58 protein-coding genes (1 of these 58 running past the window's edge) are annotated in these 57,047 nt (G+C 69.5%); 12 read left to right on the forward strand and 46 right to left on the reverse strand.

Features of this window, described 5'->3' with window-relative positions; translation table 11 throughout:
- Positions 1-39: 39 nt before the first annotated feature.
- The 11 genes from G5C66_RS22980 to moeZ form a co-directional block, all read right to left on the reverse strand.
- Positions 40-3,264: an ATP-dependent DNA helicase gene (locus G5C66_RS22980; protein ID WP_165113509.1), complete on the reverse strand. Its 3,225-nt coding sequence runs from the start codon at positions 3,262-3,264 to the stop codon at positions 40-42.
- Complete coding sequence (locus tag G5C66_RS22985) at positions 3,261-6,590, reverse strand: ATP-dependent helicase (RefSeq protein ID WP_338144291.1); 3,330 nt, start codon at positions 6,588-6,590, stop codon at positions 3,261-3,263. Before G5C66_RS22985 ends, G5C66_RS22980 begins: the two co-directional genes overlap by 4 nt.
- A 29-nt stretch (positions 6,591-6,619) precedes the next feature.
- Positions 6,620-6,910 carry a DUF1905 domain-containing protein gene (locus tag G5C66_RS22990; protein ID WP_165113511.1) on the reverse strand — a complete coding sequence of 97 codons (291 nt, stop codon included), beginning with the start codon at positions 6,908-6,910 and terminating at the stop codon, positions 6,620-6,622.
- Positions 6,911-6,912: 2 nt separating this feature from the next.
- On the reverse strand, positions 6,913-7,344 hold the full coding sequence (locus tag G5C66_RS22995) for a cupin domain-containing protein (RefSeq protein ID WP_165113513.1): 432 nt from the start codon (positions 7,342-7,344) through the stop codon (positions 6,913-6,915).
- Entirely contained in the window at positions 7,325-8,023 is a 699-nt protein-coding gene (locus G5C66_RS23000; RefSeq protein WP_165113515.1) for a hypothetical protein, read from the reverse strand. Before G5C66_RS23000 ends, G5C66_RS22995 begins: the two co-directional genes overlap by 20 nt.
- Before the next feature lie 106 nt (positions 8,024-8,129).
- On the reverse strand, positions 8,130-8,795 hold the full coding sequence (locus G5C66_RS23005) for a lysophospholipid acyltransferase family protein (protein ID WP_165113610.1): 666 nt from the start codon (positions 8,793-8,795) through the stop codon (positions 8,130-8,132).
- A complete protein-coding gene (locus tag G5C66_RS23010) occupies positions 8,795-9,115 on the reverse strand; it encodes an MGMT family protein (protein ID WP_165113517.1) in 321 nt (106 codons plus the stop codon). The genes G5C66_RS23005 and G5C66_RS23010 overlap by 1 nt, the downstream gene beginning before the upstream one ends.
- Positions 9,116-9,149: 34 nt before the next feature.
- Positions 9,150-10,019 (reverse strand): trypsin-like peptidase domain-containing protein, encoded by an 870-nt coding sequence (locus G5C66_RS23015; protein WP_165113519.1) that lies wholly within the window; start codon positions 10,017-10,019, stop codon positions 9,150-9,152.
- 89 nt (positions 10,020-10,108) lie between these two features.
- A complete protein-coding gene (locus G5C66_RS26230; protein ID WP_165113521.1) occupies positions 10,109-10,753 on the reverse strand; it encodes a sortase domain-containing protein in 645 nt (214 codons plus the stop codon).
- Positions 10,750-11,040: a hypothetical protein gene (locus tag G5C66_RS23025; RefSeq protein WP_165113523.1), complete on the reverse strand. Its 291-nt coding sequence runs from the start codon at positions 11,038-11,040 to the stop codon at positions 10,750-10,752. The genes G5C66_RS26230 and G5C66_RS23025 overlap by 4 nt, the downstream gene beginning before the upstream one ends.
- Positions 11,041-11,190: 150 nt before the next feature.
- Positions 11,191-12,405: an adenylyltransferase/sulfurtransferase MoeZ gene (gene moeZ / locus G5C66_RS23030; RefSeq protein WP_165113525.1), complete on the reverse strand. Its 1,215-nt coding sequence runs from the start codon at positions 12,403-12,405 to the stop codon at positions 11,191-11,193.
- A 127-nt stretch (positions 12,406-12,532) separates the two neighbouring features.
- Between moeZ and G5C66_RS23035 the strand changes: the two genes are divergently transcribed.
- The 3 genes from G5C66_RS23035 to G5C66_RS23045 all read left to right on the forward strand — a co-directional run bounded on the left by G5C66_RS23035 (position 12,533) and on the right by G5C66_RS23045 (position 14,088).
- Entirely contained in the window at positions 12,533-13,165 is a 633-nt protein-coding gene (locus G5C66_RS23035) for a TetR family transcriptional regulator (protein ID WP_165113527.1), read from the forward strand.
- Between the two features lie 229 nt (positions 13,166-13,394).
- Positions 13,395-13,616, forward strand: a complete 222-nt coding sequence (locus tag G5C66_RS23040) for a DUF3107 domain-containing protein (RefSeq protein ID WP_008364177.1) — start codon at positions 13,395-13,397, stop codon at positions 13,614-13,616.
- Between the two features lie 154 nt (positions 13,617-13,770).
- Positions 13,771-14,088 carry a DUF1129 domain-containing protein gene (locus G5C66_RS23045; protein WP_165113529.1) on the forward strand — a complete coding sequence of 106 codons (318 nt, stop codon included), beginning with the start codon at positions 13,771-13,773 and terminating at the stop codon, positions 14,086-14,088.
- 63 nt (positions 14,089-14,151) lie between these two features.
- Here G5C66_RS23045 and G5C66_RS23050 read toward each other — a convergent pair whose 3' ends face one another.
- Together G5C66_RS23050 and G5C66_RS23055 are read right to left on the reverse strand one after the other, a co-directional pair.
- Positions 14,152-15,213: a C39 family peptidase gene (locus G5C66_RS23050; RefSeq protein ID WP_165113531.1), complete on the reverse strand. Its 1,062-nt coding sequence runs from the start codon at positions 15,211-15,213 to the stop codon at positions 14,152-14,154.
- A complete protein-coding gene (locus G5C66_RS23055) occupies positions 15,203-15,904 on the reverse strand; it encodes a ferritin-like fold-containing protein (protein WP_165113533.1) in 702 nt (233 codons plus the stop codon). The genes G5C66_RS23050 and G5C66_RS23055 overlap by 11 nt, the downstream gene beginning before the upstream one ends.
- Before the next feature lie 174 nt (positions 15,905-16,078).
- Between G5C66_RS23055 and G5C66_RS23060 the strand changes: the two genes are divergently transcribed.
- The gene (locus G5C66_RS23060) at positions 16,079-17,554 is read left to right on the forward strand and encodes a DEAD/DEAH box helicase (RefSeq protein ID WP_165113535.1); all 1,476 of its coding nucleotides are present in this window, start codon (positions 16,079-16,081) and stop codon (positions 17,552-17,554) included.
- 9 nt (positions 17,555-17,563) lie between these two features.
- Here the strand turns inward: G5C66_RS23060 and G5C66_RS23065 are convergent, their stop codons facing one another.
- Positions 17,564-18,181: a L,D-transpeptidase gene (locus G5C66_RS23065; RefSeq protein WP_165113537.1), complete on the reverse strand. Its 618-nt coding sequence runs from the start codon at positions 18,179-18,181 to the stop codon at positions 17,564-17,566.
- A 226-nt stretch (positions 18,182-18,407) separates the two neighbouring features.
- Here G5C66_RS23065 and G5C66_RS23070 point away from each other — a divergent pair, with 226 nt between their 5' ends.
- Positions 18,408-19,172 carry an SDR family NAD(P)-dependent oxidoreductase gene (locus tag G5C66_RS23070; protein WP_165113539.1) on the forward strand — a complete coding sequence of 255 codons (765 nt, stop codon included), beginning with the start codon at positions 18,408-18,410 and terminating at the stop codon, positions 19,170-19,172.
- A 67-nt stretch (positions 19,173-19,239) separates the two neighbouring features.
- On the opposite strand, the gene G5C66_RS23075 is transcribed toward G5C66_RS23070, so the two are convergent.
- The 12 genes from G5C66_RS23075 to G5C66_RS25640 all read right to left on the reverse strand — a co-directional run bounded on the left by G5C66_RS23075 (position 19,240) and on the right by G5C66_RS25640 (position 29,068).
- Positions 19,240-20,142: a hypothetical protein gene (locus G5C66_RS23075; protein ID WP_165113541.1), complete on the reverse strand. Its 903-nt coding sequence runs from the start codon at positions 20,140-20,142 to the stop codon at positions 19,240-19,242.
- 273 nt (positions 20,143-20,415) lie between these two features.
- A complete protein-coding gene (locus G5C66_RS23080; protein WP_165113543.1) occupies positions 20,416-21,015 on the reverse strand; it encodes a MarC family protein in 600 nt (199 codons plus the stop codon).
- Positions 21,012-21,887 carry a PHP domain-containing protein gene (locus G5C66_RS23085; RefSeq protein ID WP_165113545.1) on the reverse strand — a complete coding sequence of 292 codons (876 nt, stop codon included), beginning with the start codon at positions 21,885-21,887 and terminating at the stop codon, positions 21,012-21,014. Before G5C66_RS23085 ends, G5C66_RS23080 begins: the two co-directional genes overlap by 4 nt.
- A gap of 9 nt (positions 21,888-21,896) precedes the next feature.
- Entirely contained in the window at positions 21,897-22,550 is a 654-nt protein-coding gene (locus G5C66_RS23090; RefSeq protein ID WP_165113547.1) for a DUF6758 family protein, read from the reverse strand.
- A gap of 55 nt (positions 22,551-22,605) precedes the next feature.
- Positions 22,606-23,790 carry a hypothetical protein gene (locus tag G5C66_RS23095; protein ID WP_165113549.1) on the reverse strand — a complete coding sequence of 395 codons (1,185 nt, stop codon included), beginning with the start codon at positions 23,788-23,790 and terminating at the stop codon, positions 22,606-22,608.
- A gap of 95 nt (positions 23,791-23,885) precedes the next feature.
- A complete protein-coding gene (locus G5C66_RS23100) occupies positions 23,886-24,440 on the reverse strand; it encodes a histidine phosphatase family protein (protein WP_165113551.1) in 555 nt (184 codons plus the stop codon).
- A 36-nt stretch (positions 24,441-24,476) separates the two neighbouring features.
- Positions 24,477-25,271 carry an SDR family oxidoreductase gene (locus tag G5C66_RS23105; protein ID WP_165113553.1) on the reverse strand — a complete coding sequence of 265 codons (795 nt, stop codon included), beginning with the start codon at positions 25,269-25,271 and terminating at the stop codon, positions 24,477-24,479.
- A gap of 10 nt (positions 25,272-25,281) precedes the next feature.
- A complete protein-coding gene (locus tag G5C66_RS23110; RefSeq protein WP_165113555.1) occupies positions 25,282-26,316 on the reverse strand; it encodes a MaoC family dehydratase in 1,035 nt (344 codons plus the stop codon).
- Positions 26,317-26,371: 55 nt separating this feature from the next.
- Positions 26,372-27,301 (reverse strand): glycosyltransferase family 2 protein, encoded by a 930-nt coding sequence (locus G5C66_RS23115; RefSeq protein ID WP_165113557.1) that lies wholly within the window; start codon positions 27,299-27,301, stop codon positions 26,372-26,374.
- 26 nt (positions 27,302-27,327) lie between these two features.
- Positions 27,328-28,479, reverse strand: coding sequence for a hypothetical protein (locus G5C66_RS23120; protein WP_165113559.1), 1,152 nt, complete (start codon positions 28,477-28,479; stop codon positions 27,328-27,330).
- A gap of 57 nt (positions 28,480-28,536) precedes the next feature.
- Positions 28,537-28,707: a DUF5302 domain-containing protein gene (locus tag G5C66_RS23125; protein ID WP_165113561.1), complete on the reverse strand. Its 171-nt coding sequence runs from the start codon at positions 28,705-28,707 to the stop codon at positions 28,537-28,539.
- Positions 28,708-28,879: 172 nt separating this feature from the next.
- Positions 28,880-29,068, reverse strand: a complete 189-nt coding sequence (locus G5C66_RS25640) for a hypothetical protein (protein WP_206444472.1) — start codon at positions 29,066-29,068, stop codon at positions 28,880-28,882.
- Here G5C66_RS25640 and G5C66_RS26625 point away from each other — a divergent pair.
- Positions 29,034-29,162, forward strand: a complete 129-nt coding sequence (locus tag G5C66_RS26625; protein ID WP_277602228.1) for a hypothetical protein — start codon at positions 29,034-29,036, stop codon at positions 29,160-29,162. The genes G5C66_RS25640 and G5C66_RS26625 overlap by 35 nt on opposite strands.
- Positions 29,163-29,249: 87 nt before the next feature.
- Here G5C66_RS26625 and G5C66_RS23135 read toward each other — a convergent pair whose 3' ends face one another.
- Positions 29,250-30,443 (reverse strand): acyl-CoA dehydrogenase family protein, encoded by a 1,194-nt coding sequence (locus G5C66_RS23135; RefSeq protein ID WP_165113563.1) that lies wholly within the window; start codon positions 30,441-30,443, stop codon positions 29,250-29,252.
- A gap of 92 nt (positions 30,444-30,535) precedes the next feature.
- Entirely contained in the window at positions 30,536-31,894 is a 1,359-nt protein-coding gene (locus G5C66_RS23140) for an endonuclease/exonuclease/phosphatase family protein (protein WP_165113565.1), read from the reverse strand.
- A 241-nt stretch (positions 31,895-32,135) separates the two neighbouring features.
- Here G5C66_RS23140 and G5C66_RS23145 point away from each other — a divergent pair, with 241 nt between their 5' ends.
- The 5 genes from G5C66_RS23145 (at position 32,136) to G5C66_RS23165 (ending at position 36,134) form a co-directional block, all read left to right on the forward strand.
- Positions 32,136-33,464, forward strand: a complete 1,329-nt coding sequence (locus tag G5C66_RS23145) for a magnesium transporter MgtE N-terminal domain-containing protein (protein ID WP_165113567.1) — start codon at positions 32,136-32,138, stop codon at positions 33,462-33,464.
- Positions 33,457-34,005, forward strand: a complete 549-nt coding sequence (locus G5C66_RS23150; RefSeq protein WP_165113569.1) for a DUF1003 domain-containing protein — start codon at positions 33,457-33,459, stop codon at positions 34,003-34,005. Before G5C66_RS23145 ends, G5C66_RS23150 begins: the two co-directional genes overlap by 8 nt.
- Before the next feature lie 11 nt (positions 34,006-34,016).
- Positions 34,017-35,162, forward strand: a complete 1,146-nt coding sequence (locus tag G5C66_RS23155; protein ID WP_165113571.1) for a P-loop NTPase — start codon at positions 34,017-34,019, stop codon at positions 35,160-35,162.
- A gap of 17 nt (positions 35,163-35,179) precedes the next feature.
- A complete protein-coding gene (locus G5C66_RS23160; protein WP_008364136.1) occupies positions 35,180-35,509 on the forward strand; it encodes a sec-independent translocase in 330 nt (109 codons plus the stop codon).
- Positions 35,510-35,654: 145 nt separating this feature from the next.
- Positions 35,655-36,134, forward strand: coding sequence for an Rv3235 family protein (locus tag G5C66_RS23165; protein ID WP_165113573.1), 480 nt, complete (start codon positions 35,655-35,657; stop codon positions 36,132-36,134).
- A gap of 63 nt (positions 36,135-36,197) precedes the next feature.
- Here G5C66_RS23165 and secA read toward each other — a convergent pair whose 3' ends face one another.
- Entirely contained in the window at positions 36,198-39,095 is a 2,898-nt protein-coding gene (gene secA / locus G5C66_RS23170) for a preprotein translocase subunit SecA (protein WP_165113575.1), read from the reverse strand.
- A gap of 216 nt (positions 39,096-39,311) precedes the next feature.
- Here secA and G5C66_RS23175 point away from each other — a divergent pair, with 216 nt between their 5' ends.
- Positions 39,312-39,881: a dihydrofolate reductase family protein gene (locus G5C66_RS23175; RefSeq protein ID WP_165113577.1), complete on the forward strand. Its 570-nt coding sequence runs from the start codon at positions 39,312-39,314 to the stop codon at positions 39,879-39,881.
- On the opposite strand, the gene G5C66_RS23180 is transcribed toward G5C66_RS23175, so the two are convergent.
- The 17 genes from G5C66_RS23180 to G5C66_RS23260 form a co-directional block, all read right to left on the reverse strand.
- Positions 39,866-40,489 carry a helix-turn-helix domain-containing protein gene (locus G5C66_RS23180; RefSeq protein WP_165113612.1) on the reverse strand — a complete coding sequence of 208 codons (624 nt, stop codon included), beginning with the start codon at positions 40,487-40,489 and terminating at the stop codon, positions 39,866-39,868. The genes G5C66_RS23175 and G5C66_RS23180 overlap by 16 nt on opposite strands.
- An 83-nt stretch (positions 40,490-40,572) precedes the next feature.
- Positions 40,573-41,790 (reverse strand): DNA glycosylase AlkZ-like family protein, encoded by a 1,218-nt coding sequence (locus G5C66_RS23185; RefSeq protein ID WP_165113579.1) that lies wholly within the window; start codon positions 41,788-41,790, stop codon positions 40,573-40,575.
- Between the two features lie 67 nt (positions 41,791-41,857).
- Positions 41,858-42,328: a hemerythrin domain-containing protein gene (locus G5C66_RS23190; protein ID WP_165113581.1), complete on the reverse strand. Its 471-nt coding sequence runs from the start codon at positions 42,326-42,328 to the stop codon at positions 41,858-41,860.
- Positions 42,329-42,441: 113 nt separating this feature from the next.
- The gene (locus G5C66_RS23195) at positions 42,442-43,122 is read right to left on the reverse strand and encodes a response regulator (protein WP_040757484.1); all 681 of its coding nucleotides are present in this window, start codon (positions 43,120-43,122) and stop codon (positions 42,442-42,444) included.
- A 101-nt stretch (positions 43,123-43,223) separates the two neighbouring features.
- Entirely contained in the window at positions 43,224-43,865 is a 642-nt protein-coding gene (gene hpf, locus G5C66_RS23200) for a ribosome hibernation-promoting factor, HPF/YfiA family (protein WP_165113583.1), read from the reverse strand.
- Positions 43,866-44,271: 406 nt separating this feature from the next.
- A complete protein-coding gene (locus G5C66_RS23205) occupies positions 44,272-45,027 on the reverse strand; it encodes a ComF family protein (RefSeq protein ID WP_206444475.1) in 756 nt (251 codons plus the stop codon).
- A 72-nt stretch (positions 45,028-45,099) separates the two neighbouring features.
- On the reverse strand, positions 45,100-46,818 hold the full coding sequence (locus G5C66_RS23210; RefSeq protein ID WP_165113585.1) for an LpqB family beta-propeller domain-containing protein: 1,719 nt from the start codon (positions 46,816-46,818) through the stop codon (positions 45,100-45,102).
- Positions 46,815-48,428 carry an MtrAB system histidine kinase MtrB gene (gene mtrB, locus G5C66_RS23215; RefSeq protein ID WP_165113587.1) on the reverse strand — a complete coding sequence of 538 codons (1,614 nt, stop codon included), beginning with the start codon at positions 48,426-48,428 and terminating at the stop codon, positions 46,815-46,817. Before mtrB ends, G5C66_RS23210 begins: the two co-directional genes overlap by 4 nt.
- Complete coding sequence (gene mtrA / locus G5C66_RS23220; RefSeq protein ID WP_165113589.1) at positions 48,425-49,132, reverse strand: MtrAB system response regulator MtrA; 708 nt, start codon at positions 49,130-49,132, stop codon at positions 48,425-48,427. Before mtrA ends, mtrB begins: the two co-directional genes overlap by 4 nt.
- A 113-nt stretch (positions 49,133-49,245) precedes the next feature.
- A complete protein-coding gene (gene ahcY / locus G5C66_RS23225) occupies positions 49,246-50,685 on the reverse strand; it encodes an adenosylhomocysteinase (protein ID WP_165113591.1) in 1,440 nt (479 codons plus the stop codon).
- Positions 50,686-50,694: 9 nt separating this feature from the next.
- Positions 50,695-51,990 carry an MFS transporter gene (locus tag G5C66_RS23230; RefSeq protein WP_165113593.1) on the reverse strand — a complete coding sequence of 432 codons (1,296 nt, stop codon included), beginning with the start codon at positions 51,988-51,990 and terminating at the stop codon, positions 50,695-50,697.
- Between the two features lie 90 nt (positions 51,991-52,080).
- Positions 52,081-53,040 (reverse strand): DUF808 domain-containing protein, encoded by a 960-nt coding sequence (locus tag G5C66_RS23235; RefSeq protein ID WP_165113595.1) that lies wholly within the window; start codon positions 53,038-53,040, stop codon positions 52,081-52,083.
- Between the two features lie 27 nt (positions 53,041-53,067).
- Positions 53,068-53,886, reverse strand: a complete 819-nt coding sequence (locus tag G5C66_RS23240; RefSeq protein ID WP_165113597.1) for a substrate-binding periplasmic protein — start codon at positions 53,884-53,886, stop codon at positions 53,068-53,070.
- A 121-nt stretch (positions 53,887-54,007) separates the two neighbouring features.
- On the reverse strand, positions 54,008-54,820 hold the full coding sequence (locus G5C66_RS23245) for a substrate-binding periplasmic protein (protein WP_165113599.1): 813 nt from the start codon (positions 54,818-54,820) through the stop codon (positions 54,008-54,010).
- 224 nt (positions 54,821-55,044) lie between these two features.
- Entirely contained in the window at positions 55,045-56,076 is a 1,032-nt protein-coding gene (locus G5C66_RS23250; RefSeq protein WP_165113601.1) for an SIS domain-containing protein, read from the reverse strand.
- A 7-nt stretch (positions 56,077-56,083) separates the two neighbouring features.
- Positions 56,084-56,272, reverse strand: coding sequence for a Trm112 family protein (locus tag G5C66_RS23255; protein WP_141795265.1), 189 nt, complete (start codon positions 56,270-56,272; stop codon positions 56,084-56,086).
- Positions 56,269-57,047, reverse strand: the 3' portion of a protein-coding gene (locus G5C66_RS23260; protein WP_165113603.1) for a phosphomannomutase/phosphoglucomutase. 610 nt of this gene lie beyond the right edge of the window; 779 of the gene's 1,389 nt are visible here — the last part of the coding sequence; the start codon falls outside the window, past its right edge; its stop codon occupies positions 56,269-56,271. The genes G5C66_RS23255 and G5C66_RS23260 overlap by 4 nt, the downstream gene beginning before the upstream one ends.

Below are 57,047 nucleotides of genomic sequence, written 5' to 3' on the forward strand. Positions count from 1 at the left end.
CCGCCGCGCCAGACCCCTGCCGCCGACCCCAAAGATCCGTCAGCGACCCCCGCCGAGGATCCGCTCCAGCTCCTCCCGCCCAGGAAGCGACGAAGGCTCGACCATCTTCCCGGAACGTACGTAGTAGAAAGCCGCCCGAACCCGAGACAACGGCACCCCCATCAGCTCAGCCCACCCGACCCGATAGAGCGCGAGCTGCAGCGGGTCGGCGTTCTGGGCCTGGTTGGTCTTCCAGTCGACGATCAGGAAGCCGCCGTCGGGCTCCTGGTAGACGGCGTCGATGCGGCCGCGTACGACCTGACCGGCCAGGACGATGGCGAAGGCGGCCTCGACCCGGAACGGTGGGCGGTCGGCGAACGGGCCCTGCTCGAAGGCGGCGATGACCTCCTCGAGGCCGGACTCGTCCTCGATGCCGTGGTCGGCGCGACCGGGCAGGTCGTCGGGGTCGAAGAGGTCCTGCTGACCGAACCGAGCCTCCACCCAGGCGTGGAACCGGGTGCCGAAGCGGGCCTGGGAGGACGGCTTGCGGGGCATCGGGCGGACCAGGTCGGCGGCGAAGCCGAGCGGGTCGTCGCGGAGCTTCGACATCGCGGTCGCCGACAGCGACGAAGGCATCGGCACGACCACCTCGGGAGCCCGCTCACGCTCGGCCTCGGTGAGCAGCCGCTCGATCTCCTCGTCCCACTGGTTCACGGTCTCGAGCAGGGTGAGGTCGTCGAGATCGTCGGGTCCCGGACCCACCTCCCGGACCAGCCGGGCCGCCTCGAGGCGACGCTCCACCTCGGGTGTGTGGTGGTTGATCGGCCAGGGCAGGTCGACCTCCTGCGCGGCGTAGGGGCTCTCCTCCTCGCCCTTGACGACGACGTCGGCCCAGCGGTCCGGCTTGGCACCCCACCGGAGCAGCGCCTCGCGGGTCTTCTCCACGTAGGTCGATGGCCCTCGCCCCTCTTTCAGAGCGGGTGACCAGCGCCAGCACGAGACGAACTGGATGTGGCGGGCGCGGGTCCAGGCGACGTACGCCAGGCGCAGCTCCTCGATCTGCTCGTGCTCCTTGCGCTCGGCGAGGAGTGCATCGATCGCGTCGGCGTCGTGACCGTGGAGCTGCGGCAGGTCGCCGCGGTCGCCGCGGAGCGCGGCGGGCATGACCGAGGGGACAGTGAGCCACGAGGAGCGGGTCTGGCCGGTGGGGAACTTCTTGTGGGTGACCCCGACCAGGAAGACGACGTCCCACTCCAGCCCCTTGGCGCGGTGGACCGTGAGCAGCTTGACCGAGTCGGCCTCGGACGGGGTGGCGACGTCGAGACCCTGTCCGTATTCGTCCTCGGCCTCCAGGTAGGCCAGCAGCGCGGCCAGGGTGACCTGGCCGTCGAGGCCCTCGAACTCGGCGACCGCCTGGACGAAGAGGTCGAGGTTGTCGCGCCGGGCCGAGGCCGCCGGGGAGACGGACGCCGCCAGCTCGACGTCGATGCCGGTGACGTCGATGATCCGCCGCACCAGGTCGAGGAGCGGCTCGTTGACCGCCCGGCGCAGCCCACGGAGCTCGTCGGCGAGCAGCTTGAAGCGCTCCCGCGCCTGCTGCGAATAGTCGTAGTCGGCGGGATCGCCGGGATCCTCCAGCGCGTCGTTGAGCGAGGGGATCTCGGTGGGGTCGGTGCCTTCGACGGCCGCCTCCAGCTGCCGCTCGATGTCGGCGAACTCCTCCGCGCCGCCCACGACCCCCGCCAGGTCGCGCGACCGACGGCCCAGGATCGCCAGATCGCGGGGCCCGATCGCCCAGCGCGGACCGGCGAGCAGAGTGAGCAGCGCGGCGTTGGCGGTGACGTCGTGGAGCAGCTCCATGGTGGCCACGACCTCGGCCACCTCGGGCAGCCGGAGCAGCCCCTTCAGACCGACGATCTCCACCGGGATCTCGCGCGCGGTGAGCACGTCGAAGACCGCCGCGGCCTGCGAGTTGTCCCTGGTCAGGACGCCGATCTCCTTCCACTCCCCGACCGCCTCATGGGCCTCGATCACCTGGTCGGCGAGCCAGACCAGCTCGTCGTCGTACGTCTCGTGCACATGCACCCGCACCTCACCGTCACGCGCCCCGTCGGCAGCGACCAGGCGCTCCTTCTCCCGGCCCTCGTAGAGCTGGGCGGCGAGGTGGTTGGCGGTGTCGAGGATGCGCGCGTCGGAGCGGCGGTTGACGGTCAGGGAGTAGGACGGGCGACGTCCGTCCTTCGTGGGGAAGTCGCGGCCGAACTCGAGGATGTTGCTCACCGAGGCACCGCGCCAGCCGTAGATCGCCTGGTTGGGATCACCGACGGCGGTCACCGGGTGTCCGTCGCCGAAGAGGCGGGCCAGCATCTGGGCCTGGGCCACCGAGGTGTCCTGGTATTCGTCGAGCAGCACCACCTTGAACTTCCCGCGCTCGATCTCGCCGACCTCGGGGGTCTCCACGGCGAGCCGTGCGGCCAGGGCGATCTGGTCGGAGAAGTCCATCAGCCCGAGCCGGTCCTTGAGGCGCCGGTAGCCGTCGACCAGGTCGAGCAGCTCGTAGCGCTTGTCGATCGCGTCGATCGCCTTCTCGACCTTGGTCAGCTTCGTCTTGACCCGCTTGCCGTCCTCGAGCTGCGCCTTCAGGTCGGCCACCTCGAGCGCGAACAGCGACCGTTCGTTGCGGTCGTAGGCGCGCAGGGTGGCGGGGTCGACGAGGTGCTCGGAGAGCTCGGAGTCGAGCGCGAGCAGCTGCTGCACGGCCAGCTTCGGGTAGTCGGTCAGCTTCTCCACCGGGTGGGTGTGGCGGGCCACCGCGCGTGCGGCCAGCTGGTAGCGGGTCGCGTCGGCGATCAGCCGGGTGTCGGGCTCGTGCCCGATCCGCAGCCCGTGCTCGGAGAGCAGCCCGGAGGCGTAGGAGTGGTAGGTCGCGACCGTCGGCTCGGTCGGCTCCTCCTCCGCCTCCTCGCCCGGCCGCGGTGGGCCCTCGCGGCGCTCCGGCCACAGGCCGGCCTTCTGCAGCGACTCCCGGATCCGGGTGGCCAGCTCGGCGGTCGCCTTCGTGGTGAAGGTCAGCCCGAGCACCTCCCCGGGAAGCACCCGGCCGGTGGCGACCAGCCAGACCACGCGGGCGGCCATCACCGCGGTCTTGCCGGAGCCGGCGCCGGCGATCACCACAGCAGGCTCCAGCGGAGCCGTGATCGCACGGAACTGCTCCTCGCTGTAGAGCCAGTCGTGGCCCATCAGCTTGGCGAGCTCCTCCGGGGTCTCGACCTTCATCGGGCTCATGAGAGCACCGATCCCGAGGTCTGCGCCGGGCAGAGCGCGACGAACTGGCACCGGTCGCACTGCTTGCCGGGCCTGGCCACGAACTCCTCGGCGCGCACCGTCGCCACCGCCTTCTCCAGCTGGTTGATGATCTCGGGCGGCTCCGGGGCCTGCACCTGCACCTTCGGCAGCTCACTCCCCGAACCCGCGGGATGGCGCAGCTGGATCAGCTCCGCTCCCCCGGAGACCGCGCCCTGCACCAGCGACGAGGCGGCACCGTGCTCCACCGCCAGCTGGTAGAGGCCGAGCTGCCCGTGCTCCTTGACCTCCTGCGCCGTCGGCGGGTACTTCCCCGTCTTCAGGTCGACCACGACGATCCGGCCGCTCTCGTCGAGCTCCAGCCGGTCGGCATAGCCGTTCAGCCGCACCGTCTCCCCGCTGGGAAGCGCGACCTTCGCGGTCAGCTGCTGCTCGAACCCGATCACGGTCCGTGCGCCGGGGCGGCGATGCCAGGTCAGGAACCGGGCCAGCACCTCCCGGACCGCCTCGCGCTCGCGGGCGGCGGACCAGGGCGTACGGAACTCGAGGCGGCCCCACACCTCGTCGACGAACGGCATCAGGTCATCCACCGTGGCCGCGTCGAGCTCGCCACGGGCGAGCTGCTCGGCGATCGCGTGCACCACCTTGCCGAACCCCTGGCTCGAGGAGTCGGTCACCGCACCGCCCGCCTCGCGGGCCAGGAACCACTGCGCGGGGCAGGTCAGGATCGCCTCCAGCGCCGATGCGCTCAGCGTGATCGGGCGGTCCTCGGGACGGACCGGGGCCGAGGCGTACGTCGGTGCCCGCAGCCCCCACCAGGTCGACGGGTCCGCGGCGGGTGCGATCCGCTTGCCGCGCACCTCGGTGGCGGCCAGCTTCTGCAGCCTCCGCGCGGCCGCTTCGCGCAACGCGAGGGGCTGAGCCGGGTCCGCGGCGGTGCGGCGCAGCTCGGCCACGAGACCGGCCAGCGACAGCGGCCGCGAGGGCCGGCCGACCCGGTGACGGATCTGGTCCTCGCGCAGCCCGAGCTCGTTGATGAAGCGCGACGGCTGGTCGCCGTCCTCGTCGGGCGACTTCACCGCGGTCACCACCAGCCGGGACCGGGCACGGGTGGCGGCGACGTAGAAGAGCCGGCGCTCCTCGGCGAGCATCGCCGAGCGGGTCAACGGCGGCAGCAGCCCGCCGTGACGTCCGTCCGGCAGCGCCGGGGCGATCCGGTCGGGCCCCAGGAGCGAGTCACGACGACGCAGGTCGGGCCACGCCCCCTCCTGGACGTGAGCGACCACGACGAGGCGCCATTCCAGCCCCTTGGAGCGGTGGGCGGTGAGCAGCCGCACCGCGGAGCCGCGTACGCCCTTGTCGGCCAGGGTGTCGGCCGGGATCTCCTGGGCGCGCAGCGTGGCCAGGAACGTCTCCACCGAAGTGAACTCCTGGCGGCCCTCGATCTTGGCGGCGGTGTCGAAGAGCGCGACGACGGCGTCCAGGTCGCGGTGGGCCAGCCGCGCCGCGGGACCACCGGACTCGACCTGTGCCCGCAGCCGCTGTCCCCACTCGGCGCCGTCCCATAGCGTCCACAGCACCTGCTCGGCGCCGGCGCCGTCCTTCAGCGCCGCCCGGGCCTCGGCGAGAAGCGCCGCCAGCCGCCGTACGCGCCCCAGCACCCGCTCCTCACCCTCGCCGCTGGTCGAGCCGCCGGAGCCGCTAGGCGGAGGCGTGTCGAGACCAACACGGTCCGGATCGGCGCTCGAGGGGACTGTGTTGGTCTCGACACGCTCGGCCGCAGGCGGCCTCGCGGCTCGACCAGCGGCGAAACCCGGATCGAGCACGGCATTGCGTACGAGATCATGCGCGGCGACATCCGGAAACCTCGCCCGGAGGGTGCGGGTGAGCGCGCGGACGTCAGTCGCGTCGAGGCCGCCGAGCGGACCGGTGAGCAGCTCCTCGCAGCGCTCCGGGCGTACGTAGCGTTCGTCGAGCTCGGACTCGACGTCGGCATCCACGACGACGCCCAGCGCATCGAGGAGCACCGCAGCAGCCGGCTCGCGGACCAGCGGCGTCTCGTCGGAGGCGACCTCGACCGGGACGCCGGCAGCGGTCAGCGACCGGCGCAGCTGCGGGATGGAGTTGCGGCCCGAGCGCACCAGCACCGCCATGTCGGACCAGTCGATGCCGTCCTCGAGGTGCGCGCGGCGGAGCAGGTCGGCGATGTGCTCGGTCTCGGCGCGGTCGGTGTCGAAGGTGAGCACCTCAGCCCGCCCCGGATCCTGGGCCAGCGGGTGCGGGTTGCGGAAGGTGTCGTAGGCCGCTGCCGGGATCGAGCCGCGCACCGAGATCCCCGCGGCGATCGACCGCGACGCCCGCAGCAGCCGCGAACCGAAGCGCCGGGTCGTCCCCAGCGCGACCACCGGCGCATGCCGGCGCTCCCGGGTCAGGAACTGGGAGGGGAAGTCGAGGATCCCGTTGACGTCGGCGCCGCGGAACCCGTAGATCGACTGGTCGGGGTCGCCGACCACGATCAGGTCGCGCCCGTCTCCGGCGAGCGCCTGCAGCAGCGCGACCTGGCTCGGGTCGGTGTCCTGGTATTCGTCCACGAACACGCACGTGAACTCGGCCCGCAGCTCGGCCGCATGCCGCTCGGCCTCGATGACTCCGCGCATGATCAGGTCGGGATAGTCGATCGCGGACTGGGCGCCGAGCACATCGAGATACTGCTCCAGGAACCATCCGGCCGCGACGAACTCCTCGATCCCCTCATCGCGGCCGAGTGCGACCAGCTGGTCGGGGTCGAGCCCGCGCTCGCGCGCCCGCGCGGTCACGGTCTGCACCTCGCGCGCGAACCCACGGGTGCCGACCGCCATCCGGAACCGCTCCGGCCACCGCACCGACTCCGGGTGGTCGGCCAGCAGCTCCTGGAGCACCACGTCGGCCTCGGGCGCGGACAGCAGCGTGAGCGGGGCGGCGTAGAGCTCGGCCGGCGCGTAGCGCCGCACCAGCCCGTAGGCGAAGGAGTGGAACGTCGAGGAGACCGCCCCGGACAGCGTGCGCCCCAGCCGCGCCGTCACCCGGTCGCGCAGCTGCTCAGCCGCCTTGCGGGAGAAGGTCAGCGCCAGCAGCTGGTCGGGACGTACGCCTCGGTTCTCGATCCGGTCGACGACCGCCTCCACCAGCGTGGTCGTCTTGCCCGTCCCGGGCCCGGCCAGCACCAGCAGCGGCCCGCCGGGATGCTCCACGACCGACCGCTGGTGCTCGTCGAGGACCGGCACGCCGACAGCGCTCGGCGGTGGGGCAAGGCGGTACGCGACACTCACAGGACTAGCCAAGCAGAAACCACCGACACTCAGACGTCATGCCCCAGGCGCATCCGCACGGCGACGACGTCGTCGAGGTCGATCCCCTCCGCCTTCCGCACCACGACCTTCAACGGCAGCAGATAGGTGCCGTCCTTGGGGAAGAGCGCGGTGGTGAAGGTGGTCTCGCCGATGGTGGCGGTGACGGCGACCTGGCCCCAGTACTCGAGACCGCGGGCGTCCTCCTTGAGGTCCTGGGCGTCCTCGACGGGCATCGGGACGTAGTAGAACGGCGCCGGCCCGCGCCACTCGATCACGGCCCCCTCGAAGGCGTACTCCATCCCTACTCCGCGAGCTCGAAGTCGTCGAAGTCGAACCCCGGCGAGACCACGCAGGAGACGAGCGCGTCCTCGGCCGAGGGGACAGTACGCTGCCACACCCCCGCCGGGACGACGGCCTGCGGCACCTGGCCGGCGGCGACGTCCACCCCGACGAGCACGGTCGCACCCTCGACCGGCGCCGAGCCGTCGCCGCCGTACTGCAGCGACACCACACCCGTGTGCGCCAGCCAGATCTCGTCGGAGGTCACGCGGTGCCAGGCGGACGACTCCCCGGCCAGGAGCCGGAAGTAGATCAGGGTCGCCGTGGGGCGCACGCGTCCGTCGGGCAGGGTGACGGTCTCGGCAGCGGCCCAGGTCTGCCGGAACGCCCCACCCTCGGGATGGGGCGCGAGCTCGAGTCGGGAGGTGATGGAATCAGCGGTCACCCGGCTCATTGTGCCGGGTGTCGTCAGCCGGTTCCTCGGGGAAGCGCGGATCGCCGAGCAGATACTGCCCGAGCAGCCCCGGCGCCTTGTGGGGCGGCCGCGTCGGGCCACCGACCGCACGGCCCTCGACCTTGTCCCAGATGGCGTCGACGGGACGGGCCAGGCGGCGTACGACCTTGCCGGGCAGGCCGGTGTGCGGAAGGTAGGGATGCGGTCGCGAGGGCGCCTTCTGCTCGGCCGCCGTGAGCCGCTCGGCGACCAGCAGGAGCACGTCGTCGGAGGCCTCCTCGGCGAGGCGCGAGACCAGCTCTTCCTCCTTCTCCTCCTGGATGTCGAGCGCCTCCTCGACCTCGCCCCACAGCGTCGGCCACTCGTGGGTGGTCTCCCAGGTGGAGCCGTACTCGTGCGCCTTCACGTGGAAGAGCAGCACCTCCAGGCGCTTCGCCGCGGGAAGATAGTCATGGACCAGCCGTGACCCGCCCTCGCAATGGGACGAGACCGCCGGCAGCAGCGCCTCGTCCACCGCGTGCAGGTGTCGAGACGTACCGGCGTTGAACTGGTCGATCGGTGCGCAGCCCCTGCGGGTCTGCTCCGGCCTGGCGATGATGCTGCGAGCGTGGGCCAGGCGCCCAGCGAGCTCGTCGTGCTTGTGTCGCAGCTCGTCCTGCAACACGGTCGTGGTGGCCATCTGCCTCACCTCGGCTGCTAGCCCATGAATTTGCTGGTCACCTTCCAGAGTGCGCCCGTTCGCGCCGCGGCGCAACAGGCAAACAGACCGTCAGACGATCAGACGATCAGACGTCGGCGGGCCGCTCGTTGTAGACCCCGGCCACCTCTTGGCCGCTCAGCGCCGCGATCGACTCCATGACCTCGTCGGTGATGACCCGCCGGGCCTTGCCCAGAGGTACGCCGTCGAAGCGGCCGGCCACCTGGATCGGCTTCCCGAACTCGACCGAGACCTTCGCCAGCCGCGGCAGGCTCGAGCCGACCGGCTGGAGCTCCGCGGTGCCCCGCAGACCCACCGGCACCACGGGTACTCCGGCGGTCAGCGCCAGGTGAGCCACCCCCGTACGTCCGCGGTAGAGCCGCCCGTCGCGCGAGCGGGTGCCCTCCGGGTAGATCCCGAACGCCTCGCCGCGGCCGAGGACCTCCAGGGCCACCTCGAGGGAGCCGAGCGCCGCCTGCGGGTCGTCGCGGTCGACCGGCAGCATCCCCATGCCCTCGAACCAGGCGCGCTGGGCGGCCCCCTTGATCCCGGTGCCGGTGAAGTAGTCGGACTTGGCCAGGAAGTGCACCGGCCGCGGAGAGACCGAGGGGATCACGATCGAGTCGGCGAAGCTCAGGTGGTTGCTGGCCAGGATCACCCCGCCGCTGCGGGGGACGTTCTCGCCCCCGGTCACCGTCGGGCGCCAGACCGCGCGGAGGAGGGGTGGCACGACGGCGTGGAGGACGCGATACATCACGACGACATCGTAGGCGGCAACCACATCGCCTGGCGCAGGTCCACCGCCCCCGAGACACGTCGCGGCGTGCCCTCCTCGAGGTAGGCCTGACGGGCCTCCTCGCCGTGGGAGGCGGGGAGCGAGCCGTCGGCCCGCACCACCCGCCACCACGGCATGCCCGCGCCCTCGCGCGCCATCACCGAGCCGACCTGTCGCGGACCGCCCCCGAACTCGTCGAAGAGGGCGTCCGCGATCGCGCCGTACGTGGTCACCTTCCCGCGCGGGATCTGCTCGACTAGACGCAGCACGGCTTCCACGTACGCCTCCCGGTCACTCATGACCGGGAGGCTAGCGCGGTGTCACCGGCTGTGCTCAGAGGACGGGGCTGAACGGCTCGGTGCCGTTGACCAGACGCAGGCCGGAGATGCCCGACTCGGCCTGGGCGAACTCGAGCTCGAGGTCCATGTCGCCGATGTTGTTGGACCCCGCGAGCGGGAGCAGGCCCAGGGTGGACAGCGTCCCGACCGCCTGGCCGTCGGCGTTCAGGAAGCCGGAGCCCGAGTCGCCGGGGATGCCCGGGGTGAGGTTGTAGAGCGGGTGCGACCAGCGGGTGCCGTTGACGTCGTCACCGAGCGAGAAGCCGACCTTCGGCGAGAGCAGGTCCACGTCGGCGCGCACCGAGGAGTTGCCGTAGGAGTAGACCTTGTCGCCGGCGGCCGTTCCGTCGGTGTCGATGCCCGTCGGGCCACCCCACAGCGGCACGCTCGGGTTGACCTTGCCGGCGTCGGCGGCGTCCACCTTGACCAGGGCGAAGTCGTTGTAGGCGCAGGCGTTCTCGTCGGTGGTGCCCAGCTTCTGCATGGTCAGCCAGGACGAGTACGCCAGCTTCCCCTTGCCCAGGACGGTGCCCTCGGACAGCAGGGAACCGCCCTCGTTGAACGTCACCTCGGTGCCCAGCGGGAGCGACTTGGCGGCGCACCCGTTGGTGTCGGTGGCCTCGCCGAGTCCGGCGCAGTGAGCCGCGTAGCCGACGTAGACGTTGGCGGCGGAGTCGGTGAAGACGAAGTTGGCGGTGCACTGGGCACCTTCGGTGTACATCATCACGCCCGGGGTGATCGTTGCCGAGTCGGCCGGCGCCCAGGCATGAGCCGGGCTCGGGATGAGGGCCGGGGCGAGCGCGGCGGTCAGAGTGCCGGCGGCGATCGCTGCGGCGCGGCGTACGGAACTACGGGTGCGGAGCATGTGGGGGCCTCTGTTCGTAGGTGATGTGACTCACAGAACAACGAGGGGTGGTGGCCTGAGGTTACGAAACGTTTACACCGTCGGGGGTTTCAGTCCTGCGGAACGGCGACGACCACGGTGTTTCCCTGGAACGAGGTGCCGTCCCAGTCGTCGCACGTCACCACGACCAGCCTCGCCTCGCCGTCGGTGTCGAAGAGCTTCGAGCTGCGCTTGGCCACCTGCTCCTTGGAGAGGTCACGCACCGACCGGACGGTGTAGCTGAACTCGTCCTTCTTGGTCCGCACGACGATCTCGTCGCCCTCGTCCACCTCGCCGAGCCGGTCGAGGATGCCGCCGCCGTTGTGCAGGGTGTGGCCGACGATCAGCACCGAGCCCTTGTCGGCCCCCGGCTTGGCGCCGCCCTTCCACCAGCCCATGAGCGCGGCGTCGGCAGGCGGCGTCAGCGTGCCGTCCTCCATCGCCAGCGGCACCACGTCGGCGTGCACGTTGAGGGTGGGGATGGAGACGCCGCGTACCTTGCCCTTCTTCTTCGGCACCGCGGCCAGCGCCTCGGCCGGGATCGAGGAGGTCGTCGCCGGCGGGGTCGCGTTGCTCTTCTTCGCCTCGTCGATCTTGGTGTAGTAGTCGTACGCGGCATAGCCGAGCACGGCCACTGCGACGACGAGGACGACGACGAAGATCTCGCCGAAGAAGGTCCTCAGGCTGGGCTGACGCCTGGGTTGACCGTTGCTCACTCGGCCGAGCGTGCCACAGCCTCAGCTCGTTTGCGACGTACGGCCATTCCGGCCCCCGCCCCCATCAGCAGCGCGCCGACCCCGGCGAAGACGTAGGAGGGCGGTACGCCACGGGTCGGGTCCGCGACGTTCGACTCCAGCCTCTCCGGGTCGATCGCTGAGCCCACCGCTGCGCCGGAGGCCGGCTCAGGGGCCTGGTCGCTCGCGTGGGCAGGGGCACCGAGAAACAGTCCGCCGGCCAGAGTGGCACCGGCGAGCGTCGCGCTGAGACGAGCGCGTGTGGACAACGTCGAATCCTCCGGGGTTCGTGCATTGGTGCAACTCCGCCCCCCGCAGCTGCGATCGCAAAACTATCGGTTTCGCGGCGTACAGATAAAGCCAGCGGCGACCCCAGAGGGGCCACCGCTGGCCAACAGTTCAGTAAGCGCCTTCGTTGATCAGTAGGAAGGCTGCGACGGGTCGATCTGGTTGACCCACGCCACCACGCCGCCACCGACGTGGACCGCGTCCGCGTAGCCGGCGCCCTTGGCGATCGCGAGCACCTCGGCACTGCGTACGCCGCTCTTGCAGTGGAACACGAGCGGCTTGGCGCCGCCGCCGGTGAGCTCGGCGACCTGCGGGATCGCGTTGCCGTTGAGGAACTCGCCCTTGGGGATCAGGACGGCACCCGGGATCTTGTTGATCTCGTACTCGTTCGGCTCGCGCACGTCGACGAGGACGAAGTCACGGCTGCCCTCCTCGCGCTCCTTGATCATCTCGGAGAGCTGGGTGACCGAGATGGTCGAGCCGGCCGCGGCGTCGGCCGCCTCGGTCGAGAGCGCGCCGCAGAAGGCGTCGTAGTCGATCAGGTCGGTGACCGTCGGGTTCTCGCCGCACAGCGCGCAGTTGGGGTCCTTGCGGACCTTCAGCTTGCGGTATTCCATCTCGAGTGCGTCGTAGATCATCAGCTTGCCGACCAGCGGCTCGCCGATGCCGGTCAGCATCTTGATGGCCTCGTTGACCTGGATGCTGCCGATGCTCGCGCACAGGACGCCGAGCACACCGCCCTCGGCACACGAGGGGACCATGCCCGGGGGCGGGGGCTCCGGGTAGAGGCAGCGGTAGCAGGGGGCGTCGTCGGTCAGGGTCGGCGCGAACACCGAGGCCTGGCCGTCGAAGCGGTAGATCGAGCCCCAGACGTACGGGATGCCCAGGAAGTAGGCCGCGTCGTTGACCATGTAGCGGGTCGCGAAGTTGTCGGTGCCGTCGACGATCAGGTCGTAGCCGGTGAAGATGTCGCGCACGTTGTCGTTGTCGAGCCGCTCGTTGTGCAGCACGATGTCGACGTACGGGTTCACCTCCTTGATCGCCGCCGCGGCCGACTCGGCCTTCGGCTGGCCCACGGTCGACTGCTTGTGGATGATCTGGCGCTGCAGGTTGGACTCGTCGACCTCGTCGAACTCGACGATGCCGAGGGTGCCGACGCCGGCCGCGGCCAGGTAGAGCAGAGCAGGCGAGCCGAGGCCGCCGGCGCCGATGACCAGCACCTTGGCGTTCTTCAGGCGCTTCTGCCCGTCCATGCCGACATCGGGGATGATGAGGTGGCGGCTGTAGCGGCGCACCTCGTCGATGGTCAGCTCGTCAGCGGGCTCCACGAGCGGGGCTAGGGACACAACGGCTCCTCAGTTCGGGCGTACGTATGCCTGCTTGAACACCGCAGGCACTTCTCCATGTTCCCTCATCCGTGGACGAGACAACGACGCGTCCCGCGATCCGAGTACCAGCGGGTAGGCTGCGGGGGTGACCACGCACCAATCCGAGCTCGACCCCACTCGACCGCGAGGGGCGCGACTGCCCCGAACGGAGCGACGAGCCCAGCTCCTCGAGTCCGCTCTCGAGGTCTTCGTCGCCTATGGCTTCCACGCTGCCGCGATGGACGACATCGCCGAGAGGGCCGGGGTCTCGAAGCCCGTTCTCTACCAGCACTTCCCCGGCAAACTCGACCTCTATCTCGCCTTGCTGGAGAAGTCGGCGAACGAGATCATCGATCGCTGCCGCGAGGCCCTCGCCTCCACGGATGAGAACAAGGAGCGCGTGGCCCGCTGCGTCGAGGTCTTCTACGACTACGTCGCCTCCGAGACCGGCGCCTTCCGGCTCGTCTTCGAGTCCGACCTGACCAACGACCCCGCCGTACGCGAGCAGGTCGACCGGGTCACCAACGAGTGCGCCGAGGCGGTCGCCGAGGTCATCGCCGAGGACACCGGGTTCGGCGCCGCGGCCTCTCACCTGCTCGCCGTCGGCCTCGTCGGCCAGGCGCAGGTCAGCGCCCGCTACTGGCTCCACAACAACGGCGACCTCTCCCAGGCCGACGCCGCCCGCCTCGTCGCCGGCCTCGCCTGGCGCGGTATCCGCGGCTACCCCAAAACCGATTAGTTGGCGATTGCTCCGCAATTCGCGGAGCGCTTTCGCTTGATCCTCGTCTTCCTCCGCTGCGCTCGTCGCTGGCGCTCCTCGCTCCGCTGCGTCCAGACGAGGAGCGCTTCAGCGCTCATCGGGTGCGAGTGGGAGATTCCTCATTCCGCTGAGAGCGCAACGACGGGGTTCCTCACCTTCCGTGTGAGAGGATTCCGGAGCATTGATCGACCCATCGCAAGGAGGACCCGTGGAGGTCAAGATCGGCGTCCAGCAGGCCGCCCGTGAGCTCGTCGTAGAGACCGAGGAGTCCAGCGAGTCGGTGGAGAAGCTCATCGCCGACGCCCTCGGTGGCGGCGCTGTGCTCGCATTGACCGACAGCAAGGGCCGCAAGGTCATCGTCCCGACCGAGAAGCTCGCCTACGTCGAGATCGGCCCGGCCAAGGTCGGCAAGGTCGGCTTCGCCGGCTGAACCGCCTCAGGCCGCCTTCATCAGGGATCGCCCTGATTCCGGCGGAGAACTTCCGGGTTTAGGCCATGTTGCCCGTGCATTGCCGTCTCAACAGGTGCAATATCGAGGAATCGGCGCTTTCCAGCGCCCTCTCACAACCTGAAAGGGACATCACATGGACGTCATCGGGTTCATCCTCGTCACCCTCATTGGTGGCGTGATCGTCGGTCTGCTCGGCAAGTGGCTCGCACCGGGAGACAAGGACAACATCCCGTTCTGGCTCACGATCGTCTGCGGCATCGGCGGCATGCTGATCGGTAGCTTCATCTACTGGTTCATCTTCGGCCAGAACAACCCGCCGTTCGACGGCCACGAGGCGACCTGGGACAACGCGACCAACGGCGTTGACTGGTGGCGTCACATCTGGCAGGTCGTGACCGCCGCCGTACTCGTGGTCATCGCCTCCGGAGTCACCGGAAGGTCCAAGGCCTGAGACTCACCCAGGTCACCTGGAAAGCGGTCCCGCCCTTCGGGGTGGGGCCGCTTCCTGCGTGTATCACCAGTTGGGCTGAGCCGGCCGTTCCGGCAGCTCGACGCCGGCCGGCCGGATGACGTAGACGGTCCGCCCGGAACAGGCCCAAGCCCGGTCGAGCTCACCGAGGTCGTACGTCGTCCGGACCTCGGCATCGCTGGCGATCCGGTGGGAGGCGGGGTCGTGGACGACCGGGGCGCCGTTCTCGTCGAAGCCGGTCAGCACGAGCAGATGGCCGTTGGTGACGTACCCGGCCCCGGTCAGCTCGCCCTCCTGGTGCGAGACGGCGAGCACCAGCGGGATCCCGGCCTCGACGAACCGGGCGGCCTCGGCGAAGGAACGCAGCCTGGTGACGTACGCGACCAGCCCGCGCGCGCCCGCGTAGGCGGTGTTGAAGGCCCAGTTGCCGGCGCCGCCGAAGGACTCGTCGTAGACCTCCCGCACCGTGAACGGCACCTGCGGGTCAGGGGTCTCGTAGCCGACCCAGGCGGTCTCGGCAGGCGTGGGACCGACGCCCCAGAAGTCGGTGATCATCGCCGTCGAGGCGGCGCTGCACCAGGACTGCCCGCCACCGTCCCACTGCGGATAGCGGTCGCGGTGGAGCTGCTGCGAATAGGCCGGTACGCCACCCACGACCGCCCCGGCCCGCACCGGTCCCGGTGCGGGCGCCGAGTTCCGGGCGCCCGCCGAGACCATCGCCCCGAGCAGGCTCACCCGTGGCAGGTCGGCGGCGGGACCGTGCAGGGTGAGCCGCAACGAGTACGTGGTGAAGCGATGCCCGTCGCGTCCCAGGATGGTGTCGTCGGCCGCGACCGCGACCGGGTCGTCCTGGCCTGCGACGGAGGTGGACATGAACGCCGGGTCCGAGGACCAGCGCGCCAGCACCAGCCAACCGCTGCGCTCCCCCGACTCGGTGGCCACCTGGGCAGCGACCTCGACCCAGGTTCCGGGCGGGGTCACGACGTTCCAGGAGGCGACCAGCTCGTCGAAGGAGAACCCGGGGCTGACCTGGGGCGACGTCCACACACCGGCGTCGGGGGTGATCTGCGTCCCCGACCAGCCGGTCCAGAGGATGTCAGTGCTCAAGCCCGAGCTTGCCCATTCGCTCGATGTGACGCTGGGTGAGGCGGGTGAGCATCTCGCCGATGGTGCCGAGGTCGAGGCCGGGAAGGTGGCCTCCGGTGATCAGCTCGCTGAGCCCCTCGCGGGTGGCCGCGACCTGCTGCGCCTGGATGATCGCCTCGCCCATCAGGCGACGGCCCCACAGGGCCAGCCGGCCGCCGATGAGGTGGTCGGCCTCGATCCCTGCCCGGACCCGGTCGACCACGAAGTCGGCCCGGCCGGCGTCCTCGAGGGTGGTGACCACGAGCTTGTGGGTCTCCTCGTCCAGGTAGCCGGCGACCTCACGGTAGAAGTCGTTCGCGAGCCCGTCTCCGACGTACGCCTTGACCAGCGACTCCCACCAGTCGGCAGGCTTCGTGTGGCGGTGGAATTCGTCGAACCCCTCGCGCAGCGGCTCCATGGCCGCGTAGGAGTCGACGCCGAGCTCCTCCAGCCGGTCGAGGACCGGCTGGATCTTGGCGTGCTGGGCGGCCGCCATCGCGAGCAGGGCGGTCTTGTCCTCCAACGAGGGCGCCATCTTGGCGTCGTCGGTCAGTCGCTCGACGGCCGAGACCTCGCCGTAGGCGACCGCACCCAACAGGTCGACGACGGCAGCCTTGTAAACAGGATCACCGAACGGATCCTGAGGACCCGTGAACTCTGACGATGCAACCACGGGAGAACCCTACCGATAGAATGCCTTTTGACCGACCCAGCACCGCTGATATCCAGCTCGATATCGCAGTGGCCTGGTTCCCGTATGTGCGCGGCGTGGCACTCGCTTGGCAAGCTCGAGACACCCGTGAGTCGCTCGCCGCATTCGATGAGACAAGCGAGTAGCGACGAAAACATGACAACGTTCAAGGACCTCGGGGTGCATCCCGAGATCTGCGCTCCGCTCGAGCGCAAAGGCATCACCACCCCGTTCGCCATCCAGGAGATGACGCTCTCGGTCGCCCTCCAGGGCACCGACCTGATCGGCCAGGCGCGCACGGGCTCCGGCAAGACGCTGGCCTTCGGCATCCCGGTCGTGCAGCGCAGCGTGTCCCCCAAGGACCGCGACTACATCGACCTTCCGCAGGGCAAGCCGCAGGCACTGATCGTGGCCCCGACCCGCGAGCTGGCCATGCAGGTCTCGGCGGAGATCTCGCTGATCTCCGAGGACCGCGGCCTCCGCGTGCTGACCGTCTACGGTGGCGCCGGCTACGAGCCCCAGATCGAGGCGCTGGAGAAGGGCGTCGACATCGTGGTCGGCACGCCCGGCCGCCTGATCGACCTGGCCAACCGGAAGGTCCTCGACCTCTCCCACGTGCACGCCCTCGTCCTCGACGAGGCCGACGAGATGCTCGACCTCGGCTTCCTCCCCGACGTGGAGAAGCTGGTCACGCTCACCCCGGAGACCCGCCAGACGCTGCTCTTCTCGGCCACCATGCCGGGTGCGATCGTGGCCCTGGCCCGCTCCTACATGCGTCACCCGATGAACATCCGCGCCGAGTCCTCGGCCGACACCCAGACGGTGCCGGCGACCGCGCAGTTCGTCTACCAGGCGCACGACCTCGACAAGCCGGAGATGATCGGCCGGCTGCTGCAGTGCGAGGACCACGACAAGGTCGTCGTCTTCGCGCGCACCAAGCGCCAGGCTCAGCGGGTCGCCGACGACCTCGCCGAGCGCGGCTTCCCGGCCTCTCCCCTGCACGGCGACATGCAGCAGGCCGCCCGTGAGCGCGTGATGCAGAAGTTCCGTGACGGCAAGGTCGAGGTCCTGGTGGCCACCGACGTCGCCGCCCGCGGCATCGACGTCACCGGCGTCTCCCACGTGGTCAACTACACGACCCCCGACGACGAGAAGACCTACGTCCACCGCATCGGCCGCACCGGTCGCGCCGGTGCCTCCGGTGTCGCGGTCACGCTGGTCGACTGGGCCGACCTCCACAAGTGGAAGATGATCAACAAGGCCCTCGACCTCCCCTTCGACGACCCCCAGGAGACCTACTCCTCCTCGGAGCACTTCCTCCACGACATGGGCATCCCGAAGGGCACCAAGGGCCGGATCAAGAAGGCTGTGTCCGACCGGCCCGAGAAGCCCAAGGACAAGGACGCCGGCGCGGACGGCGAGAAGCGCGAGCGCGCTCCCCGCAACCGCAACCGCCAGCGCACCCGTTCCCGCGGTGGCCAGGTCATCGAGAAGTCCGGCGCGCCGGAGGGTGCCGAGGCCGCCGCCAAGCCCGCCGAGGGCGAGGCCTCGTCCGAGGGCTCCGCTCCCCGTCGTCGCCGTCGTCGGCGCTCGTCGGGCGCGGGCGACTCTGCGCCGAAGGCTGACGCCTGAGCCTCTCGCCTATCGGGTCACGACCACCTTGGTGCCGAGCCGGGCGAAGCGCCACATCGCCTTCGCGTCCGGCTCGGCCTGGCGGATGCACCCGTGCGACAGGGGTGTGCCGAGCTGGGCGCGGGTCTGCACGCGCTTGCCCTTGTCGACCGGGATGTTGTGGAACCCGATCGCGGCGTTGGGGCCTTTGGTGAAGCGTACGAACCACATCATCGTGCCCGAGTCGTTGATCCCGCGAGCGTGCTTGGAGCGGGAGAAGACCTTGTAGGTCCCGGGCTGGAGGTTGTCGTAGATGCTTCCCGAGACCGGATAGGTACGCCGCGTCTCACCGGCCGCGGAGACGATCCAGACCCGCTGACGGCTGATCGAGAAGACCGCCCGGCGGCCGGTGCCGGAGTCGGCCGGGAGCGCCTTCTCCGCGGCCGCCATCCGGGCGTCGACGTGCCGGTTGATCCCCGCCTCACGCTGGGCGTCGTGCGGCCAGACCGGAGTGCGGGCCTCGTCGTCAGCGCCCTGCTTCTCCCTGCTGTCGGCAGCGCTGGGCTTCCCGTTGGCCTCGGACTCGACGACGACCTCGATCCCGCCGTACAGGCCGGCCGAGGTCAGCAGGGACGCGACGAAGAGCATCTTGATCCGCCTCAGGGGCCGGGACCTCACCGTCCGATGTCGCCCACCGCGGCTCACTGCTCCATCACGCGCCCGAGTCCGCCTGCGAAATACACGTCGAACATCATCCAAACTCGTACGACCGCAAGTCAACTGTCACACGACAGACAGAAACCGCGATTCCTCGATGGAAACGACCTGCTGCCGCCTGCCTCCCTCCCGCATGCCGTGGTGGCACGATTGCCCCATGTCGAACCCCACCGCCCTGATCACCGGCGCGACCGCCGGCATCGGACTCGCCTTCGCCCAGCAGCTCGCCGCCCGCGGCCACCACCTCGTGCTCGTCGCCCGCGACGAGGAGCGGCTCAACGGCGTCGCGAAGGACCTCTCGGACACGCACGGCGTCGGTGCCGAGGTGCTCCGCGCCGATCTGACCGACAGCGCCGACCTGGCCAAGGTCGAGGCCCGCCTGGCCGACGCCGAGCACCCGGTCGACCTGCTCGTCAACAACGCCGGTCACGGCCTCAAGCACCGATTCCTCGACAACACCGCCGACGAGGAGACCGCCATGGCGGAAGTGCTCGTCATCGCCCCGCTGCGCCTCTCCCACGCCGCGCTGGGCGCCCAGGTGGCCCGCGGCCACGGCGGCATCATCAACGTCGGCTCCGTCGCCTCCTACCTGCCCCGCGGCACCTACTCCGCCGCGAAGGCGTGGATCAACTCCTTCACCGAGTGGGCCCACAACGAGTACGCCGGCAAGGGCATCAAGGTGATGGCCCTGCTGCCGGGGTTCACCAAGACCGAGTTCCACGAGCGCCTCGGCTCCGGCTACGACTCCGCCCCCGCGTGGATGTGGCTCGACGTCGACGACCTGGTCCGCGAAGCCCTCGAGGACTACGACAACGACAAGACCTTCTCGATCCCGAGCAAGCGCTACAAGGCCCTAGCCACGGCAGCCCGGGTGGTCCCCAGCGGCGTGCTCCAGAAGTTCCAGTCGCTCGGCCGGAAGTGACCGGCTCCCGATAGTCCGAGACGTTCGGGCCCGTTACCGCCCGGTAGATGGGCCGGAACGTCTCGGACTACCCGGCGTGTGCCCTCAGGTAGCGATCACGCTGCCAGTCGGCCAGTGCCCGGCGCATCTCGACGGTGTGGGTGGGGGTCCACCAGCCCGGCGGGTCGATCGTCCAACGTCGGTCGGCGACCGCGGTCCGCGCAGCCCGCGCCCGAGCTTCACGCGCTCTCCTGACGAAGTCGGCAGGGTCGCGGCGGTCGGCGGCCACCATGGTGACGTACTCCAGGCCGACCCGCCGGAACGCGCCTTCCCGTCGCAGGTCCTTCGCCCGTTGCTCGCCCGCCAGGTGCAGGGCACCGTCGTACTCCGCAACCACGCCTCGCTCGAGGTCGAGTACATCCGGGGTGCCGACGTGACGACCGTCGAGGTCGAAGACGGGACGGTTGCAGACCACTCCGGCGATCCCCATCCGCATCGAGAGGGTGAGCCGCAGATCGGTCTCCGGCGGCGACCACACGTTCTCGTCGGCCAGCGCGATCGCACGCCGAAGGTGGTCGATGCCCGTCCATCCTCCGAGCGTCTCGGCAAACGCCGTCATCTCCGCCAGCGAGATCAGGTCGCTGGCGGCGACGAGATCGAGCCAGCGTACGGCTGCCAACGGCGTGGCTGCCCTACGGACCTCGAACGCCGTCGACCGATACGGATCGGTGATCGTCACCCCGTCCACGACCTGACGCGCTCTCGGAAGCAGCCGCTCCTTGCTCACCTCGATCCCGGCCTGCGCACGGGCCTGCGATCCCGGGGTGAGGATGGTGACCGGCAGCTCGTTCCCGTCCATGTCGCATCCGTCCACCCAAGGCACCTGCTGCCATGCCAGGGCAGCCCAGCCCGTCACCGCTCCGTCGGCAGGCACGACCGCCGATGCCTCGAGCACTCGCTGCAGCGGCGAGAGCGGGACGTGAGCAGGCACGTAGAGCCCTCGCGACGATCGCCGCCACGCGCTCCCCCTCGCTTGTTTCGGCGTCGGCCCGCGTACGCCCGAGGGATCCGTCGGCACGGGACGCACCAGCCCAGGCCGCCCAGGTAGGTCGGGCGGCCTGAAGTGAGGAGCACGAGCGGCCACGGCCTCCATCATGGCCACGACCACCGACATCGCGTCGGCCACCGGATAGTCCGAGACGTTCGGGCCCGTTACCGCCCGGTAGATGGGCCGGAACGTCTCGGACTACCCGGACCTCCGGGCTCAGGCGTTCGCGATGAACGTCATGACGGCGTCGGCGACCATCTGGACGGCGATCGCGGAGAGGAGCAGACCGGCGATCCTGGTGATGAGCAAGACGCCGGACTCCTTGAGGACCTTCAGGATCGGGATGGAGAAGATCATCGCGATCAGAAGCGCGATGTGGACGACGACGAGCCCGAGGCCGAGGCCGAAGGCGGTGCTGACGGAGTCGACCTCTTGGGTGAAGACCATGGTGGCGACGATCGCCCCGGGGCCGGCCAGGAGCGGGGTGCCGAGCGGCACCATGGCCACGTTGGCTCCGGCGGCGGCGACGGGGTCGTCGAAGTTGTCGGTGAGCAGCTCGAGGGCGACCAGCAGCAGGAGGAGGCCGCCGGCGCACTGCAGCGCCTCGAGCGAGATGTGCAGGAAGTGCAGGATCGCCTGCCCGAAGAGCGCGAAGATCGTGATCACCAGGAACGAGACCGCGACGGCGAGGAGCGCCGCGCGGCGCTGCTTGCCCGGGGACTGGCCCGCGGTCAGCGACAGGAAGATCGGGATCGTGCCGACCGGGTCCATGATCACGAAGAGCGTCACGAACGTGGAGACGAAGATCTCGGTCAACGTACGACCTCGGGGGTGGCTCGTCCGGAGGCCGCCGCGGCTGCGGCCGCTCGCTCCAGAAGCCGCTCGTACTCGGCGGGCGCAGTGGTGTTCACTCCCAGATGGTGACCCACCTTCCCGGTGCCGTGGTAATCGCTGGATCCGGTCACGACGAGGTCGAGATTGCGGGCGATGACCCGCAGCTTGTCGCGGGTCTCGGGGGTGTGGTCCTGGTGGTCGACCTCCAGCCCGGACAGGCCCGCGTCGACCAGTGCCGACAGGGCCGCCTCGTCGGGCTGCTCACGCCCGGACCGGCCCCACGGGTGGGCGATCACGGTCACTCCGCCAGCAGCGGCGACGGTGCGGATCATCGGCTCGAGCGGGGCCGCGTAGCGGTTGACGTACGCCGGTTTGCCGGCCCCGAGGTAGCGGTTGAACGCCTCGTCGCGACTGAGCACATAGCCCTTCGCGACGAGCGCGTCGGCCAGGTGGGGGCGGCCGGAGGCGGCGGCGTCACCGGAGACCGCCGCGACGTCCTCGAGGGACACCTCGATGCCGAGCCGGGCCAGCTTCTCCAGCATCAGCGGCAGTCGCCCGTCGCGCCCGGCCAGGATGCGGGCGAGCTCCTCGACCAGCGGCGGGTAGCTCCGGTCGGGCAGGTAGGCCAGCAGGTGCACGCCGTGGCCGGCGTGGCTGGTGCTGATCTCCATGCCACGCACCAGCTCGATCCCGGCCTCGGTGGCCGCAGCGGCTGCCTCGTCCCAGCTGTCGGCGGTGTCGTGGTCGGTGATCGCGACGACGTCCAGCCCTGCTGCCTTCGCCGCCTGGACCAGCTCGGTCGGCGAATCGGTCCCGTCGCTCACCCGCGAGTGAGTGTGGAGGTCGATGCGCACCCGCACATACTAGGGCGAGTTCCACCAAGATCCACTGGGCCCTCCGAAGGGCAGCTCGACCATCTGGACGCCCAGGTCGCCGACCTGGCGCAGGTGCCAGCCGTCCTGGAGCATCAGCATCGCCGTGGCCGGACGGAAGACGAGCCACAGCCAGCGGCCGGCGGCCTCGCCGACCACGACCGACCGCTCCCACTCCTCGGCGCCGTTGGTCCACTGGGTGATCGGCCACAGCGGCACCAGCTGTCCGGCGACGCGGACCCTCGTCGTGGGTGGGCCGGTGCAGGCCTCGATGCCGGGGTCCGGCCCAGCCGTACGCGCGCACCGGGCGCCCAGCCCGACACCGGCCTCCTCGGTGACCACGGTCATCTCGACCTGGCCGTCGTCGGGGGTCACGCCGGTCAGGGTGAGCAGCGTCGCCGCCCCCTTGTTGTCGTCGCCGACCACGGCGATGTCGGCGATCGACCAGCCGGACTCGACCGGCCACGGCACGTAGGTGGGTACGTCGCCGGCCAGCGCGAGCAGCTTCACCAGGTCCTCGTAGGAGGCCACGTCCGTACGCCACAGCGGCGTCACCACGCCGTGCTCGGGGCAGGCCCGGCTGCCGCCGGCGCCGATGCTCGCCACCGGCGTCGTGCAGCGTGGACAGCCAACCGCAAGTGCCACCCCACAACGGTGACCCGTGCCTTCCGTTTGGTCAAGCATCCAACCAAGCGATCGGTCAGGCCTTGGCCGTCTGTTTCGCGCGCCGTCGGGTGATCGCCCACTCGATCAGGTCGGCGAGGGCATCGACCGCGTCCTCGGCAGCACCGGGGGTGGCGGCGCCGGGCCGAGGCGCCCACTCCGGGACCGTCTCCGGGCCCCATCCCTCGCGCGGGGACTTCTTGGCCCGGCGGACCAGCCACGCCCGCAGCTCGACGTGGGTGGCGGCGGCCGCGGCCACGATCTGCTCGTCGGTGACGGCCGACGGATCTGCACCCTCGACGGCGACCGGCGTCAGGTCGTCCCAGTCGCCGTGCAGGCTCACGTCCAGCTTGCGCAACGCGGCCACCTGGTGCCGCGCGACCTTCTCGACCCACGGCTCCACCTGGAGACCGATGCGCTCGTCCTCGACCTCGAGGCGGGGCAGGATCTTCTTGGCGAGCATGTGCTTGCGCAGCCGGATCCCGGCCGGGTAGCTCAGGTCGCGGCCGTCGAGCTCCACGTTGAGGCGGCGCAGCAGGTCGGTGCGTACGACACCGAGCGAGGCGTTCCTCGACGGCGGGGTCGGGACGTCGGCGAAGGAGAACCCCATCACCTCGCCGAACCGCTCCAGCAGCGCCTCGCGGGGAGCGCCCGGACCCGGCACCGTGACCACGTGCACCGGCCCGGCAGCGCTCCACTTCTTCGCGATGGCGACGACGTCCTGCTCGCTCCAGAACCGGCTCGCGGCGGTCACCAGGTCCGGGAGGTGCCAGCGGGGGCGGCGTACACGGGCGGAGGCGAGGAAGTCGGACCAGGACCAGACCTCGCCGTTCTGGACGACCTCCTGCCACATCGCCGGGAGGTTCCGGTTGAGGTCGCGTACGGAGAGCACGATCTCGGCGGCGGTCAGGCTCTCGGCGACCGTCGCCACGACGTCGTCGTCGACCGGGGCGAGGAGCTCGGCGGAGATGATCGCCGTGTCCGGCCAGTCGTCGATCTCGTCGACGAGACGTTGCCAGGCGCCTTCGATCGAGCGGTCGCCGGCCAGCGACTTCTTCCGGCCGCGTACGTTCCAGACCGCGTCCGCCTGGTCCCGCCAGGTCTCTCCCGGGACCAGGATGCCCAGCTCGGCGAGACGCTCGCGGTGCGCGTAGAGCGCGTGCTGCAGAGACGTGGTGCCGGACTTCATCGCTCCGACATGGACGATCACACGACGTGCCACAACGGCCCTCCTCGGGTGGCCGCGGGATGGTACGGCCACCTCTTCAGGGGACCACACCAACCTGTGACTGACCACCCGGACGGGCTATGGACGGACTATGTATTCCAATGTTTAACCACGGGTTGTCCGTGGTGGGTGTCCAGCAGCGACACCGTCGCGGTGTCGAGCCGGAAGAAGCGCCCGTCGCTGACCGGAAGCCCCAGCCACACCGCCGCCAGCGCACACAGCGCGTGTCCGTGGGAGAAGACCAGGGTGTCGCCGTCGCGCTCGCGGGCGGCCGTGACGACCCGGCTCAGCCGCTCCTGGACGGACGCCGCGGCCTCTCCCCCGGGCGTCTCCGAGGTCCACAGACTCCATCCCGGATCGGTGCGGTGGATCTCGTCGGTGGTGATGCCCTCGTAGTCGCCGTAGTCCCACTCGACCAGGTCGTCGGTGACGATGGCGTCCGCGAAGCCGGCGAGCTCAGCCGTACGCAGCGCCCGCTGCCGCGGGGAGGTCAGCACCGCGGCGTACTCCCGGTCCTGCAGCCGCGAGGCGAGCAGCTTGGCGGCATCCTCCCCCTCGGGCAGGAGGGGAAGGTCGGTGCGGGAGGTGTGCCGGCCGTTGAGGGACCACTCGGTGGTGCCGTGCCTGACGAGGTAGAGGGCCATGGGCCCATCAAACCAGCCGTCGGCCCGGTCGGTGCATCACGCCCGAGTGATGAACCGGTTGACCTCACGGACGAGCACGTTGGGCGCGAGGTCGGCGGCGGTGGAGAGCGCCCTGGCCGGGAGCCCGACGGTCGTGTGCACCTTCGGCACCCGCCCGCGCAGCCCCTTGCGCGGCTGCGCCATCTCCCAGACCTGGTCGGCGACGTCCTCGACGGTGAGCCGGATGCCCAGGGTCTCGTGGGAGGAGGCCACGTTGCCGTCGAGCAGCGCGGTCTTCACCCACAGCGGCCAGACCGCCTGCACCCGGATGCCCTCCTTGCGCCACTCCAGCTCCAGGGCCTCGGTGAGCCCGCGCACGGCGTACTTGGACGCGCTGTAGGAGGCGATCTCCGGCTGGCCGTAGATCGCGCTCGCGCTGCAGACGTTGATGACACCGGAGCCGGGGGTGGCTCGGAGGTAGGGGTAGGCCATGTGGCAGCCGTTGATCACGCCGTTGACGTTGATCTCGATGGTCTGGTGGTGCTGGGCCAGGTCGACGTCGGCCAGCCGGCCGGCGCGCAGGATGCCGGCGTTGTTGACCAGCAGGTCGAGGCGACCGCCCGCAGCGGTGGCGAACTCCTCGAGCGCCGCCTTCCAGGACTCCGGGTCGGTGACGTCGAGCGTGCCGCCGATGGCGTTGTCGGAGCCGATGATCGCGGCGACGTCGCGGGCCAGGTCGGCGTCGATGTCGTAGACGCCGACGAACCAGCCCTCCGTCGCGAACTTCTCGATGATCGCCTTGCCGATCCCCTGGGCGGAGCCGGAGACGAAGAGAGCCTTCTTGGTGGGCATGAGGAGCTCCTTACGCCGGGATGAGCGCCCAGTAGTCGAGGTCGAGCAGGACCCCGGGGGCGTACTTGCCGTCCTCGCCGCGCAGGGTCATCGACTCGTCGCGGCCCTTGGTGGCGACCAGGCGCAACCGAAGGGCGCCGACGCCGGGGGCGTCGGTCTCGACCCGGTCGAGCACCTCCGACCAGGCGTAGACGGTGTCGCCCGCGAAGGCCGGCGACGTGTGCGCACCGGCGTTGATCGCGGCGATCAGCTGGGCGTTGGCGAGACCGTTGAACGACAGCGCGCGGGCCAGGGAGATGATGTGGCCGCCGTAGACGAGGTTGCGACCGTCAGGCCGCGCCTCGACGTTGAAGTGCACCTTCGCGGTGTTCTGCCACAGCCGGGTGGCCTGCTGGTGCTCGGACTCGGTCAGGGTGACGCCGTCGACGTGGTCGATCTTCTCGCCGACCTCGTAGTCGCCGAGCCGGTGCGGCTCCCCGGCGGCGGTGAAGTCGTAGGAGGAGAAGTCGAGGCCCTTCGGCACGATCAGGTTCTTCGCGTCGACCGCCTTGGCCAGCTCCGGGATCACGGTCTCGGGGGCGGCAGCCGCCTGGTCACGCTTGTGCACCATCACCCAGCGCGCCCAGTCGATCGCGACCTCGCCGCGCTGGTTGGTCGCGGTGGAGCGTACGTAGACGACCCCGGACTTGCCGTTGGAGTTCTGCTTGAGACCGATGACCTCGGACTTCGTCGAGAGCGTATCGCCCGGCACCACCGGCTGGTGGAAGCGGCACTCGGCGTAGCCGAGGTTGGCGACCGCGTTCAGCGACACGTCCGGGACGGTCTTGCCGAAGGCGATGTGGAAGCCGATCAGCTCCTCCATCGGATGCGCGTCCAGACCGACAGAGGCAGCGAAGGCTGCACTCGAGGGCACCGCGAAGCGGGTCGGGTAGAGCGAGCCGTACGCAGCCCGGTCGCCCTCGGTCACCGTCCGCGGCGTGGCGTGCTCGATGACCTGGCCGACCTGAAAGTCCTCGAAGAAGTTGCCGGGGTTGGTCTTGCTCATCTGCGGCCTCTCGTCGGTGTCTCGCGATGCGTGTATTACCGGAGGGTAACCTAGCTCAGACGATCCCGTGGAGGCGTTCCGGGATGCGTAGCAGCGGCTGGTTGCGGAGGTTGTCGATGTGGCCCGGACCGACGGCCCGATGCACCCCGTCCTCCTCGCGGACGAGCCTGGCGGGCAGCACCGAGGCCGGGTCGAACTCCTCGACGTCTCCGGTCACCGAGGCAGTCGCTGCGGTCAGCAGATCGGCGAGATCGTCACCGGAGCGCCCCCACGAGCTGCCCTTGCCACGGCCCACCGTCCTGGCGAGCTCGTTGCGCCGGTCGGCCTGGCGCCGGAGCAGGTCCACGTCGGCGAACTTCATGTGGACCATGAACAGCCCTGGGTCGGGCACGTAGGGCGCCTTGATCCCGTGGGAGGCGGACGTCCAGGCGGCCGGAACGCGCTTGACCGACGGCTTGCACATCAACGGCGCGAACTGGGCGTACGCCCGCTGGCCGAGGATCGGCTTGCCGTCGATCAGCGGTCCCTCGACCGCGGTGTGGTGAATGACGTTGAGGGCGAACGGGGCGATCACCCGTTCGGGCCGCCGGGCGAGGTAGTCCGAGAGGTCGGCGTACCTCGCCGGGTCGGGGATGAGGAACTCGTCGACGTCGGTGAAGATGACCACGTCGTAGATGCCGAGGAGGCCGTGGGCCACCCCGCTGGCCAGGCCCATCCGGCCGGCCTCGAAGTTGCCCTTCCGGAAGCCGGGCAGGTGCTGGACCGTGCACGCCAGGCCGTCGGTCGAACCGTCGGTCGACCCGTCGTCGAAGACGATCAGGTTCTCGTGACCTGCCTGTCGGCCGTAGTGGTCGACCCAGCGGGCGAGCATCTCGCCCTCGTCGCGTGCGATCGTGAGCACCGCGATCCGCGGCGTCGCGACCGTCGTGTCGCGCGCCTCGTCGGCGGGCCTGCGCCGACGGCGCAGACTCCAGCTGCTTGACAAAGAATTCCCCCGCTTGTCTTCCGGCCCTACGTACGGACCAGCTCCTCTCGCCGAACGGACCACTCGACGAGGTCGGCCAGGGCGGAGACGGCGCGCGCCGGAGCCTTGCGGCCCTCCCCCGGGTCGATGGCCTCACCAGGAATGGTCGGGTCGGCGAGCTTCTTGTCGAGATCCTTGCGCAGCGCCGCATAGGAAGCGACGGCGGCGTCTCGGACCTGCTTGTCGGTGACCTTGCGCGGGTCGATCCCGCGTACGTCCACGGGGGCCAGGTCGTCGAGATCCCCGTGGATGGTGGCGTCCAGACCGCGGAGCTCCGCGGCCTGGTCGCGTGTGAACGCCTGCGTCCAGCGTGGGGCCTGGAGCCCGATACGCGGATCGTCGGCCGTGAGCGCCGGCATCAGGCGCTTGCCGAGGGTGTGCTTGCGCAGGCCCATCGCCGCCGGGTAGGCCAGGCCGCGCCGGTCGAGCTCCGCATTGAGGCCGCGCAGCACCTCGACGGTCGCGGCGCCGAGCGAGGTGTTCTTCGGCGGCGGGCTCTGCATCCCCTCGGGGTCGAAGCCCATCGCCGCCCCGAAGCGCTCCAGCAGCAGCGTCGCCGGGCTGCCCGGGGGCGGCACGGTGACCAGGTGGAGAGGCCCGGCCTGGCCCCAGCGTCGGGCGATGCCGACCATGTCCTGCTCGGACCAGAACCGCTTGCCGGGCTTGGTGTGGCGGCGCTCGGGCGAGCCCGGGCGGCTCTTGTTGACCGCGCTGAGGAACTCCGCCCAGGTCCAGTCCATGCCGTTCTGGATGAGCTCCTGCCACATCGACGGGATCTGCCGGTTGATGTCACGCAGCGAGAGGACGATCTCGGGGGTCACGCCGGCGAAGCTCGTGGCCACCCGCTCGACAGTCTCCGGGCCGGCCGGCGCGAGCAGCTCGACGGAGATCAGCGCGGTGCCGTCCCACTCGTCGACCTCGGCGACCAGACGGTCCCAGGCGCCGGCGACCGAGTCGCCCTCGGGATGGGCACGCCGGCCCTTCACGTCGAGCACGGCCTCGATCTGGTTGCGCCAGCGCGCGCCGGGGACCAGGAACCCGCGCTCCGCAAGGAGCGCCTTGTTCTTGTACAGAGCACCCTGCAGGTACGTCGTCCCCGACTTCATCGCCCCGACATGGAGCACTACGCGGCGCGCCAACTTCTCATTGCCTCTCGACCAGACCGACCCGACACCCCCGAGAGGGGCATCGTAGCGTCAGGAGCCGCCGCCGCCCGCCTTGCGGCGATGCATCTTCGGCGCGCCACCGACGACCTCGGACCCGTGCGCCTTCTCCTTGGCCCCGGCGCTCTCGGCGTGTGCGTGCTCGTGGTTGTTCTTCTTCTCCAGCGCCTCGCGCATCTTGGCCTTGAGATCGTCGTTGGTCATCGCTCCCCCTACATCGGCATTGCTGAGTCGTTGCTCGGGTATCGACCAACCTACGACACCCACCCCGACGAATCCTCGGTTTTTCCGGACGAGACCGCAGTCGTGGGCGACGAAGGTCTACTTTCGTCGCCCACAACTGCAGATTCGGCGTCGGGGGCCGGGTCGAGGCGCGTCAGGCGACCTGGTGATGGGTGGGGAGGTCGACGAAGCCGGCATCGCCGCCGGTGTAGGTCGCCGGGTCGGCGTCGGCGAGCCGTACGATCGGCGAGGTCCTCCCTTGCGTCGACCGGCCGAGCACCGGCACCTCCGAGGCGGCCTTCGAGACGATGGTCAGCGAGCGCGACCGGCTCAGCGCCCACATCGAGGACCTGCTCCAGACCCGCGACGTGCTCGACGAGCTGATCGCCACGAACCGCCGCCACAACGCGACCCTCGACGCGGACCCCGCCCGCTGACGAACGGCCGAGACAGCAGAAGTGGGCGACGAAACCACAGTTTCGTCGCCCACTTCTACAGATTCGCCGGAAGGGTCGGCGGAAGGGTCAGGACTTGTAGTCCTTGAGGAGCGAACGGCCGATGATCATCTTCTGGATGTCGCTGGTGCCCTCGCCGATGAGCATGAACTTGACCTCGCGCATGAGCCGCTCGATCTCGTACTCCTTGGAGTAGCCGTAGCCGCCGTGGATCCGGAAGGAGTCCTCGACGACCTCGTTGGCGTACTCCGAGGCGACCATCTTGGCCATCCCGGCCTCGACGTCCATCCGCTTGCCGGTGTCCTTCAGGCGCGCGGCGCGGACCATCATGTTGTGGGAGACCTCGACCTTGGTGCCCATCTCCGCGAGACGGAACAGGATCGCCTGGTGCTCGGCGATCTTCTTGCCGAAGGTCTGGCGCTGCTGGGCGTACGCGATGCCGAGCTCGAAGCCGCGGATCGCCAGGCCGCAGGCGCGAGCGGCGACGTTGACGCGGCCGACCTCGACGCCGTCCATCATCTGGAAGAAGCCCTTGCCGGGGACACCGCCGAGGATCTGGTCGGCCGAGATCTTGTGACCCTCGAAGATCATCTCGGTCGTGTCGATGCCCTTGTAGCCCATCTTGTCGATCTTGCCGGGCACGGTCACGCCCTGGGCGGTCTCGCCGAAGCCCGGGGTCTTCTCCACCAGGAAGGTGGTCATGTTCTTGTAGACCGAGTCGGCGCCCTCGTCGGTCTTGGTCAGCACCGCGACCAGCGTCGAGGAGCCGCCGTTGGTCAGCCACATCTTCTGGCCGGTGATCTCGTAGGAACCGTCGGCCAGCTTGGTCGCCTTGGTGGACACCGCGCTCACGTCGGAGCCGAGACCCGGCTCGGACATCGAGAACGCGCCGCGTACCTCACCGGTCGCCATCTTCGGCAGGTACTTCTGCTTCTGCTCCTCGGTGCCGTGCTGCATCAGCATGTAGGCCACGATGAAGTGGGTGTTGATGACACCCGAGACCGACATCCAGCCGCGCGCGATCTCCTCGACGCACAGCGCGTACGTCAGCAGCGACTCGCCCAGGCCGCCGTACTCCTCCGGGATCATCAGGCCGAAGATGCCGAGCTCCTTGAGACCCTCCACGATCTCGGTCGGATACTCATCGGCGTGCTCCAGCTCCTGGGCCACCGGGATGACCTTCTCGTCCACGAACTGACGAACGGTCTTCAGGATCTCTTCCTGGATGTCGGTGAGACCCTCGGTCTCGGCAAGGCGACCCATGCTCTACTCCTCATATCGGCGGACGAGGGCAGGTTACCAATCAGTAACCACCAAGGACAGGTGACACCCGCCACACCGCGATCCTACGACCCTCAGACCTTCCGTCCGACAGCCGAGAAGAACGGCCTGAAGAGCTTGTCGTACGACGCCTTGGTGACGCTCACGTAGCCCGACCGCTTCCCGGTGCCGGCCAGGGCGGACATCTGGGTGCTGGAGCTGAACGCGAACGCCGGGGTGGCGCCGGTCCGGCTGACCAGCAGCACGGTCGCCCGCAGACCGGCACGGTCGTAGCCGCGCGGCCGCGCCACGGCCCAGCTGTCCTTGTTCACGTCCTTGCCGAGGACGCGCTGCAGCGAGCGCATCTGGGCGGTGGTGGTCTTCTCCGCGGTCACGACCTGGACCTTCGCTCCACGGGACTTCGCCCGCTTCAGCGCCCGCACCACCCGGTCGTTGGTCAGCGTCCGAGTGGCCAGGTGGACGACCTGACCTCGCGGGGCGCTGTTGACCGCCTTCAGCACCGTACGCAGCACGCTCTGCTCCTCGGCGGCGCTCAGTCCCGGGTCGGTGACCACGACACCAGGCCCGAACCGGACCCGGCCCGAGCCCGCCGTCGAGGTGACCGGCAGCGGCGAGAAGTCGACCCGGACCGCGTTGTGGTCCGACTCGAGGCCGAAGGCGCGCTGGTTGCCGGTGGCGAACCGCGCGATCCCGCGGGCGAGCACGTAGTCGATGGTCGAGGCCCGGCCGTGCGTGATCAGCGCCTGCTGAGTGACGTCGTAGGTCGGGATCAGGTGCTTCGCGGCGAAGATGTCGCGCGGGTAGCGCGAGCCGTCGTACTGCACGTTCAGATCGCCGCCGACCATCACCGGGCCGCGCCCGGCCAGCGCCTTGACGAGCACGTTCAGCGCACGCGCCGAGGGACGGACCAGGTCGCCGTAGTACCTGGATTTCGGCGCGAAGTGCACCGCGACCACGGAGATGTTGCGACCGGTGGCGCGGTTCTCGAGGGTGACCCAGTTGGCGTACCTGATCCCCCAGTGCAGCCGCTGGTCGGCGGGCTTGCCGAGCTTGTTGCTGATCTGGTGGATGCCCTTCGAGGTCGCAGCCCACCTGTCGTTGTCCCAGGCGACGGCGGTCGCCGACTTGTAGGGGTCGCCGCTCTTGCGCCAGACGCGGTAGCGCCCCGGCTCGAGATCCGCGGTCCGGCGGCCGTTCACCTCGTTGTAGGTGACGAAGTCGGGCGCGGTGCCGAGGATGCTGCGTACGTCCTGCTTGAACCTCGCCGTGCCCATGCCGGCCTTGATGTTCGCCTGCACCATCCGGTAGCGCGGCGGCGAGTAGGCGACGGTCTCGAGGTCCGTCGCAGGCGTCGTCGACGAGTCGTGCACGGCGACGAGCGCGCCGCCGAGAAGACCGATGGCGAGGCCCGCGGAGAGCAGGATCTTGGCCACCCGACCCCCGCGAGACGTTGCTCGAGATTGTGTACGCATCCGGCCGGGCCCCTCTCCCTGCGGCGGTGACCGATAACACTGGTCACATTGGACACTTTTGTAACACAGGCCTCAGGTCAGATCGCCGACCCCGGGCGGCGCGGTTCGGATAGGTCATCGAATTTACTGTCAGCGCTTGCCTGCCGTGCCACCGCATGAGCGTCGGAGCGACCTGCTGGGCCACATGTCATAACGTTGCGACGTGAGCACCTCGCCCAACCGCGTGTACGCGGCACGCCTGGTCGGCCTTCCGATCTTCGACCCGCTCGGTGAGCAGGTCGGCAAGGTGCGAGATCTCGTGGTCACGGTCAGATCCGACGCCCGGCAGCCGCGTGTGCTGGGCCTGGTCGTCGAGGTCTTCGGGCGCCGGCGCATCTTCGTGCCGATGACCCGGGTGACGAGCATCGACTCCGGCCAGATCTACACGACCGGCCTTCTCAACATGCGCCGCTTCCAGCAGCGCTCGACCGAGACCCTTGTCATCGGCCAGATGTTCGACCGGCAGGTCACGATCCGCTCGACCGGCGTGTCCGGGACGGTCTACGACGTCGGCATGGAGCAGGCCCGCAACCGCGACTGGCTGCTCTCCCGGGTGGCCGTGCAGGAGCCGTCCAAGGGGCTGCGTCGTCGCGGCCAGACCCACGTGATCGAGTGGGACGACGTCGAGGGCCTGGCCCGCCGCTCCCCCACCCAGGCCGCGACCCACCTGGTGCAGGCGATCCACGAGATGCGCCCGGCCGATGCCGCGACGATGATCCACGAGCTGCCGCCCGAGCGCCAGCGACAGGTCATCGCGGCTCTCGACGACGAGCGCCTCGCCGAGGTGCTCGAGGAGCTTCCCGAGGACGATCAGGTCGCCATCGTGCGGGCCCTGGACTCCGAGCGTGCCGCCGACGTGCTCGAGGAGATGTCGCCCGACGACGCCGCCGACCTCATCGCCGAGCTGCCCGAGGAGACCGCCACCCTGCTCCTCGACCTGATGCAGCCGGAGGACGCCAAGGACGTCCTCCGGCTGATGTCCTACGAGGAGGACACCGCCGGTTCGATGATGACCCCCGAGCCGGTCATCGTCGGCCCGGACGCGACGATCGCCGACGCGCTCGCGCTCGTACGCAACCCCGACCTGACCCCGGCCCAGGCCGCCCTGGTCTACGTCTGCCGTCCGCCGCTCGAGACGCCGACCGGCAAGTTCCTCGGCATCGCCCACATCCAGCGCCTGCTGCGCGAGCCACCGTCGACGCTCGTCGCGGGCGCGCTCGACGAGTCCCTCGAGCCGCTGCGTCCCGAGGACAGCACCGAGCAGGTCGCGGCCCACCTGGCGACCTACAACCTGGTGGCGGCCCCCGTCGTCGACGAGAACGGCCATCTCGCCGGCGCGGTGACCGTCGACGACCTGCTCGACCACCTGCTCCCGGAGAACTGGCGCGAGAAGCTCGCCCGCCAGGAGTCGGCCACCGAGCCGCGCCCCGACACCCGTCCCGACACCCGGCCGAACAAGGTGATCACCCCGGAGATGGTGCGTCGTGGCTGACGCACGCGCCGCTCGCGGCCGCCTCGACACCCCGCGCGAGCTGCGCCGCCCGCTGGTCCGGAGGCCCACCTTCCGCGCCGACGCCTTCGGCTCCTTCGCCGAGGCCTTCGCCCGTTACATGGGCACCGCCCGGTTCATCGCCTGGATGACGATGGTCGTGCTCATCTGGGTCGCCTGGAACACCCTCGCGCCCCAGGAGTGGCGCTTCGACCAGTTCCCGTTCATCTTCCTGACCCTCGCGCTGAGCCTGCAGGCCTCGTACGCCGCACCGCTCATCCTGCTCGCGCAGAACCGCCAGGAGGACCGTGACCGGGCGATCGCCGAGCAGGACCGCCGCATCGCCTCGCAGTCCAAGGCCGACATGGAGTTCCTCGCCCGCGAGACCGCCTCGCTGCGGATGGCCCTCGGCGAGGTCGCCACCCGCGACTACCTCCGCTCCGAGCTCCGCCTGCTCCTCGAGGAGCTCGACGAGCGCGACCGACAGCGCGATCTCACCGACCAGCACTCGGTCGATGCGGGAGAGTCCCCACGCACGACGTAGGCTTGCATACCGTGAGTAGCCCGCTTCTCGACCGTGTCAACGCAGCTCTGGCGACCGTCCAGGACCCGGAGATCAAACGTCCCATCACCGAGCTGGGGATGGTCGACTCCGTCTCGATCGACGACGCCGGCGTCGTGCACGCCAAGGTGCTGCTGACCGTCGCGGGCTGTCCGCTCAAGGACACGATCAACCGGGACACCACGGCCGCGCTGGAGAAGGTCGACGGCGTCACCGGCGTCGAGCTCGAGCTCGGCGTGATGTCCAACGAGCAGCGTACGGCGATGCGTGAGTCGCTCACCGGCGGCCAGGCGCAGCGGGAGATCCCCTTCGCCCAGCCGGGTTCGCTGACCAAGGTCTTCGCGATCGCGTCGGGCAAGGGCGGTGTCGGCAAGTCGTCGGTCACGGTCAACCTGGCCGTCGCGCTGGCCAAGCAGGGCCTCAAGGTCGGCATCGTCGACGCCGACATCTACGGCCACTCGGTCCCCGCGATGCTGGGCGTGGCCGACTCCCGGCCGACCCAGGTCGACGACCTGATCATGCCGGTGCCGACCGCCTCCGGCGTGAGCGTGATCTCGATCGGGATGCTCAAGCCCCGCCGCGACCAGGTCGTCGCCTGGCGCGGCCCGATGCTCGACCGGGCCCTGGTCCAGATGCTCTCCGACGTCTACTGGGGCGACCTCGACGCGCTGCTGCTCGACCTGCCCCCGGGCACCGGCGACGTGGCGATCTCGCTCGGCCAGCACCTGCCCAACGCCGAGATCGTCGTGGTCACCACCCCGCAGGAGGCTGCCGCCGAGGTGGCCGAGCGGGCCGGCACGATGGCCGAGATGATGCACCAGCGCGTCGTCGGCGTCGTGGAGAACATGTCCTGGCTCGTCCTGCCCGACGGCTCCAAGATGGAGGTCTTCGGCTCCGGCGGTGGCCAGCGGGTCGCCGACACCCTCTCCCAGCGCTTCGGCTCGAAGGTTCCGCTGCTCGGCCAGGTGCCGCTGGAGCAGACGCTGCGCGAGGCGGGCGACGCCGGGAAGCCGATCGTCGAGGCCGACCCGACCGCGGAGTCGGCCAAGGTCCTGGCCGAGGTGGCGCGTACGATCTCGGGTCGCGGACGCGGCCTCGCGGGCATGCAGCTGGGCCTCACTCCCACCTCCAAGCTCTGACCCTGTAGGTTCGGCGCGTGTTCGGCATCGGCTTCGCGGAGCTTGCCGTCATCGTCGTGATCGCCATCCTGGTCTTCGGGCCGGACAAGATCCCCGACATGGCACGGCAGATCGCCCGCCTCCTCCACCAGGTGCGCAACCTGGCCAACAACGCGCGCGACGACCTGCGCGGAGAGCTCGGGCCCGCCTACCAGGACCTCGAGCTACGCGATCTCGACCCCCGTCGGATCGTCAGCAGGCAGATCCAGGAGGCCCTCGCCGACATCGAGGAGGAAGAGGCGCGCGCCAAGGCACCCAAGCCTCTCCTCGCCGGCGAAAAGCCTCCCTACGACGACCAGGCGACGTAGTCGCTCCTGCTTCTTTCGTCACAGCAGCACCTCTGGTTACCCGTCGGTTTAGAACCGGAAGATTGGGGTAAGAGGAGGTTGACTGCTTCGAAAGGAGTTTGCGCCCATGAGCGCTCAACCATCTCGGGAACCCGATTCTGACAAGGTGCCCCTGGCCGAGGTCCAGGGCATGCTCGCCTTCGAGCTCCAGCCTCGGCTGGACCCACCACAGCCGGATCCACCAGAAGACGACGACGGTCTGCTGGCCGAGCCGATTCCCATCGTCCCCGCCCGCGGCCATCTCACCGGGTGGATCCCGCAGTTCGCCCAGAAGATCGCGGAGGTCGTCGGTGGGGACCGACCGGCGAGCCAGCTGGTGCGATGGACGACCAAGGAGGTCGTCGCCGACCTGCGGTACCGGGCCGCCCTGACCGCTCGGAGCGGGGCGTACGAGCCCGGCACCGGCCGCCAGCAGCCGGTCCGCCCTCGTGTCTACCGATGGCACCTCCACGTCGTCACCGACACCATCGTCGAGGCCACCGCCACGATCAAGTACGGCCACGGCTACCGCGCGATGGCCCTCCGCTTCGAGCAGAGCGGGGAGAGCTGGATCTGTACGGTCCTCAACTTCGGGCCGTACACGTGACACAGCGGAGCGCTGTACGTACCTGCTACGTACAGCGCTCCGCCAGGTGTCTGACGAGTCGCCTCAGCCGTTGACGCGGGTGGTGAGGCCGGTCGGGCCGCCGGGGCGGCCGTGGCACTGCTTGAACTTCTTGCCCGAGCCGCACGGGCACTGCTCGTTGCGGCCGACCTTGGCGTACGGGTCGTCGGCGTTGGTGACGGTGGCTCCCCGCGCCTCGGCCTGGCCCTGCTCGTCCGGGCCGGAGAAGGCCAGGTGCTTGGGCGCCGACGGCTTCTGCAGGCCCTTCGCGGTGACCTGCGGCGCGCTGGCCGAAGCCTTGGCCGCCTCGGCCTTCAGAGCGGCGGAGATGTCCTGGAGGCCACCGGCCTGGCCGACGCCGACCGGCGGCTCGGCGAGCGCGCCCTCGTGCATCGGACCGGCGTGACGGGTGCCGTCGGGGTGGTAGTGGAACTCCGGCTCTGCCTGCTCGACCTGGACCTCCAGGTTGAACAGGTAACCGACCGCAGCCTCCTTGATGCCGTCCATCATCGCGGTGAACATGTCGAAGCCCTCGCGCTGGTATTCCACCAGCGGGTCGCGCTGCGAGTAGGCCCGCAGCCCGATGCCCTCGCGCAGGTAGTCCATCTCGTAGAGGTGCTCGCGCCATTTGCGGTCCAGCACCGAGAGGACGACCTGACGCTCGACCTCACGCATGCCCTCGGAGCCGATCTCCTCCTCGCGGCGGTCGTAGGCCTCCTGGGCGTCCTTCTTGAGGATCTCGATGAGCTCCTGGCGGTCGAGGTCGTCCTTGCTGCCACCGGCGTCCGCGATCAGCTTCTTCGGGTCGACCGAGACCGGCCAGATCTGCTTGAGGTCGGTCCACAGCTGGTCGAGGTCCCACTCCTCGGCGTAGTCCTGGGTCGCTCCGGTGACGACGCCGGTGACGACGTCGTCGATGAAGCCCCGGATCTGCTCCTCGAGGTCGGCGCCCTCGAGCACCTCGCGGCGCTCGGCGTAGATCACCTTGCGCTGGCGGTCCATGACGTCGTCGTACTTGAGGACGTTCTTGCGGGACTCGAAGTTCTGGCCCTCGACCTGGGTCTGCGCGTTGGCGATCGACTTGGTCACCGACTTGGCCTCGATCGGCACGTCGTCGGGGATCTTCAGGGTGGTCAGGATGCGGTCGACCCACTCGCCCTTGAACAGGCGCATCAGGTCGTCCTCCAGCGACAGGTAGAAGCGGGACTCGCCCGGGTCACCCTGACGGCCGGAACGACCGCGCAGCTGGTTGTCGATACGCCGGGACTCGTGGCGCTCGGTGCCGAGGACGTAGAGACCACCCAGCTTGGTGACCTCCTCGTGCTCGGCCGCGACCTGCTCCTTGATCCGCTCGACGGTCGACGCCCAGGCCTGCTCGTACGCCTCGGCGGTCTCGCCCGTGGGCTCCAGGCCCTGCTTGCGGAGCTCCTGGTCGGCGAGGAAGTCGACGGATCCACCGAGCATGATGTCGGTGCCTCGACCGGCCATGTTGGTGGCGACGGTGACGGCGCCCTTGTGACCGGCCAGTGCGACGATCTTGGCCTCGTCGGCGTGGTATTTCGCGTTGAGGACGGTGTGCGGGACACCGCGCTTCTTGAGGATGTTGCCGAGGTATTCGGACTTCTCGACCGACACGGTGCCGACCAGCACCGGCTGGCCCTTCTTGTGGCGCTCGACGATGTCGTCGGCGACGGCCTCGTACTTCGCCACCTCGGTGCGGTAGACGAGGTCGGGCTGGTCCTTGCGGATCATCGGCTTGTTGGTCGGGATCGGGACCACGCCGAGCTTGTAGATCTTGTCGAACTCCGACTCCTCGGTCATGGCCGTACCGGTCATGCCGGAGAGCTTCTCGTAGAGGCGGAAGTAGTTCTGCAGGGTGATGCTCGCAAGGGTCTGGTATTCCTCGCGGACCTTCACGCCCTCCTTGGCCTCGATCGCCTGGTGCAGGCCGTCGTTGTAGCGGCGACCGGCGAGCATGCGGCCGGTGTGCTCGTCGACGATCAGGACCTCGTCGTTGGCGACGACGTACTCCTTGTCGCGGCGGAACAGCTCCTTGGCCTTGATCGAGTTGTTCATGAACGAGATCAGCGGGGTGTTGACCGCCTCGTAGAGGTTCTCGATGCCGAGGTGGTCCTCGACCTTGGTGATGCCTCGCTCGAGCACGGCGATCGTGCGCTTCTTCTCGTCGACCTCGTAGTCGACGTCCCGGACCAGGGTCTTGGCGATCGCGGCGAACTCGTCGTACCACTTCACGTCGTCCTCGGTGGGACCCGAGATGATCAGCGGCGTGCGGGCCTCGTCGATGAGGATCGAGTCGACCTCGTCGACGATCGCGAAGAAGTGGCCGCGCTGGACCAGGTCCTCCATCGAGGAGGCCATGTTGTCGCGCAGGTAGTCGAAGCCGAGCTCGTTGTTGGTGCCGTAGGTGATGTCGCAGTTGTAGGCCGCGCGGCGCTGGGCCGGGGTCATCTGCGGCAGGATCACGCCGACGGACAGGCCGAGGAAGCCGTAGATGCGGCCCATGACCTCGGACTGGTACTTGGCCAGGTAGTCGTTGACGGTGACGACGTGGACGCCCTTGCCGGCCAGCGCGTTGAGGTAGGCCGGGAGCACCGCGGTCTGGGTCTTGCCCTCACCGGTCTTCATCTCGGCAATGTTGCCGAGGTGGAGCGCGGCGCCGCCCTGGATCTGGACGTCGTAGTGGCGCTGGCCCAGGACGCGCTTGGTGACCTCACGGACGGTGGCGAACGCCTCGGCCATGATGTCGTCGAGGTCCTCGCCGTTCTCCAGGCGTTGCTTGAACTCGTCGGTCATCCCGCGCAGCTCGTCATCGCTCATCGCGACGAACTCGTCCTCGATCGCGTTGACGGCCTTCGAGATGGCCTCGAGCTCGCGAAGGATCTTGCCTTCGCCGAGGCGAAGGATCTTGTCGAGAATTGCCACGGTGGCGGGCTCCTACTAGCGGCAGACAGATAGCACGGTCACTCTACCCACCTGCCGGTCGTCACCGTACGGCGACGACCACAACGACCTGGTCTCGATCTCCGGGCCGCTCGCCCGAGCACCGGGTCGGGCCTGTCGGTTTCGTACAAGACGCCCGGTCCGTACGTCTCTAGGTTGGTGCTTGCTCAGAAGCACGGAAGACACGAGGAGAAGCACATGCGCGACATCGTCTGGACCGGGTTCGTATCGCTGGACGGCGTGGCCGACTCCCCCGGCAGCGAGGCCGAGGGACACCGCAGCGGCGGCTGGGTGATGGCCACGGAGTTCCTGCCCGAGGCGTTCGCCCTCAAGGGCGAGGAGATGGCGGACACCTCCGCCCTGCTGCTCGGACGCCACAGCTACGAGATCTTCGCGCCGGTGTGGCGCGACTCGGAGGACCACGCGGCCTACCGCGACCTGCCGAAGTACGTCGTGTCGACCACGCTCGAGGAGAAGGATCTCCTCGACGGCTGGGGGCCGACGACGATCCTGCGCTCGGACGAGGACGTCGCCGCGCTGAAGAAGGAGGAAGGCGGGTCGCTCTACGTCCACGGCAGCCTCGAGCTCGCCCGGCGGCTCGCCGACGCCGGCCTGGTCGACCGCTACCACCTGCTGATGTTCCCGGTGCTCCTCGGCGCGGGCCGGAGGCCGTTCAGCGACGCCGACCGCGACAAGCAGCAGCTGACGCTCACCGACAGCGACTCCTACGCGAACGGGGTCGTCAAGCTGGTCTACACCGTCGGCTGAGGGAGATCGAGCGCGATGGCTCCCCCGGACCCCTCGCGCAGCTGCCCGGCGGTCCGGCCGACGTAGCGCCGCAGGGCCCGGGCCAGGTGGGGCTCGTCGAAGTAGTCGAGCTTGGCGACGACGTCGGCGGTGGCCGTCCCGGTGGCGAGCAGCGTCGCCGCCTCCCGGGCGCGGTCGATCTGGTGCAGCGCCCCACGGGTCAGGCCGGTGGCCGCCCGGAACCTGCGCTCCACGGTGCGCTCGGAGACGTCGGCCCGGTCACCGCGCAGCACACCCGTGACGAGCGGGTCGCGGAGGATCACGCCGTCGCGTACGAGCCGGTCGACCAGGGCCTCGGCGTCGTCCGCGCTCGGCGTCTCGCACTGGCTGCCGTCGAGGCGGAACCCCCTGGTCGTCACGTCGGGGAGCAGGATGCCGCCGTTGACCAGCCCGCTGGTGGGCATCGCCCGCAGCGTCGTGCCGTGGGCGAACTCGATGCCGACGAACCGGGCTCCCTCGGGCACCGGGGCGTGACCGGTGGCCGTCTCGGGGCCGGTGATCGAGGCGTACGCCACCCCGTTCTGCTCCCAGAAGACCAGCCCCCAACGGCTGGCGGCCACCGAGGTCATCGTCTCGGCCCCGTCGCTGGCGCAGGTCCACACCGAGTCGACCCACGGCGACTCGGACTCCCGCGTGGTGAACCGCAGCGACTTCAGCGGACGACCTCCGTGATCAGGGCCGGCGCGAGGTCGCCCTTGGGCTCGACCTGGATCGTGTCCATGCCCAGCCAGCCGGCGAGCCGCTCGAGCTCGGCGGCCAGCTCCACGGGGGTCTCCGCCGGGGCGTGGGGCTCCGCGAAGGCGCCCTTGACCTGGAGCGTCCGGTTCTTGCGGTCGGCCTTGAGGTCGACCCGGCCGACGATGTGCTCACCGAGCAGGAACGGGAGCACGTAGTAGCCGTGGATCCGCTTGGGGGCCGGGGTGTAGATCTCGATCCGGTAGAAGAAGTCGAAGAGCGCCTCGGTGCGCTCCCGCTCCCAGACCAGCGGGTCGAACGGGCTCAGCAGCGCGCGGGCGTCGATCCGGCGCGGGAGGCGGGAGCCGGAGTAGAGGTAGGCCTGCTTGCGGATGCCCTCGACCGCGACCGGCTCCACCTCGCCGGCGTCGATGAGCTGGTTCAGCGCGCGTGTGGTGTCGTCCACCCGCATCCGGAAGTAGTCGGCGATGTCCTTGGCGGTGCCGACCCCGTGGGACCTGGTGGCGCGGCGTACGAGCTCGAGGTGGGCCTCCTCCCTCGACGGCGTCGGCGCGTCGAGATGGACCCGCGGGATGACCCGCTCGGGCAGGTCGTAGGCGACCTCGAACTGGTCGTTGCGGTGCGAGATCGCCAGCTCGCCGAACATGTAGAGGATGTCGAGGGTCTTGCGGGAGTCGGACCAGTTCCAGCCCCAGTGGTCCTTGGTCTGCGGCCCGGCGTCGTCGAGCGCCTTGGCCGCCTCGCGCGCGGTGAGCGCCCCCTGCTCGGCGACCAGCGCCAGCACCTTCTCCTTCATCCCGTCCGGCACGCTCCCCCACCACTTGGAGCCCTTCTGGGCGCGGTAGTCGTCCATCCGCCACTGCATGTGCGGCCACAGCTCGACCGGCATGAACGCCTGCACGTGGGCCCAGTACTCGACCATCCGCCGGTCCCGACGGCCCCTGCTGGCGCGGTGCAGGAGCCCGGTGTCGTACGCCCCCATCCGGCTGTAGAGCGGCATGTAGTGGGCACGCTGCAGGACGTTGACGCTGTCGACCTGGAGGACCCCGGTGCGCTCCAGCGTGCGCTGGAACGTACGCATCGTGGGCGTGGTGTGGGGCTTGTCGGCGAAGCCCTGCGCCGCCAGCGCGATCCGGCGGGCCTGCGAGCGACTGAGTGTCTGAGAGCGGGGCACGACTCCGACTCTAGAGCCGGTTCCGGACAACTCCCGTCCGGAACCGGCTCCATCGCCCGATCGCGAGTCACAACGGCCCGAAGACCTCACCCACGTCCGCGTCCAGCTCGAGGGACTCGAGCACGCTCAGCAGCTTGCGCTCCTCGAAGCGGAAGTGGGACTCCATGATCGCGGCGATGCCTTCGAGGTGCTTGCCGAGCTCCTCGGGTGTACCGGCCTTCTCGACGGCGGCCTGCAGGCCACCGAGGAGGTGGCCGACCATGGAGTGGTCCTGCTCGAGATGGCGGATCGTCTCGCGCAGGTCGGGCCGGGCCCGTGCGATCGCCGGGAAGAGCTCCCGGTCCTCACCTTCGTGGTGGCCGGTCAAGGCCGCACAGAACCCATGACAGAACAGCAGCAGGTCACGAGTCGCGGGCTCGGCGGGATCTCCCGCGGCGATGGCCTCCTGCGTCACCCGCAGTGCCGTGCGCAGCCGGTCGTGGACCCGCCGCATCTCATCTGCCCAGGCGATCAGCCTGGTCTTCTCGCCCTCAGTCACGTGAGGGCGAAGGGGACGACAACATCAGTCGTGCTCCTTCGTGTCCGGCGCCTCCATGCCTGACACGGTCTGCCACCGGCACGCGACGCTGGCGTCAGCCTAGCCGAGCCGATCTAGTCGACGTTGAGGAGCTTCTGGCGCACGGCGTACATGACCGCCTCCATGCGCGAGTGGGCCTGGAGCTTCTCCAGGATGTTGCGTACGTGGTTCTTGACGGTGTTCTCCGAGATGAACAGCCGCTTCGCGATCTCGCGGTTGTTGAGGCCCTTGGCGACCAGACCGAGGACCTCGAGCTCGCGGTCGGTGAGCTTGGGGCCGGGGACCGGGGAGCGGTCCGGGCGGGCCATCTGCTTGAACTCCTCCATCAGCTTGGCCGCCATGGAGGGGCTGATCAGGGACTGGCCGTCGGCGACGACCCGGATCGCCTGGGCGACCTGGTCGATCGAGGAGTCCTTGAGGAGGTAGCCCATCGCGCCGGCCTTGATCGCGTCGTACAGATCGGCCTCCTCGTCAGAGACGGTCAGCATGATGATCTTGGCCGAGGGAACGGCCTCCTTGATCGCGGAGCAGGCCTCCAGGCCGGTCTGCTTGGGCATGCGTACGTCCAGCAGCACGACGTCCGGTGCGGAGGCCGCGGCGCGCTCGGTGCCCTCGATGCCGTTGGTCGCCTCACCGATGACCTCGATGCCGGGCTCGCTCGCCAGCAGCGCGACCAGGCCCCTTCGGAAGAGTTCCTGGTCGTCGACAACCAAGACGCGGACCGGCTCACGATCGGCACCAGATGTAGATGACACGAATGCATCATGGCACGTATCCCCGGACTAGTAAGGGAATGGCCGGAACTCCTCCATCTGAGGGATGGAAAAGTTCCGGCCGACGTGCATCAGGGCGACCGTCAGACGAGGTCTGCGCGGTTGAGCGCGATCACCCCGTAGTCGTATCCCCTCCGGCGGTAGACGACCGACGGCCTCATCGAGTCCTTGTCGATGTAGAGGTAGAAGTCGTGTCCGACCAGCTCCATCTCGTAGAGGGCCTGGTCGAGCGTCATCGGCTCCGCGGTGTGCGTCTTCTCCCGGACCACCAACGGCCCCTCCCCCGTCACCGTGATCGGACCGACCTGGTGCTCACGGATCTCGTCCTCCTCGAACGTGTCGGTCTCGGACGTCGTGGCCAGGCCGTCGGGCTCGATGCCCGCCAGGGCCTGTCCTACGGAAACCGGCGTGCGACGGCCGCGGTGGACCCTGCGGCGGTCGGCGGCGCGGCGCATCTGGGATGCCATCTTGTCGACGGCCAGGTCCAGCGCCCCCATCTTGTCCTCGGCACACGCCTCGGCCCGGATGACCGGACCCTTCGAGTAGGCAGTGAGCTCGACGTGCACGGCGCCCTTGTGCTGGCGCGGGTTGGGCTCGTTGTCGACCTCCACGTTGATTCTGATGATGCGGTGGTCATGCTTCTCGAGCTTCGCGAGCTTCTCTGCTACGTGAGCGCGATAGCGGTCTGAGACCTCGGCGTTGCGGGCCGTGACGACAACTTCCATGGGTACCTCCCGGTGTTTCGGGGTTGGCGGGATCCCGGATGATCAGCGCATGTGACCTCCGGGGTACGGAGTCCGCCTGGCCGACCTGGTCTTCGACCCCACAACCGCCTGCAGAGGCTTAGCAGCTTGGTGCCACTCCACCTTCTCCCTGCTGGTTCCCGTATCTGACGGGAGGGCAAGGGCAGGACTTATCTCTAAGCCGCACCGTGATCCCCTTGCCCCAGAATCTGGGAACGAAGGGTTACGTGGACCGTTTCGCCTGCGACTGGCATCGGCTTGCCGCTCGGATGCCCGCAATGCGGACCTCTCTGCGACGCAACCACGGACCCAGGCGGACTCCATGTAGTGACGGTAGTTCGCCGATGTTCGCCATGAAAGCCCTTCAACAGAATTACATGGTGGTTTCCTACATTTGAACGCGAGACCGACGCTGGGTGGCCGCCACGGTCGCGATCGCTCTCACCCCGAGACCGACCGATTCCAGCGCGCGCTGGGCCTCGCGCGCCGTGGCACCGGTGGTGATGACGTCGTCGCAGACGACGAACGTCGCCCGCGGGACCGTCCTGGCGAGTGTCCGGATGCCGGACGCCGGGCAGGTGATCGAGCCGTCCAGGTTGGCCTGCCGCTGTCGCGAGTCGAGGCCGGCCTGGTCCGCGACGCCGGGTCGGGTGCGCAGCAGCCGGTGGTGACGTACGTCGAGCCCGTGCTGCCTCAGCATCGCGGCAGCTCTGCTCGTGATCGCCGTCGTGCTGTCCAGGCCACGCTCGCGCACGGAGGACGGCCGCGACGGGACCGGGACGAGGACCATGGGGCCGGCGGCGGTCTGCGTGACGGAGGCGAGGGCTTCGAGGACGGACAGCGCGAGCAGCCCGGCCAGCGGCCCGCGGAGGCCGAGGAGCTGGCGCTCCTTGAGGCCGATGACGAGCTGCTTGAGGGTGCCTTCGTAGGGTCCTGCCGCGAAGACCGGGACGATGCCCGGCGGCGCCGGGGACGGTGGGGTCGGCCGGGCGCGGTCCGGGAGGCCGGAACGGCAGTCGGGGCAGAGCAGGCGGCCCGGCCGGTCGCAGCCGATGCACCGGCCGCCGACGACCAGGTCGTGCCAGGCGTCGGCGAGGGCGAAGCGGAGCCCGAGGCGATCAGGCACAGTGGCTCGAAGACTCATGGGCCGAGTCGACCAGGGTGGGCGCGACCAGGCAACCACGGTCCGCTCGCCTGTGGATGAAGCTGTGGAGAGTCAGCCCTGGTAGGTGACGTCGGAGATGTTGGACGGCATCCCGAGGTCGAACCGGTCGAGCGGGTCCAGCAGGGTGGTGCCGGAGATGGCGTAGAGCCGGGCCGACGCCACCGGGGAGCCGACGACGCCGGTGACCCGGTCGCTGAGGGTGTAGCGCTCGCCGCTGGGCGCCCCGTCGAGGGAGACCGACTGGAACAGCGCCGTCGAGCCGATCTGCTGGACCGCGACGATCGTGGTCGGCGAGGTCCAGGCGACGTCGGTGACTCGCATGGTCGCGGAGTCCGGGTGCGGCAGCAGGAGAGCCGACGTTCCGGACGTGATCTGGCCCTTCGCGCTGGCCTGGAGCCGGCTGACGACGATCCGGTCCGAGGACTCCCCGTCGATCACCGCGACGAACCGGGTGCCGTCGCGCGACACCAGGAACCGGGTCACGTTCTCGCCGGTCACCCCCGGGATCGCGACGCGCACCCGGCGGTCACCGTCGACGTACATCACCCGCGCGCCGGTCGAGTCCTTGTCGACCAGCCACAGTCGGCCGGCGAGGTCCCACGAGGGCCTGAGCAGCCGGGTGCCTCTCACCGGCGCCTCGGTGACCTCTCCGTCGCTGGCCAGCTCTCCGACGAGGACGCCGGTGCGGTCGGAGGTGATCGCGGCGGCGCTCGAGCCCGAGGCGTCGACCACGACGTCGGTCACGCCGTGAGAGTCCGCCCAGCCGCCGAGCACCGGCACCCACGGGTCGCCGTTCTCGCCGGCGCTGGTCACCAGCGCACCGTCACGCAACGCGTAGAGGTCGACCCTGGCCGACGTGCCGTTGGGGTCGTAGCCCCCGCCGCTGTCGACGTTGAACGTCTCCCCGTAGCCCGGCAGCACCACCGGCTCGCCGTCGATCGTCAGCCGGATACGTTCCACGCTGGCGTCCTGCCGTAGCGTCCAGGCCAGCTGGGCCCCCATGAGCTGGAGGTCCTCCGAGCTGTGATCGCCCAGGTCACCGGCCAGGTCGACCTCGGCCACCCCGTCGCGTACGTCCACCGAGCGGGGCTCGTCCGCGGCGGCGGGGAGCGCGCTGCGGATCACGCCCAGTTCCTCCTCCCCCGGACCGCTCAGCAGGCTGGAGACGAGGGTGGTGGCGTACGAGGTGCCCTTGGGGGCGAAGATGGGCTCCGGCACCAGAGTGCGGCCGGTCGGCTCGACGTAGTAGAGGTTGCTGCGCGCGAAGTGGGTCAGGAACCAGTCCTCCTCGACCACGAGCGCGTTCGGTGCCGAGCTGATCCGCCACTCGCCCTCGGTCCGGGTCAGCTCGAAGTCGAGGATCGCCTGCGAGGCGGCCAGCCCACCGCGCCACACGCCGCGCTCGTCGAGCCAGCCGGCGTCCTCCAGCTCCACCGAGACCCGGGGCGAGGAACCGACGTGGCTGCCGAGCTCGCCGTAGACCAGGGTGCGGCCGGCGGGCGCCCAGTTCATCGCCGCGTCCTTGGTGAGGTAGCGGCGGGCGTAGGCCGTGCTCATCGGCGTGGCCTTCATGGCGTCGAGGAAGCCGTCGACGATCTCGCCGGGGGAGGCGCCGGCGCGTGGGGCACCGGGGTTGTAGGGGATGAGCTCCTCCTGCGCGTCCGGTGCGTCCAGGTCGACGCGCCGGACGGGGCCGGAGTCGGGCACGCTCGAGCACGCCGAGGCGAGAAGCGCGATCACGGTCAGGAGGGCGGCGAAGAAGGACCTCACGATGCCTCCAGGGTGTCGCGGGCGTCTGCCGGGACCAGCGGGAGCGGACTGTGGCGCAGCACCGCCCCGGCGTAGCGCGGGAGCGTGAGCCGGAACTGCGCCCCCTGGTCGGGCCGGCCCCACGCCTGCAGCCAGCCGCCGTGGAGGTGGGCGTCTTCGAGCGAGATCGACAGGCCCAGGCCGGTGCCACCGCTGGAGCGGTCACGGGCGGGATCGGCGCGCCAGAAACGGTTGAAGACCAGCGCCGTCTCCCCCGGGGCCAGCCCGACACCGTGGTCGCGCACGGTCACCGCCGCCGCGTGCTCGTCGCTGTCGACCCGGATCGTGACCGTCTGTCCGACGAGCGCGTGGTCGGTCGCGTTGGCCACCAGGTTGCGCAGGATCCGCTCGACCCGGCGGTGGTCGACCTGCGCGGTGCACGGGTGGTCCGGGGCGACCACCTTCAGCTCGATGTCACGCTTGGCGGCCAGCGGCTCGTACGCCTCGACGACGGCCTGGGCCAGCGCGGTCAGGTCGGTGTCGTAGAGGTCGAGCACCGCGGCTCCGGCGTCGAAGCGGCTGATCTCGAGCAGGTCGCTCAGGAGCGTCTCGAACCGGTCCAGCTCGGTCTGCAGCAGCTCGGCCGCCCGGGCCGTCGGCGCGTCGAACCTGTCCCTGGCCTCGTAGAGCACGTCGCTGGCCATGCGGACGGTGGTGAGCGGCGTACGCAGCTCGTGGGAGACGTCGGAGCTGAACCGTCGCTGGACGCGGGAGAGGTGCTCGAGCTGCCGGATCTGGTTCTGCAGGCCGCTGGCCATCTGGTTGAACGAGATCGCCAGGCCGGTGAGGTCGTCCTCGCCGTGCACGACCATCCGCTCCTCGAGGCGGCCCGCGGCGAGCCGTTCGGCGGTCCGGCGGGCGAACCGGATGGGCGTGACGACGTGGCGGGTCACGATCCAGCTGCCGACGCCGATCAGCAGGATCAGGATCGCTCCCGCGGCCAGCAGGCCGCGGGTGATGATGCCGAGCGTCTCCTGCTCCTGGTCCATCGGGAAGAGGAAGTAGACGTTGTAGGTGTCGTCGTGCAGCTCCAGCTGGGAGCCGACCACGATGCCCGGCGTCGAGGAGCGCTCGTCGTCGTAGGAGATCCGGGTGTAGGTCCATGCCGGATCGGCACGTATCGCCTGGAACCGGTCCTCCAGCGCCCGCGGGACGCTGCGTACGTCGACACCCGGCGTCCACTCGACGCCGTCGTCGCTGATCCGGCCCGAGGTCGACGTCACCGGGCCGGCCATGACGACGCCGTAGCTGCGCGAGAGGCTGCGCTGGATGATCGGGTCACCCAGGTCGTTGCGCTGCAGCGGGGTGCCGCCGTTGGCACCCGAGGTCTCCGCGATGCTGGAGCGGGCCGCGGAGAGCTCCTCGGAGGCCTCCGCCTTCGCCGCCGCGACCCGGTCCTGGACCAGCTCGTCGCCGATCTGGTCGAGCAGGATCATCCCGACCAGGCTGACGGCGGCCGCGGTGAGCAGCACGGTGTAGACCACGACGCGGGTCTGGATCGACCGGCGCCAGGTGGTCAGAAGCTTCTTGGGCGTCCGGGCGGCTGCACGGACGACCTGCTGGAGTGTCACACGGGCCCTGCCTTGTAGCCGACACCACGGACGGTGACGACGATCTCGGGGTTCTCCGGGTCGTGCTCGACCTTGGAGCGCAGCCGCTGGACGTGCACGTTGACGAGCCGGGTGTCGGCGGCGTGGCGGTAGCCCCACACCTGCTCCAGGAGCACCTCGCGGGAGAAGACCTGGTGGGGCTTGCGGGCCAGGCACTCGAGCAGGTCGAACTCCAGCGGGGTGAGCTGGATCTGCTCGCCGTCACGGGTCACCTGGTGGCCGGCGACGTCGATGGTGAGGTCGCCGATCTCCAGGACCTCGGGCAGGGACTCGCCGTGCCGGCGTACCCGGGCCCGGATCCGGGCGATCAGCTCCTTGGGCTTGAACGGCTTCACCACGTAGTCGTCGGCGCCCGACTCGAGCCCGACGACGACGTCCACCGTGTCGCCCTTCGCGGTGAGCATGACGATCGGCACGCCCGACTCCTTGCGGATCTGCTTGCAGACCTCGATGCCGTCGATCCCGGGGAGCATCAGGTCGAGCAGGACCACGTCGGGCTTGTAGTCGTGGAAGGCGGACAGCGCCAGGTCACCACGGGCGACCAGCTGCGAGTCGAAGCCCTCCTGCCTCAGCACGATCGCCAGCATCTCGCTCAGCGAGGCATCATCATCGACGACGAGGACCTTTCCCTTGGCGGGCTGGTCGGGAGCGCTGCGATCGGCCATGTGTCCGATTCTGTCACCCGGTGCGTGTGACGCGTCACATGAGCCACCCGAAAACGCCGCGTCGGCGCGTCCGTCCCGAGATCGTGGGACGAGCGCGCCGACTCAGAGCGTGATCAGTAGCGGTAGTGGTCCGACTTGTAGGGGCCCTCGATCGGGACGCCGAGGTAGTCGGCCTGCGCCTGGTTGAGCTCGGTGAGCTCGACGCCGAGGGCGTCGAGGTGGAGGCGGGCGACCTCCTCGTCGAGCGCCTTGGGCAGGACGTAGACGCCGATCGGGTACTCGTCGGTCTTGGTGAAGAGCTCGATCTGGGCCAGCGTCTGGTTGGTGAAGGAGTTCGACATCACGAAGCTCGGGTGACCGGTGGCGTTGCCCAGGTTGAGCAGGCGGCCCTCGGAGAGCACGATGATCTTCTTGCCGTCGGGGAAGATCCACTGGTGGACCTGCGGCTTGATCTCGTCCTTGACGATGCCCGGGATCTTCGCGAGGCCGGCCATGTCGATCTCGTTGTCGAAGTGGCCGATGTTGCCGACGATGGCCTGGTTCTTCATCTTCTCGAAGTGCTCGACCCGGATGATGTCGAAGTTTCCGGTCGTGGTGATGAAGATGTCGGCGGTCTCGACGACCGACTCCAGGCGGCGGACCTCGTAGCCGTCCATGGCCGCCTGCAGCGCGCAGATCGGGTCGATCTCGGTGACGATGACGCGGGCGCCCTGGCCGCGCAGCGACTCGGCGGAGCCCTTGCCGACGTCGCCGTAGCCGCACACGACCGCGACCTTGCCGCCGATCATCACGTCGGTGGCGCGGTTGATGCCGTCGATGAGCGAGTGGCGGCAGCCGTACTTGTTGTCGAACTTGGACTTGGTGACCGAGTCGTTGACGTTGATCGCCGGGAAGAGGAGCGAGCCCTCCTTGAACCGGTCGTAGAGGCGCAGGACACCGGTGGTGGTCTCCTCGGTGACGCCCTTGATGCCGTTGGCGATGTTGGTCCACTTCTGCGGGTCGGCCTTGAGCGACCGGTCGAGGACCCGCAGGACCTCCTTGAACTCCTCGTTGTCGGTGGAGTCCTGGCCCGGCACCTCGCCGGCCTTCTCGAACTCGACGCCCTTGTGGACGAGCAGCGTGATGTCGCCGCCGTCGTCGAGGAGCATGTTGGGGCCGATCCGGTTGCCGGCCTCGTCGGTGAAGTCGAAGACCTTCTCGGCCTCGTCCCAGTACTCCGCCAGGGTCTCGCCCTTCCAGGCGAAGACCGGGGTGCCCTGCGGGTCCTCCGGGGTGCCCTTGCCGACGACGACGGCCGCGGCGGCGTGGTCCTGGGTGGAGAAGATGTTGCAGGTGGCCCAGCGCACGTCGGCGCCGAGGGCGGTCAGCGTCTCGATCAGCACGCCGGTCTGGATGGTCATGTGCAGCGAGCCGGCGATGCGGGCGCCCTTGAGCGGCTGGTCCTTGCCGTAGCGCTCGCGCATGGCCATCAGGCCCGGCATCTCGTGCTCGGCGAGGGTGAGCTCCTTGCGGCCGTACTCGGCCAGGCTCAGGTCGGCAACCTTGTAGTCCATGGTTATTCCTTACCGAATGTCATGCGGGCCTGCGTCGCGCATCTGCGCATCAGCGGGATCTCCCACGCAGGGTCTTCCCAGACTACAAGCGGCCCTCGGCGTCCGCGGTAATCCTGGACGGCAAACGCCAGACCAACATCTATGAACCAGCATCAGGTGACTCGCCACCGCACCGGCGATGAGCGGCAGCCCGACCAGCGCGACCGCTATCGGCACCCCGATGACCCCGGAGCCGAGACCGACGAAGGCGTACGTGACCAGGGCGACCGTCTCCTCCCCCACCCCGAGCACGCTGGTGACGGTCGCCCGGGCGGGCCCCTCGATGCTGTCCTGGAGCCGGGTCTCGGCCACGATCATCGCGTTGTTGAGCAGCCCGTAGCCGAGCGCGATGCCGAGGAAGCCCGGGTACGGGTGCACGAGCGCCCCCACGGAGATCAGCGCGGCCCCTCCCCCGACGACCGCCGCGAGCGTACGCGGCGACATCCTCGCCGTGCGTCCGGCCAGGGCAGTGCCCACGGCCTGGGCGAGCGTGGCGAGCGCGACCAGGACCGGGACGGTGGTCGCCGACATCCCGTGGGCATCGGCGACCAGCGGGAAGAACTCGTCGTACGCCGTCATCCCGACCAGCACGGACGCGACCAGCAGCGCGCGGCGTACCGAGGGGGTGCGGGAGGCCTCGGTCAGGCCGGCGCGGAGCATCGTCAGGTAGCCGACGGCGTCCTCGTCCGGGTCGCTGTCCGGGTCGCTGTCCGGGTCACGGCCGCCGTGGCGGGCCGACCGGCTCACCGGCAGCGTCGCCGCGAGCAGACCCTGGACCAGCGCCATCCCGACCGAGGCCACCCCGACCAGCTGGTAGCCGCCGGCGTGCAGCAGCGGCACCGCCGCCAGCTCGGCGAGCAGGGTGAGCACCAGCGCGGAGGAGCGCGCATAGCCGATGAGCCGGGGATAGCGATCGCTCTCGCCGCGCACCACCAGGTCGTCGTAGAGCAGCGCCTCGAAGGTGCCCGACATCAACGCACCGGAGACGCCCCACAGCACGAACCCGAGCACGAACCCGGCGTAGGACGGCCACCATGTCCAGGCCGCGAAGGCGGTGGCGTGGATCAGGGCCGAGGCCACCAGCAGGTGGCGCCGGTCGACCGTGTCGGCCCAGGCCCCGGAGGGCACCTCGGCGACGAAGGCCGTCACCGACCAGATCACGAACAGCGACGAGATCTGCCCTGCGGAGAGCCCGTGCTCGGCGAAGAGCAGGGCGTAGACCGCGTAGAGCGGGACCGCGTCACGCGAGGCGTGGTAGGCGAGCACACGCAGCGTACGGCTGCGCTCGGAGGGGCCGTGCTCGGAGAGTTAGATCGGGTGCATGCTCCGAGGCTAGCCCCCGGAGCATGCCGACCGTCAGTGCTTTTTCTTGATCGGCAGCAGGTGGAGCACGCCGACCACGATCGCGCCCACGATGAGGCCGACGAGTGCGGAGAAGAAGGTGTTGACCAACCAGCCGGCGGCCGCACCGACGGCTCCGAGAGCGTGGTGGACCTCCTCCTCGAGGTGGTGGACGGTCTCGTAGGGCCACGCCCAGCCCGGGTGGCCGGCGGCGAGCCCGTTGACGTCGTGGAGGCCGACCAGGATCAGGTGGCCACCGACCCAGAGCATGGCGATCGTGCCGACGATCGAGATCACGGTCAGCACCTTCGGCATGGCCGAGACCATGCCCAGGCCGAGCCGCTGGGCGAAGGCACCGGGGCGCTGCGAGAGCGACAACCCGGCGTCGTCCATCTTCACGATCAGGGCGACCACGCCGTAGACCACGATCGTGATCAGGAAGGCGACCGCGACCAGGGCGCCGAGGCGCATCCAGAAGCCCTGGTCGATGACCTCGTTGAGCGCGATCACCATGATCTCGGTGGAGAGGATCAGGTCGGTGCGTACGGCACCGGCGATCATCGTCTTCTCGGCCTCGGGGCCCTCCAGGACGACGGGCGTCTCGTGAGCCTCCTCGTGCGGCCGGACCCACTCCAGCACCTTCTCGACGCCTTCGAACGCGAGGAAGGCACCACCGACCATGAGGATCGGGGTGATCGCCCACGGCGCCCACTGCGCCAGGATCAGCGCGACCGGCAGGATGATCAGCAGCTTGTTTCGCAGCGAGCCGAAGGCGATCTTCTTGATGATCGGCACCTCGCGCTCGGCGGCGATGCCGTGGACGTACTGCGGCGTCACCGCGGTGTCGTCGATGACGACACCCGCGGCCTTGGCCGACGCCTTGCCGGCGGCGGCGCTGACGTCGTCGACGGACGCAGCCGCCAGCTTGGCGATGGCGGCTACGTCGTCGAGGAGTGCGAAGAGTCCGGCGCTCATGACCGGAACCTTAGCGGGTGAGTCCTGCTACTCGACGCCCTGCTCCCGGAACAGCTCGGAGAGCGGGTACTCCCGGAAGTAGTCCGTCTTGATGCGGAGCCAGGTGCCGTCGACGATCATCTCGTCGATCGCGCTGTCGGCCTGGTCCCTCAGCCCGTCGCCCTTGCGGAAGACGAAGGCGATCGGGGCCTTGTCGGAGGGGTAGACGATCCGCTCCTCCATCGGGATCGGGGCGTTCTTGATCAGCCCCTCGGTGAACGGCGCGTCGTAGAAGAACGAGTCCGCCTTGCCACCGGCGACGGCCTCGAGCGCGGCCGCCTCGTTCTTCCGCTTCACGATCTCGGCCTTGGGGAACCGCTCCTTGAGGATGCTCTCCTGAGCGGTGCCGTCCACGATGGCGACCCGGGTGCCGTTGATGTCCTTGAGCTTCTTGATGGGTGAGTTCTTCGGGGTGGTGAAGGACAGGTACGTGACGAAGTAGGGGTGCGAGAAGTCGTAGGCCTTCTCGCGCTCCTCGGTCACGCTCACCTGGGAGGCGATCATGTCGATCTCGCCCGCGTCGAGCGCGGTGAACAGGTCGGCGAAGTCCATCGGCACGAACTCAGGCTTGATGCCGAGGGACTGGGTGACACCGAGGGCCATCTCGTAGTCGAAGCCCTTCGCCGAGGAACCTTCGTGGTAGTAGACCGGCGCGCTGTCGAGCACACCGACCTTCAGAGCTCCGTCATCAGCGGCACTGCTGCGCTTGGCGGAGGACGGACCGGTCGTCTCGACCGTGTTGGAGACCACGATCAGGATCACCAGGAGGGTGACCGCGCCGGCAAGGATGAACTTGAGGGATTTCATGCGACGTCCTGTTTGGGGGATGGATGCGCCGAGACGCTGTGACCCTGGCCATAGCCGGGCCAGCGGGCATCGTAGGCTACTGGACTCGAAGCGCCCCAAAGCGGGGCGAGCGGCGTCAGGGTCAGACGCCCTTGTCCTTGAAGACGTCCGAGAGCGGGTACTCCTTGAAGTACTCCTTCTTGATCTTGAGCCACTCCCCGTCGAGGATCATCTGCGCGAGCACGTCGTCGACCTGATCCTTGCGCGGGTCACCCTTCTGCATGACGAAACCGATGGGGGCGTCGTCCGCCGGGTAGACGATCGCCTCCTTCAGCGGGATCGGAGACCGCTCGCGGATCGGTGCGGTGTAGGGGGCATCGTAGAAGAAGGCATCCGCCTTGCCGTCCTGGATCGCCTTGACCGCGGAGTCCTCGTCCTTGGCCTTGATGACGTTGACGTTGTCGTACTGCTCGTTGAGGTAGCGCTCGTGGATGGTGCCCTCGACGACCGCGATGTTCTTGCCGTCGATGTCGGAGCGCTTCTGGATGGTCGAGCTCTCAGGGGTGAGGAACGACAGGTACGTGACGAAGTAGGGCGCGGTGAAGTCGAAGTCCTGCTTCCGCTCCGCGGTCTCGGTCACCTGGGCGCCGATCATGTCGATCTCGCCGGCCTCGAGCGCGGTGAAGAGCTCACTGAAATCCATCACCACGAACTCCGGCTTGGCGCCCATGCCTTCGGCGACGCCGAGCGCCATCTCGTAGTCGAAGCCCTTGGTCACGCCGTCGACCTTGTAGTAGGCCGGCTCGGTGCCGTCGACGCCGATCCGCAGGGTGCCGCCCGCGGCGGCGCTCTCCTGATCGGTCGCCTTCGGGGCCGGGTCAGCGAAATAGCCACCGATGACCATGACCCCCAAGAGGGCTAGGGCGCCGGCGACGACAAACTTGATGTGATTCATGCGAAAGTCCTGTGTATTTCCGGGATGGTGGGGCATGCCCGTCACGTCGGCGCCGAGAATCCGAGACGTGCTGGCCAGAGGTGGCCGGACGATGTTGCATCAAACACCCGTCTGCTTCCCGCGTCCAGGTTTTCGCTCATCATCGCCACACTCCGAGACCGAGCCTTCACCGCGGCTTGTGACACAGATCACGCGCATCGTTCACCAAAGCGCGCCTTACAGGATCAATCGTCAGCAACCAGACCCAAACGAAGATATTCGGCGGCGTAGGTCCCCTGGAGGAGGAGGGACGCGTAGCGGGCCACCTCCGTGCTCGCGTTGGCCTCCACGACCTCCACACGTACGCCGCGCGCGTCCGCGGCCTCGGTCAGCGAGCGTCGCTGCTCGACCATGATCGGGTCGGTCGCACCGTCGTCGAGGATCACCAGCACCGGACGTACGGATGCCTGCTCCTCGGCGAAGGGGTCGTCGAAGACGTTGCGCGGCCGCGCCGCCTCGAGGACCGGGAGCAGGTCGTCGGCGTCACCGGCGATGGCGCCGCGGCCACTGGCGCGGCGCAGGCTCTCGGCGACCCGGCGGGCAGCACGAGCGGCCAGGACGGAGCCACCCCACACGACAGGGAGCGAGTCGGCCAGCGAGAGCGCGAGGATCTTGCCGGGGTTGACCGAGATGTCGCGATGCGGCGAGCAGGCCGTGGCGACGTCGTCGAGGGCGTCGGCCACCTTGCCCGCGTCGGCCTCCGGACCTAGGCCGACCGAGTTGAGGTAGGTGAGCATCAGGATCGCCATCGCAAGCGTGTCGCCGCCCTCGACCGGCAGCAGCGTGCTGTCGCGGCCCTCGGCGTGCTGGGCGACGAGCGAGTTCTCCGGTGCGGCGACGACCAGCTGGGCGCCACGGCGGACGGCCTCGGCGGCGGCCGCCGCCTCGCCAGGGTCGGCACCGGTCGGGGCCAGCACGACCACGAGGTCGAGACTGCCTGCCCAGCCCGGCAGGCCTGGCGCGGGCCAGGCGACGAACGGCACTGGGCAATAGGGCTCGAGGACGGCGCGCAGCAGGCGGGAGTCAGGCCCCGCGGCGACCACAGCGCGCGGTCGGCCGGACTCCGCGGCGCGGCGTACTGCCTCCTGCAGGGGCTCTGCGGCTCCCGCCGCCTCCCGGCGGACCCGGGCGCCGGACTCGGCCAGCGAGCGCAGCCGCAGATCGATCCCGGCCAGCGCCCGCTCGTCGTCCAGCCTCGACTCGTCGAACCAGGTCATCGCTGCCTCACTCGCTCTTGGTCGGACGGGCCTCGTCGATGAGCAGGACGGGGATACCGTCGCGTACGGGATAGGCCAGGCCGCACTCGCCCTGGCACACCAGCTCACTGTCCGCCTCGACGGGCAGCAGGTCACCGTGGCACTGCGGGCACACGATGATCTCGAGCAGCTTCTCGCTCAGGCCAAGGGCGCTCATCGGTCACGTTCCTTTCGAATGATCGCGAGCGCCTCGTCGCGCACGCGCTCCATGGTGGGTGTGTCCTTGCCCTCCGCGTTGAGCCGCAGCAGCGGCTCGGTGTTGGAGGCGCGGACGTTGAAGGACCAGTCGGCGTGGGAGACGGTCAGCCCGTCGAGCTTGTCGACGGTGACCCCCTCACGCCCGGCGTACGCCCTCTCGATCTCGGCCACGGTCGCGGCCTGGTCGGGCACGGTGGAGTTGATCTCGCCGCTCATCGGGTAGCGGGCGTACGCGGCCAGCAGCTCGCTCAGCGGCTCGTCGGTCTCGGCGAGGGCACCGAGGACGTGCAGCGCGGCGAGCATGCCGGAGTCGGCGCGCCAGAAGTCGCGGAAGTAGAAGTGGCCGCTGTGCTCGCCACCGAAGGCGGCACCGGACTCGGCCATCACGGCCTTGATGTAGGAGTGGCCGACGCGGGTGCGCACCGGGGTGCCGCCGAGCTCGGTGACGATCTCGGGGACGGCGCGGGAGGTGATCAGGTTGTGGATGATCGTCGCCCCCGGCTCCTGGGCGAGGGCGCGCTCCGCGATCAGGGCGGTGATCGCGCTCGGGCTCACCACCTCCCCGCGCTCGTCGACCAGGAAGCAGCGGTCGGCGTCGCCGTCGAAGGCGAGGCCGGCGTCGGCACCCGTCTCCCGGACCTTCGCCTGCAGGTCGACCAGGGTGGAGGAGTCGAGCGGGTTGGCTTCGTGGTTGGGGAAGGTGCCGTCGAGCTCGAAGTACATCGGGATCAGCT

The organism is Nocardioides turkmenicus (assembly GCF_011045035.1).
GTDB lineage: Bacteria > Actinomycetota > Actinomycetes > Propionibacteriales > Nocardioidaceae > Nocardioides > Nocardioides turkmenicus.

Coding starts and splice junctions, on each gene's coding strand:
- G5C66_RS22980 (WP_165113509.1), bottom strand. CDS start 3,264: ATGAGCCCGATGAAGGTCGAGACCCCGGAGGAGCTCGCCAAGCTGATG.
- G5C66_RS22990 (WP_165113511.1), bottom strand. CDS start 6,910: ATGGAGTACGCCTTCGAGGGGGCCGTGATCGAGTGGCGCGGGCCGGCG.
- G5C66_RS22995 (WP_165113513.1), bottom strand. CDS start 7,344: ATGAGCCGGGTGACCGCTGATTCCATCACCTCCCGACTCGAGCTCGCG.
- G5C66_RS23000 (WP_165113515.1), bottom strand. CDS start 8,023: ATGGCCACCACGACCGTGTTGCAGGACGAGCTGCGACACAAGCACGAC.
- G5C66_RS23005 (WP_165113610.1), bottom strand. CDS start 8,795: ATGTATCGCGTCCTCCACGCCGTCGTGCCACCCCTCCTCCGCGCGGTC.
- G5C66_RS23010 (WP_165113517.1), bottom strand. CDS start 9,115: ATGAGTGACCGGGAGGCGTACGTGGAAGCCGTGCTGCGTCTAGTCGAG.
- G5C66_RS23015 (WP_165113519.1), bottom strand. CDS start 10,019: ATGCTCCGCACCCGTAGTTCCGTACGCCGCGCCGCAGCGATCGCCGCC.
- G5C66_RS23045 (WP_165113529.1), top strand. CDS start 13,771: ATGGACGTCATCGGGTTCATCCTCGTCACCCTCATTGGTGGCGTGATC.
- G5C66_RS23060 (WP_165113535.1), top strand. CDS start 16,079: ATGACAACGTTCAAGGACCTCGGGGTGCATCCCGAGATCTGCGCTCCG.
- G5C66_RS23065 (WP_165113537.1), bottom strand. CDS start 18,181: ATGCTCTTCGTCGCGTCCCTGCTGACCTCGGCCGGCCTGTACGGCGGG.
- G5C66_RS23070 (WP_165113539.1), top strand. CDS start 18,408: ATGTCGAACCCCACCGCCCTGATCACCGGCGCGACCGCCGGCATCGGA.
- G5C66_RS23100 (WP_165113551.1), bottom strand. CDS start 24,440: ATGGCCCTCTACCTCGTCAGGCACGGCACCACCGAGTGGTCCCTCAAC.
- G5C66_RS23105 (WP_165113553.1), bottom strand. CDS start 25,271: ATGCCCACCAAGAAGGCTCTCTTCGTCTCCGGCTCCGCCCAGGGGATC.
- G5C66_RS23110 (WP_165113555.1), bottom strand. CDS start 26,316: ATGAGCAAGACCAACCCCGGCAACTTCTTCGAGGACTTTCAGGTCGGC.
- G5C66_RS23125 (WP_165113561.1), bottom strand. CDS start 28,707: ATGACCAACGACGATCTCAAGGCCAAGATGCGCGAGGCGCTGGAGAAG.
- G5C66_RS26625 (WP_277602228.1), top strand. CDS start 29,034: ATGGTCAGCGAGCGCGACCGGCTCAGCGCCCACATCGAGGACCTGCTC.
- G5C66_RS25640 (WP_206444472.1), bottom strand. CDS start 29,068: ATGTGGGCGCTGAGCCGGTCGCGCTCGCTGACCATCGTCTCGAAGGCC.
- G5C66_RS23135 (WP_165113563.1), bottom strand. CDS start 30,443: ATGGGTCGCCTTGCCGAGACCGAGGGTCTCACCGACATCCAGGAAGAG.
- G5C66_RS23175 (WP_165113577.1), top strand. CDS start 39,312: ATGCGCGACATCGTCTGGACCGGGTTCGTATCGCTGGACGGCGTGGCC.
- G5C66_RS23180 (WP_165113612.1), bottom strand. CDS start 40,489: ATGACCTCGGTGGCCGCCAGCCGTTGGGGGCTGGTCTTCTGGGAGCAG.
- hpf (WP_165113583.1), bottom strand. CDS start 43,865: ATGGAAGTTGTCGTCACGGCCCGCAACGCCGAGGTCTCAGACCGCTAT.
- G5C66_RS23205 (WP_206444475.1), bottom strand. CDS start 45,027: ATGAGTCTTCGAGCCACTGTGCCTGATCGCCTCGGGCTCCGCTTCGCC.
- mtrA (WP_165113589.1), bottom strand. CDS start 49,132: ATGGCCGATCGCAGCGCTCCCGACCAGCCCGCCAAGGGAAAGGTCCTC.
- ahcY (WP_165113591.1), bottom strand. CDS start 50,685: ATGGACTACAAGGTTGCCGACCTGAGCCTGGCCGAGTACGGCCGCAAG.
- G5C66_RS23235 (WP_165113595.1), bottom strand. CDS start 53,040: ATGAGCGCCGGACTCTTCGCACTCCTCGACGACGTAGCCGCCATCGCC.
- G5C66_RS23240 (WP_165113597.1), bottom strand. CDS start 53,886: ATGAAATCCCTCAAGTTCATCCTTGCCGGCGCGGTCACCCTCCTGGTG.
- G5C66_RS23245 (WP_165113599.1), bottom strand. CDS start 54,820: ATGAATCACATCAAGTTTGTCGTCGCCGGCGCCCTAGCCCTCTTGGGG.
- G5C66_RS23250 (WP_165113601.1), bottom strand. CDS start 56,076: ATGACCTGGTTCGACGAGTCGAGGCTGGACGACGAGCGGGCGCTGGCC.
- G5C66_RS23255 (WP_141795265.1), bottom strand. CDS start 56,272: ATGAGCGCCCTTGGCCTGAGCGAGAAGCTGCTCGAGATCATCGTGTGC.